Annotated in this window: 48 protein-coding genes and 1 pseudogene (1 of these 49 running past the window's edge); 33 read left to right on the top strand and 16 right to left on the bottom strand. The window is 72.9% G+C overall.

All coding sequences use genetic code 11. The annotated features are described in order from the left end of the window. The 3 genes from ACW62_RS08425 to ACW62_RS08415 form a co-directional block, all read right to left on the bottom strand. On the bottom strand, nt 1-1,737 hold the 5' portion of the coding sequence (locus ACW62_RS08425; RefSeq protein ID WP_053203668.1) for a sensor histidine kinase. It extends 1,383 nt beyond the left edge of the window; the window shows 1,737 of its 3,120 coding nt (coding positions 1-1,737); its start codon is at nt 1,735-1,737; its stop codon lies beyond the left edge, outside the window. A gap of 525 nt (nt 1,738-2,262) precedes the next feature. Continuing rightward, nucleotides 2,263-3,342 (bottom strand): inositol-3-phosphate synthase, encoded by a 1,080-nt coding sequence (locus ACW62_RS08420; RefSeq protein WP_053203667.1) that lies wholly within the window; start codon nt 3,340-3,342, stop codon nt 2,263-2,265. After that, complete coding sequence (locus tag ACW62_RS08415) at nt 3,339-3,986, bottom strand: PadR family transcriptional regulator (protein WP_053203666.1); 648 nt, start codon at nt 3,984-3,986, stop codon at nt 3,339-3,341. Before ACW62_RS08415 ends, ACW62_RS08420 begins: the two co-directional genes overlap by 4 nt. Before the next feature lie 266 nt (nt 3,987-4,252). Here ACW62_RS08415 and ACW62_RS36160 point away from each other — a divergent pair, with 266 nt between their 5' ends. The 3 genes from ACW62_RS36160 to ACW62_RS08400 are packed head-to-tail and all read left to right on the top strand — an operon-like array spanning nt 4,253 to nt 9,261. Next, the gene (locus ACW62_RS36160) at nt 4,253-6,673 is read left to right on the top strand and encodes a transglycosylase domain-containing protein (protein ID WP_053203665.1); all 2,421 of its coding nucleotides are present in this window, start codon (nt 4,253-4,255) and stop codon (nt 6,671-6,673) included. A gap of 30 nt (nt 6,674-6,703) precedes the next feature. Further along, a complete protein-coding gene (locus tag ACW62_RS08405) occupies nt 6,704-8,122 on the top strand; it encodes a glycosyltransferase family 87 protein (RefSeq protein WP_053203664.1) in 1,419 nt (472 codons plus the stop codon). Then, nucleotides 8,119-9,261: a mannosyltransferase family protein gene (locus ACW62_RS08400; protein ID WP_053203663.1), complete on the top strand. Its 1,143-nt coding sequence runs from the start codon at nt 8,119-8,121 to the stop codon at nt 9,259-9,261. The genes ACW62_RS08405 and ACW62_RS08400 overlap by 4 nt, the downstream gene beginning before the upstream one ends. Before the next feature lie 4 nt (nt 9,262-9,265). Here the strand turns inward: ACW62_RS08400 and ACW62_RS08395 are convergent, their stop codons facing one another. The 3 genes from ACW62_RS08395 to ACW62_RS08385 are packed head-to-tail and all read right to left on the bottom strand — an operon-like array spanning nt 9,266 to nt 12,103. After that, nucleotides 9,266-10,309, bottom strand: coding sequence for an alanine racemase (locus ACW62_RS08395; protein WP_053203662.1), 1,044 nt, complete (start codon nt 10,307-10,309; stop codon nt 9,266-9,268). A gap of 5 nt (nt 10,310-10,314) precedes the next feature. Further along, entirely contained in the window at nt 10,315-11,454 is a 1,140-nt protein-coding gene (locus tag ACW62_RS08390) for a lipid II:glycine glycyltransferase FemX (protein ID WP_053203661.1), read from the bottom strand. 40 nt (nt 11,455-11,494) lie between these two features. Then, the gene (locus ACW62_RS08385; RefSeq protein ID WP_053203660.1) at nt 11,495-12,103 is read right to left on the bottom strand and encodes a YceI family protein; all 609 of its coding nucleotides are present in this window, start codon (nt 12,101-12,103) and stop codon (nt 11,495-11,497) included. Nucleotides 12,104-12,179: 76 nt separating this feature from the next. On the opposite strand from ACW62_RS08385, the gene ACW62_RS08380 reads away from it, so the two are divergent. Beyond that, nucleotides 12,180-12,686: a MarR family winged helix-turn-helix transcriptional regulator gene (locus tag ACW62_RS08380; RefSeq protein WP_053203659.1), complete on the top strand. Its 507-nt coding sequence runs from the start codon at nt 12,180-12,182 to the stop codon at nt 12,684-12,686. A gap of 110 nt (nt 12,687-12,796) precedes the next feature. Here ACW62_RS08380 and ACW62_RS08375 read toward each other — a convergent pair whose 3' ends face one another. Then, nucleotides 12,797-13,585: a deoxyribonuclease IV gene (locus ACW62_RS08375; RefSeq protein ID WP_053203658.1), complete on the bottom strand. Its 789-nt coding sequence runs from the start codon at nt 13,583-13,585 to the stop codon at nt 12,797-12,799. An 85-nt stretch (nt 13,586-13,670) separates the two neighbouring features. Here ACW62_RS08375 and ACW62_RS08370 point away from each other — a divergent pair, with 85 nt between their 5' ends. From ACW62_RS08370 to ACW62_RS08325, 10 genes are all read left to right on the top strand, one after another. Next, nucleotides 13,671-14,096 carry a hypothetical protein gene (locus ACW62_RS08370; protein WP_053203657.1) on the top strand — a complete coding sequence of 142 codons (426 nt, stop codon included), beginning with the start codon at nt 13,671-13,673 and terminating at the stop codon, nt 14,094-14,096. Between the two features lie 180 nt (nt 14,097-14,276). Continuing rightward, nucleotides 14,277-14,567, top strand: coding sequence for a 30S ribosomal protein S6 (gene rpsF / locus ACW62_RS08365; RefSeq protein WP_053203656.1), 291 nt, complete (start codon nt 14,277-14,279; stop codon nt 14,565-14,567). Nucleotides 14,568-14,579: 12 nt separating this feature from the next. Next, nucleotides 14,580-15,113: a single-stranded DNA-binding protein gene (locus tag ACW62_RS08360; RefSeq protein WP_053203655.1), complete on the top strand. Its 534-nt coding sequence runs from the start codon at nt 14,580-14,582 to the stop codon at nt 15,111-15,113. Between the two features lie 125 nt (nt 15,114-15,238). Continuing rightward, nucleotides 15,239-15,475, top strand: coding sequence for a 30S ribosomal protein S18 (gene rpsR, locus ACW62_RS08355; RefSeq protein WP_026877935.1), 237 nt, complete (start codon nt 15,239-15,241; stop codon nt 15,473-15,475). A 14-nt stretch (nt 15,476-15,489) separates the two neighbouring features. Then, the gene (rplI, locus tag ACW62_RS08350; protein WP_053203654.1) at nt 15,490-15,936 is read left to right on the top strand and encodes a 50S ribosomal protein L9; all 447 of its coding nucleotides are present in this window, start codon (nt 15,490-15,492) and stop codon (nt 15,934-15,936) included. 138 nt (nt 15,937-16,074) lie between these two features. Continuing rightward, nucleotides 16,075-16,653, top strand: a complete 579-nt coding sequence (locus ACW62_RS08345; protein ID WP_053203653.1) for a TetR/AcrR family transcriptional regulator — start codon at nt 16,075-16,077, stop codon at nt 16,651-16,653. Nucleotides 16,654-16,676: 23 nt separating this feature from the next. Further along, complete coding sequence (locus tag ACW62_RS08340; RefSeq protein WP_205629224.1) at nt 16,677-17,924, top strand: sensor histidine kinase; 1,248 nt, start codon at nt 16,677-16,679, stop codon at nt 17,922-17,924. Nucleotides 17,925-17,962: 38 nt separating this feature from the next. Then, nucleotides 17,963-18,631: a response regulator gene (locus tag ACW62_RS08335; RefSeq protein WP_053203651.1), complete on the top strand. Its 669-nt coding sequence runs from the start codon at nt 17,963-17,965 to the stop codon at nt 18,629-18,631. 74 nt (nt 18,632-18,705) lie between these two features. Beyond that, a complete protein-coding gene (locus ACW62_RS08330) occupies nt 18,706-19,755 on the top strand; it encodes a hypothetical protein (RefSeq protein ID WP_083459498.1) in 1,050 nt (349 codons plus the stop codon). A gap of 46 nt (nt 19,756-19,801) precedes the next feature. Beyond that, nucleotides 19,802-20,107: a thiamine-binding protein gene (locus ACW62_RS08325; RefSeq protein ID WP_053203650.1), complete on the top strand. Its 306-nt coding sequence runs from the start codon at nt 19,802-19,804 to the stop codon at nt 20,105-20,107. Here ACW62_RS08325 and gad read toward each other — a convergent pair. The 3 genes from gad to ACW62_RS08310 all read right to left on the bottom strand — a co-directional run bounded on the left by gad (nt 20,101) and on the right by ACW62_RS08310 (nt 26,920). Next, nucleotides 20,101-21,474: a glutamate decarboxylase gene (gad, locus tag ACW62_RS08320; RefSeq protein ID WP_053203649.1), complete on the bottom strand. Its 1,374-nt coding sequence runs from the start codon at nt 21,472-21,474 to the stop codon at nt 20,101-20,103. The two genes, ACW62_RS08325 and gad, sit on opposite strands and share 7 nt — an antisense overlap. A gap of 66 nt (nt 21,475-21,540) precedes the next feature. Further along, complete coding sequence (locus tag ACW62_RS08315; RefSeq protein WP_053203648.1) at nt 21,541-23,523, bottom strand: ABC1 kinase family protein; 1,983 nt, start codon at nt 23,521-23,523, stop codon at nt 21,541-21,543. Nucleotides 23,524-23,569: 46 nt separating this feature from the next. Continuing rightward, complete coding sequence (locus ACW62_RS08310; protein WP_053203647.1) at nt 23,570-26,920, bottom strand: S8 family serine peptidase; 3,351 nt, start codon at nt 26,918-26,920, stop codon at nt 23,570-23,572. 129 nt (nt 26,921-27,049) lie between these two features. Between ACW62_RS08310 and ACW62_RS08305 the strand changes: the two genes are divergently transcribed. Beyond that, complete coding sequence (locus tag ACW62_RS08305; RefSeq protein WP_157574535.1) at nt 27,050-28,027, top strand: helix-turn-helix domain-containing protein; 978 nt, start codon at nt 27,050-27,052, stop codon at nt 28,025-28,027. A gap of 15 nt (nt 28,028-28,042) precedes the next feature. Here ACW62_RS08305 and ACW62_RS08300 read toward each other — a convergent pair whose 3' ends face one another. Further along, nucleotides 28,043-29,380 carry an MATE family efflux transporter gene (locus tag ACW62_RS08300; protein ID WP_053203645.1) on the bottom strand — a complete coding sequence of 446 codons (1,338 nt, stop codon included), beginning with the start codon at nt 29,378-29,380 and terminating at the stop codon, nt 28,043-28,045. 330 nt (nt 29,381-29,710) lie between these two features. Between ACW62_RS08300 and ACW62_RS08295 the strand changes: the two genes are divergently transcribed. Both ACW62_RS08295 and ACW62_RS36360 read left to right on the top strand, forming a co-directional pair. After that, on the top strand, nt 29,711-33,823 hold the full coding sequence (locus tag ACW62_RS08295; protein ID WP_053204009.1) for a replicative DNA helicase: 4,113 nt from the start codon (nt 29,711-29,713) through the stop codon (nt 33,821-33,823). Nucleotides 33,824-33,941: 118 nt separating this feature from the next. Continuing rightward, nucleotides 33,942-34,667, top strand: a pseudogene (locus ACW62_RS36360) (helix-turn-helix domain-containing protein); the annotation flags it as partial. Nucleotides 34,668-34,679: 12 nt separating this feature from the next. Here ACW62_RS36360 and ACW62_RS08290 read toward each other — a convergent pair. Further along, on the bottom strand, nt 34,680-35,855 hold the full coding sequence (locus ACW62_RS08290; protein WP_053203644.1) for an MFS transporter: 1,176 nt from the start codon (nt 35,853-35,855) through the stop codon (nt 34,680-34,682). Nucleotides 35,856-35,960: 105 nt separating this feature from the next. After that, nucleotides 35,961-36,917: a helix-turn-helix transcriptional regulator gene (locus ACW62_RS08285; protein WP_053203643.1), complete on the bottom strand. Its 957-nt coding sequence runs from the start codon at nt 36,915-36,917 to the stop codon at nt 35,961-35,963. Nucleotides 36,918-36,976: 59 nt separating this feature from the next. On the opposite strand from ACW62_RS08285, the gene ACW62_RS08280 reads away from it, so the two are divergent. The 11 genes from ACW62_RS08280 (at nt 36,977) to ACW62_RS08230 (ending at nt 47,862) form a co-directional block, all read left to right on the top strand. After that, a complete protein-coding gene (locus tag ACW62_RS08280) occupies nt 36,977-37,540 on the top strand; it encodes a mycothiol transferase (protein ID WP_053203642.1) in 564 nt (187 codons plus the stop codon). Between the two features lie 327 nt (nt 37,541-37,867). Beyond that, nucleotides 37,868-39,103 carry an ABC transporter substrate-binding protein gene (locus tag ACW62_RS08275; RefSeq protein ID WP_169792015.1) on the top strand — a complete coding sequence of 412 codons (1,236 nt, stop codon included), beginning with the start codon at nt 37,868-37,870 and terminating at the stop codon, nt 39,101-39,103. Between the two features lie 2 nt (nt 39,104-39,105). Continuing rightward, entirely contained in the window at nt 39,106-40,065 is a 960-nt protein-coding gene (locus tag ACW62_RS08270) for a carbohydrate ABC transporter permease (protein WP_083459490.1), read from the top strand. Beyond that, complete coding sequence (locus ACW62_RS08265; RefSeq protein WP_053203639.1) at nt 40,062-40,889, top strand: carbohydrate ABC transporter permease; 828 nt, start codon at nt 40,062-40,064, stop codon at nt 40,887-40,889. The genes ACW62_RS08270 and ACW62_RS08265 overlap by 4 nt, the downstream gene beginning before the upstream one ends. 29 nt (nt 40,890-40,918) lie before the next feature. Further along, a complete protein-coding gene (locus tag ACW62_RS08260; RefSeq protein ID WP_053203638.1) occupies nt 40,919-41,944 on the top strand; it encodes a Gfo/Idh/MocA family protein in 1,026 nt (341 codons plus the stop codon). After that, nucleotides 41,941-42,654 (top strand): sugar isomerase domain-containing protein, encoded by a 714-nt coding sequence (locus ACW62_RS08255; RefSeq protein ID WP_053203637.1) that lies wholly within the window; start codon nt 41,941-41,943, stop codon nt 42,652-42,654. Before ACW62_RS08260 ends, ACW62_RS08255 begins: the two co-directional genes overlap by 4 nt. Continuing rightward, nucleotides 42,651-43,589 (top strand): ROK family protein, encoded by a 939-nt coding sequence (locus ACW62_RS08250; protein WP_053203636.1) that lies wholly within the window; start codon nt 42,651-42,653, stop codon nt 43,587-43,589. Before ACW62_RS08255 ends, ACW62_RS08250 begins: the two co-directional genes overlap by 4 nt. Continuing rightward, nucleotides 43,586-44,962: a hypothetical protein gene (locus ACW62_RS08245; protein ID WP_053203635.1), complete on the top strand. Its 1,377-nt coding sequence runs from the start codon at nt 43,586-43,588 to the stop codon at nt 44,960-44,962. The genes ACW62_RS08250 and ACW62_RS08245 overlap by 4 nt, the downstream gene beginning before the upstream one ends. Further along, entirely contained in the window at nt 44,959-46,176 is a 1,218-nt protein-coding gene (locus ACW62_RS08240) for an ROK family transcriptional regulator (RefSeq protein WP_053203634.1), read from the top strand. The genes ACW62_RS08245 and ACW62_RS08240 overlap by 4 nt, the downstream gene beginning before the upstream one ends. A 133-nt stretch (nt 46,177-46,309) precedes the next feature. After that, on the top strand, nt 46,310-46,648 hold the full coding sequence (locus tag ACW62_RS33875; RefSeq protein WP_053203633.1) for a YciI family protein: 339 nt from the start codon (nt 46,310-46,312) through the stop codon (nt 46,646-46,648). Beyond that, a complete protein-coding gene (locus tag ACW62_RS08230) occupies nt 46,645-47,862 on the top strand; it encodes an RNA polymerase sigma factor (RefSeq protein ID WP_053203632.1) in 1,218 nt (405 codons plus the stop codon). Before ACW62_RS33875 ends, ACW62_RS08230 begins: the two co-directional genes overlap by 4 nt. A 91-nt stretch (nt 47,863-47,953) precedes the next feature. On the opposite strand, the gene ACW62_RS08225 is transcribed toward ACW62_RS08230, so the two are convergent. From ACW62_RS08225 to ACW62_RS08215, 3 genes are all read right to left on the bottom strand, one after another. Further along, nucleotides 47,954-50,047, bottom strand: coding sequence for an MMPL family transporter (locus ACW62_RS08225; RefSeq protein ID WP_053203631.1), 2,094 nt, complete (start codon nt 50,045-50,047; stop codon nt 47,954-47,956). A 148-nt stretch (nt 50,048-50,195) separates the two neighbouring features. Then, entirely contained in the window at nt 50,196-50,894 is a 699-nt protein-coding gene (locus ACW62_RS08220; protein ID WP_205629223.1) for a response regulator, read from the bottom strand. 4 nt (nt 50,895-50,898) lie between these two features. Further along, the gene (locus ACW62_RS08215) at nt 50,899-52,038 is read right to left on the bottom strand and encodes a sensor histidine kinase (protein ID WP_053203630.1); all 1,140 of its coding nucleotides are present in this window, start codon (nt 52,036-52,038) and stop codon (nt 50,899-50,901) included. Between the two features lie 96 nt (nt 52,039-52,134). On the opposite strand from ACW62_RS08215, the gene ACW62_RS08210 reads away from it, so the two are divergent. The 5 genes from ACW62_RS08210 to ACW62_RS08190 form a co-directional block, all read left to right on the top strand. After that, nucleotides 52,135-53,538 (top strand): 3' terminal RNA ribose 2'-O-methyltransferase Hen1, encoded by a 1,404-nt coding sequence (locus tag ACW62_RS08210; protein ID WP_053203629.1) that lies wholly within the window; start codon nt 52,135-52,137, stop codon nt 53,536-53,538. Then, the gene (locus tag ACW62_RS08205) at nt 53,535-56,084 is read left to right on the top strand and encodes a polynucleotide kinase-phosphatase (RefSeq protein WP_053203628.1); all 2,550 of its coding nucleotides are present in this window, start codon (nt 53,535-53,537) and stop codon (nt 56,082-56,084) included. Before ACW62_RS08210 ends, ACW62_RS08205 begins: the two co-directional genes overlap by 4 nt. Before the next feature lie 56 nt (nt 56,085-56,140). Next, nucleotides 56,141-56,605 (top strand): MarR family winged helix-turn-helix transcriptional regulator, encoded by a 465-nt coding sequence (locus tag ACW62_RS08200; protein ID WP_053203627.1) that lies wholly within the window; start codon nt 56,141-56,143, stop codon nt 56,603-56,605. Continuing rightward, complete coding sequence (locus tag ACW62_RS08195; RefSeq protein WP_053203626.1) at nt 56,602-57,036, top strand: helix-turn-helix domain-containing protein; 435 nt, start codon at nt 56,602-56,604, stop codon at nt 57,034-57,036. Before ACW62_RS08200 ends, ACW62_RS08195 begins: the two co-directional genes overlap by 4 nt. Nucleotides 57,037-57,204: 168 nt before the next feature. Then, nucleotides 57,205-57,671 (top strand): MFS transporter (locus ACW62_RS08190; protein WP_157574529.1); only part of this gene is annotated, 467 nt, incomplete at its 3' end.

Here is a 57,671-nt window from a genome sequence, read left to right as displayed (position 1 = left end):
CAGGCGCAGCCCGCCGCCGAGCAGCGGCTGGCTGGTGACCCGGACCGGCGTGGCCGGCGCGGAGAACTCGGTGGCGTTGTCGATCAGCTCGGCCAGCAGGTGGGCGATGTCGTCGACGGCGCCGGCGGTGATGAGGTCGGTCGGCATGACGCCGAACTTCACCCGCGGGTACTGCTCGACCTCGCCGACCGCGGTGCGGACGACGTCGAGGACGCCGGCCGCGCTGGTGTGCTTGCGCATCTCCTCGACGCCGGCGAGGACCAGGAGGCTCTCGGCGTGCCGCCGGACGCGGGTGGCCATGTGGTCGATGCGGAACAGCGTGCTCAGCTGGTCGGGGTCGCGCTCGCGCTGCTCGAGGCCCTCGATCTCGCCGAGCTGGCGGTCGACCAGCGACTGGGTGCGGCGGGAGAGGTTGACGACGATGGTGTCGAGGTTCTGCCGCAGCAGCGCCTGCTCGGCGGCGACCCGGACGGCGGTGGAGTGGACGTCGTTGAACGCCGTGGCGACCTGGCCGATCTCGTCGCGGCCCTCGGCCGTGACGGCGTCGGGGAGGTCGCGGGCCACCGTCGGGCCGTCCTTGTGCACCCGCTCGACCAGCGCCGGCAGCTGGGTCTGCGCGGTCTCGAGCGCCGAGGCGCGCAGCCGGCGCAGCGGGCCGATGATGGACCGCGCCACGACGATGGCGAGGTAGACGGTGAGCGCCAGGACGGCGAGCACGCCGAGCGCGCTGAACAGCGCCGTGACCCGGGAGCTGTCGGTGCGGTCGGCCGCCAGCGACAGCACGCTGTTGCCGGTGTCCTGCTGGATGTCGCGCAGGGCGTCGAGGCGCTGCGTCGAGAGCTCCCACCACTGCGCCTTGTCGATGCGCGGCTCGGCGAAATCGGCGATGTCGGTGCGGGCCTGGGTGAGGTCGCGGTTGGCGACGTAGATCTCGTTGGAGTAGATGCGCTGCTGCTCGGTGAAGCCGAGGGCGCGGAGGAACCGGCCGTCCAGCAGCATGGACTGCTCGCCTTGCAGCGCCACGGCCTGGTCGCGATCGACCTGCGAGGGCTTGGCGCCCGGTGTCATGAAGTAGGCGACGACACCACGCTCGAGCGACGCCGACTCGACCGCCTGGGCGACGTCGGCCAGCGCCGAGATGCGGCGGGCCAGCGCGGGGTCCTCGGTTCCGGTGGCGGCGGCGGTGGCCAGCCGCTGCAGCACCTCGGCGAAGCGGTGGTAGCCGGCGGTGCCGCCGTCGTTGAAGGCCGGGTTTTTGGCGTCGCGCTGGAGACGGTAGTTGGACTCGTTCGTGGTGCCGCTCAGCCGGTCGACCTCGGTCTCGTACTGCTCGACCGCGGCCGCGTAGGCCGAGCCGAGGTCGTCGCCGCGGTGCTCGTCGATCTCCTTGTTCAGGGCGGCGATGGCGGCGTCGGTCGCCTCGCGGGCGGTGTCGACCGACGCCGGCTCGGTGCCGCCGCCGTCCGCGAGTCCGGTGACGTCGCGCTCGTCCTGCACCGCCTGCAGGGCCTGCAGCGCCACCATGCCGACCTCGGCCAGGCTCTCGGTGCGCGAGGCGGACGAGGCGTCGTCGAGCGAGTTCTTGAAGAACAGCGTGCCGAGCACGAGCGTGCCGAGCAGCGGGAGGAGGACCAGTGCGGCGACGCGCGACCGGACGCTGCGGTCGTGCAGGAAGGACTGCCAGAACGACCGCGAGCGCTCGCCGTCGCCGCTCTGCTTCGCACGACCGGACTTCACGGCTGGGCGCAGGTCTGCTGGGCGCAGATTCGCGCGCGCCCGCTTCGTGGCGCCGTCGTTGCTACGGCGTCCTCGGGCGGTCCGCGTCATCGATGTTCCTTCCTCTGTCGTCCCCCATGGCCGCTCGCCTGTGAGCGACTCGGGCCCCTTGGTGGCCGCCGTCGTGCTCCGGGACGCACACGCGCCGCTAGACGACGCTTGCTGCCCGGCAGCGTTCTGTCAATAGGCGACCGATGGGTGAAACACCTCAATCTGGCACACGATCCCACCGGAGCATGACGGAAATGGTAGACGAGCCACGTCAAACTGCCGCATCGGCGAGGGGATTCTCATCTGTGGGCGGACCAGTGATCACGCCCGGTAGCTGCGCAGTTCGCGTGCCGGAGGCCCGGTGGACGGCGGGCGGCACTGCCCGCCGGGTGTGTCCGTTCGGCTGATCCGCGGATCAGCCCAACGCCCGGGCGTCCGAGCACCGAGGAGCCGGCACCCCAGCGGGGCGCCGGCTCCTCGTGATCCGTGACCGGATCAGCTCTCGATCTCGCCGCGGATGAACTGCTCGACCTTCTCGCGGCAGACGTCGTCGGAGTACTGCTCCGGCGGCGACTTCATGAAGTAGGACGATGCCGAGAGGATCGGCCCGCCGACGCCGCGGTCCATCGCGATCTTCGCCGCCCGGATCGCGTCGATGACGATGCCGGCCGAGTTCGGGGAGTCCCAGACCTCGAGCTTGTACTCCAGGTTCAGCGGGACGTCGCCGAAGTTGCGGCCCTCGAGCCGGATGAACGCCCACTTGCGGTCGTCCAGCCACGCGACGTAGTCGGACGGGCCGATGTGCACGTTGCGCGGCTCGAGGCCGTCGACCAGCTGCGAGGTGACGGACTGCGTCTTCGAGATCTTCTTGGACTCCAGCCGCTCGCGCTCGAGCATGTTCTTGAAGTCCATGTTGCCGCCGACGTTGAGCTGATACGTCCGGTCGACGGTGACGCCGCGGTCCTCGAACAGCTTGGCCAGCACGCGGTGCGTGATGGTGGCGCCGATCTGCGACTTGATGTCGTCGCCGACGATCGGGACGCCCGCGGCGGTGAACTTGTCGGCCCACTCCTGGGTGCCGGCGATGAAGACCGGGAGGCAGTTGACGAAGCCCACGCCGGCGTCGATGGCGGCCTGCGCGTAGAACTTCGCGGCCTCCTCGGAGCCGACCGGCAGGTAGCAGACGAGGACGTCGACCTTGGCGGCCTTCAGCGCGGCGACGACGTCGACCGCCTCGCTCTCGTCCTCGACGATGGTCTCGCGGTAGTACTTGCCCAGGCCGTCCAGCGTGTGGCCACGCTGCACGACGACGCCGGTGGGCGGCACGTCGCAGATCTTGATGGTGTTGTTCTCGCTGGCGCCGATGGCGTCGGCGAGATCCTGCCCGACCTTCTTGGCGTCGACGTCGAACGCGGCGACGAACTCGACGTCACGGACGTGGTAGTCGCCGAACTGAACGTGCATCAGGCCGGGGACCTTCGTCGCCGGGTCGGCGTCACGGTAATAGTGCACGCCCTGCACGAGCGATGCGGCGCAGTTACCCACGCCGACGATGCCTACACGAACCGAGCTCATCGGCCGTTCTCTCCTTCGATTCCGGTGGAGGGCGCCGGTGGCTCACCGGACCCTGGGGTGGGCGTGGCGCCCATTGGCCTGCCGATCGAGCGCTGTTCGGCGCTGATCAGGTCGTCGAGCCACTTGACCTCGCGCTCGACCGACTCCAGGCCGTGCCGCTGAAGCTCCAGCGTGTAGGCGTCGAGTCGCTCTCGGGTGCGCGACAGTGCCGAGCGGAACTGATCGAGCTTCTCCTGCAGCCGGCTGCGCCGGCCGATGAGGATCCGCATGCGGGTATCGGCGTCGGCCCGGCCGAAGAACGCGAAGTGCACGCCGAAGTGCTCGTCGTCCCAGGCCGACGGCCCGGTGTGTGCGAGCAGGTCGGCGAAGCGCTCCTTGCCCTCGGGTGTGAGCCGATAGGCGATGCGGGCACGGCGCCCGCTGCGGTGCGGGCCCGTCGTCACCAGCGTGTCGACGGGCTCGTCCTCGGCCAGGTAGCCCTGCCGCACCATCGCCTTCAAGGTCGGATACAAGGTGCCGTACGAGAACGCTCGCCCCCACCCCAGCAGCGAGTTCACCCTCTTGCGCAGTTCGTAGCCGTGCAGCGGCGCGTCGTGCAGCAGGCCCAGGATGGCCAGCTCCAACGCGTCTGCCCGCTTGCCCACGAGGTACGCTCCCTTGCATCATTGTCAGCTCGATGTATCGAACCGATACATCAGAACGATAGGGCGTCTCGGGCGCGAACCGCAAGTGACCCGTCGACAACGGCGTGACGGGTGTGACGGCTGTGTCGTCACAGCAGGTTTGAAACGTCCGGGGCGCGAGCAGGATTGGCGTGATCGACCATGGAGCGTCGTAGGCTCTGCATGACTCCGGGGCGCCTCATCGCGCGCACCGGACAGCCGATGTCCCCGACCCGACCGGGAACTCAGTGACGAACCAAGGGCGCCGCCGCGCGGGTGACCGCGCGCGTACGGCCGCGTCCAAGGGCGCGGCCCCCAGGACCGCCGCGTCCGCGGGCGCGGTCTCGTCGTCGACCCCTGAACGCGGCGGCGGCGGCCGCCGCTACGCCGCGGGCCGCAGCGGCAAGAAGAACGGCAAGGGCCGCCGCAAGGGCTGGCGCCGGTTCGTCTCCTGGAAGGCCTTCGGCCTCTACGCGCTCGGCATGATGCTGCTCGGCGTCGCCGGCATCAGCATCGCCTACGCCATGACGGACATCCCCGAGGCCAACGCGTTCGCCCGGTCCGAAGCGACCATCGTCTACTGGAACGACGGCGAGACCGAGCTCGGCCGGTTCAGCGCCGAGAACCGCGAGACCGTCGACATCTCCGACATCCCGCAGGCCTGCCAGGACGCGGTCGTGGCCGCCGAGGACCGCAGCTTCTACGACAACAACGGGTTCGACCCGGTCGGCCTGGTGCGCGCGGGCATCGGCTACATCCAGAACAACGGGTCGACGGCGGCCGGCGGTGGCTCCACGATCACCCAGCAGTACGTCAAGAACTACTACCTGACCCAGGACCAGACCCTGACCCGCAAGGTGCAGGAGCTGTTCATCTCGGTCAAGATCGACCAGCAGCTCGACAAGGACGACATCCTCGCGTCGTACCTCAACACCATCTGGTTCGGCCGCGGCGGCGTCTACGGCGTCCAGACGGCGTCCCGCTCCTACTTCGGCGTGCCGGTGTCCGAGCTCGACACCGCCCAGTGCGCGGCGCTGGCCGGCATCCTGCGCTCGCCGACGCGCTACGACCCCACGCTGGGCCCGGAGAACGCCGAGCGGTACCAGCAGCGCTTCGACTACGTCGTCGACGGCATGGTCGACATCGGCACCCTCGACGCCGCGACCGCCGAGACGCTGGTGGTGCCGGAGGTCGTGCCCGAGCAGAAGACCAACCGCTACGGCGGCCCGAACGGCTACCTGCTGGCGCAGGTCCGCGACGAGCTGATCGACAACGGCTTCACCGAGGAAGAGATCGACACCGGCGGCCTGCGCGTCGTCTCGACGTTCGACCCGCAGGCGCAGTCCGCCGCCATCCAGTCGGTCGAGGCGGAGCGGCCGCAGGAGAGCGCCGAGGGCGTCCGGGTCGGCCTCGCCGCCGTGACGCCCGGTGACGGCGCCGTCGTCGCCATGTACGGCGGGCCCGACGCCGTCGAGCAGCCGTTCAACGACGCCCTCGACGCATCGGTCCAGGGCGGGTCGACGGTGAAGCCGTTCACGCTGGCGGCGGCGCTGGAGCAGGGCATCTCGCTGGAGAGCCGGTACTCCGGCAACACGCTCACCGACCCGATCCTCGGCCCGCCGGTGCACAACCAGGACGACAAGGAGTACGGCGAGGCCATCGACCTGGTCACGGCCACCGAGAACTCCATGAACACCGCGTTCGTGGACCTCGCCATGAACATCGGGCCCGACAGCATCGTCGACGCCCAGCTGGCGTCCGGACTCGCCTACGCGGCCGACGAGGAGGCGCAGCTGCGGCAGGACCCGCGCGTCACCATCGGCATCGGGCACGTCCGGCCCATCGACATGGCCGAGGCGTACGCCACGCTGGCCGCGGGCGGCCGGCACACCGACTGGTACACCGTCCGCTCCGTCACCGAACCCGGCGGCAATGTCCCGTACCGCGTCGAGCCGGCGCCCGAGTCGGTGCTGGACCCGGGCGTCGTCGCCGACACCACGTTCGCGCTGAGCCAGGTGGTGCAGAACGGCAGCGGCCGCGAGGCGCAGAACCTCAACCGGCCGGCCGCCGGCAAGACCGGCACCCACGAGGACCTCACCGCCTGGTTCTCCGGCTACGTTCCGCAGCTGTCGGCCAGCGTCGTGATCTTCCGCGGCGAGGGCGAGACCGCCGGCACCGTCTCGCTCGACGGCGTCGACGGCATGGACACCTTCACCGGTGGCGCCTTCCCGGCCCGCATCTGGACCGCGTTCATGGCCGGCGCGCTCGATGGCATCGAGATCCAGGAGTTCCCGGAGCCGGCCGAGGTCGGCGACCCGGTCAACCCGTCGCCCACCCCGACGCCCACCCCGACCGAGACCCCTGACGAGGACGAGAACGGCGACAACGGCAACGACAACGGGAACGAGAACGGCGGCGGGAACGGCGGTGACGAGTCGGGCTCCGACGAGTCCGGCGACACCGGTGGCGACACGTCCGGCGACACCGGTGGCGACACGTCCGGCGACACCGGCGGCGACGAGTCGGGCAACGAATGGTCCGGCACCGACGGCGGAGCCGGCGGCGACACCAGCGGCACCCCCACCGACGAACCGACCGACGAACCGACCGGCGGCAACGGCAATGCCAACGGCGGCGGAGCCTGGGGCGACGGCGGCGCCGACCGCTGACCGTCCACGGCCCGTCTAAGCTGTCGACTCGTGTCGGTGACGCCGCAGCGCCGCGCGGCCGCTGCCGCGCCCAGTCGTGACGATCCGGTCGTCGCGGGCCTGAGCGAGGCGATCGGCGGGCCGTTCGGGCGCCGGGCGGCCCAACCCCGGCGGTGGTGGGGCCCGGTCCGGGTGGCGCTGCTGATCGCCGTCGTCGTGCTGGCGCTCGGGCTGCTGGCCGACCAGCCGTGCCGGGCCACCGGCTGGGCCGACCGCGCGGACCGGTCCATGTGGACGTCGCTCTGCTACAGCGACGTCGCGTTCCTGTACCGCGAGCGCGGCTTCGCCGACGGGCTGCTGGCCTACCGCGACAGCCTGCTGGAGTACCCGGTGCTGACCGGCGCCGTCATGCAGGTGACGGCGATCGTGGCGGGCGCGCTGTACGACGCGTTCGGCGGTGGCGGCGAGCTGGCGCCCGACTTCGCGGAGAGCGTGGTCTTCTTCGACCTCACCGCCGGGCTCATGGCCCTGTGCGCGCTGGGTGTCGTGGTCGCGACGGCGCGGACGGTGTCGCGCCGGCCGTGGGACGGGCTGCTGGTGGCGGCGTCGCCGTTGCTGCTGCTCAGTGCGTACATCAACTGGGACCTGCTGGCGGTGCTGGCGACGTCGCTGGCGATCCTGGCGTGGACGCGGGACCGGCCGGTGCTCGCCGGGGTGCTGATCGGGCTCGGCACCGCCACGAAGCTGTACCCCGTGCTGCTGCTCGGCGTCCTGGTGCTGGTGGCGCTGCGGTCACCGGAGCGGCGGGCCGCCCTGCGCGACGCCGCCCTGGCCGCCGTCGCCGCCGTCGTCGCGTGGTGCGCGGTGAACCTGCCGGTGGAGTGGTGGGCGCCGGAGGGCTGGCGGCAGTTCTTCACCTTCAACGCCGACCGCGCCGCCGACTACGGCTCCACCTGGGTTGCGATCGGCCTGCTGAAGCCGGGCCTGCTGCCCGAGTCCGTCGACGACCTCGTCGTCGTGTCCGCGGCGGTGCTGCTGGTGCTGATCGCCGCGCTCGCCCTCACCGCGCCCTCGCCGCCCCGCGTCACCCAGCTCGCCTTCCTCGCGGTTGCCGCGTTCCTGCTGGTGAACAAGGTGTGGTCGCCGCAGTACTCGCTGTGGCTGCTGCCGCTGGCGGTGCTCGCGCGGCCTCGGGTACGCGACCTCGCCATCTGGCAGCTGGCCGAGGTCGTCTACTTCGTGCTCCTGTGGCGCTACCTGGCCACCCTCTACGACCCGTCCGCGCCGCTGCTGACGAACGACCAGTACGCGCTGGCCGTCCTGCTGCGGATCGCTGGGCTGCTCTGGCTCGTTGGGATGGTCGTGCGCGACATCCGCCGTCCCGAGGAAGACCCCGTCCGCCCGTTCCTGACGCCGCGCGACGCCGTCGCTCCCCGGCACCGGCACCGGCGGCGGGAGGAGACGCCATGACCGCGCGGACGCTGGCCGAGCGGGTCCGCGCCGTCGACCGCGACTCCCTCGGCATCTGGCTGGCCACCCGCGTCTCGATGTGGGTCATCGCCGCCGCCACCGGCTGGATGTTCGTCACCGCCGGCCAGGACGTCGTCCCAGCGCTGGACCGGTGGCAGCAGTGGGACTACTGGCACTACCTCGGCATCGCGATCCACGGCTACGGCGGGCAGCCCACCGGCGTCCCCAACGAGGCGTTCTTCCCCGGCTTCCCGGCGTTCCTCTGGCTCGGCGGCGAGCTGGGACTGCGGCACGTCGCCGCCGGGCTGATCGTGTCGCTGGTCGCCGGCGCCGTCGCCGCGGTGGCGCTGGGCCGCATCGGTGAACTGGAGGGCGGCCAGCGGATCGGCCGGCTCACCGTCCTCGTCTGGGCCATGTCGCCGTCGGCGGTGTTCCTCGCCGCCCCGTACACCGAGGCGCTCTTCCTCGCCTGCGCGTTCCCGGCCTGGCTGGCGGCGCGACGGCAGCACTGGCTGGCGGCCGGAGTGCTGACGGCGCTGTCCTGCACGGTGCGGGTCAGCGGCGTGTTCCTGGCCGTCGCCGTCGCCGTCCAGTGGCTGACCACCCGGCGGGAGGCGACCGAGCGGGCCGGGCGGCCCTGGTGGTCCGGCCTCGGCTGGCTGTTCCTGCCCGCGCTGCCGCTGCTCGCGTGGTCGCTCTACCTGGAGTCCGAGACCGGCGACTGGCTGGCCTGGCTGCACGCCCAGGCCGAAGGCTGGGACCGTCACTTCACCTGGCCGTGGGCGTCGCTCGACGCCACGTGGCAGGCCGCGTTCGGTGGCACGCAGTCGCCCGGGTTCGCGTGGATGTTCCGCGCCGAGATCGTCGCCATGCTGGTCGGGGTCGTGCTGACCGGCGCCCTGCTCTGGTGGCGCCGCTGGGGCGAGGCGACGTGGATCGGCCTGCAGGTCATCGCCTTCGGCACGTCGACGTGGTTCTTCTCGGTGCCCCGGGCGACGCTGCTGTGGTGGCCGCTGTGGGTGACGATCGCGCTGCTGGCCGCCCGCCGCCGCTGGGTGCTCTGGGCGTACCTCGCCGTGTCCGTGCCGTTGATGTCGGTGTGGGCCTCGGCGTATCTGACCGGTCGGTGGGCCGGCTAGGCAGTCAGTCCCAGGCGAGGTGGGTGAAGGTGGTGGTGGTGAAGCGCACCTCGACGTCGAGCTGGTCGCCGACGGTGGGCGGCTCGACATCGGCGGGGAGCCAGATCATCGAGCACTGCATGTGCGGCGGCTCGGCGAACCAGCGTTGCTTACCGGCGACGCGGAACGGCGACAGCGACCGGCCGCCGGCCTCCAGGCCGCCGCGGGCCAGCGCCGTCGCCCGCTGCCGCAGCGAGCTCGCCGCGACCGGGGCCTGCAGGGCCACGCCGTGCGCCGTGCCGCCCGCGACCACCACGATCGAGCCGTCGCGGCGGGCCCGGCGCTGCCGGTAGCCGTACGTCTCGCCGCGTCGCACCCGGTGCACGTCCAGCACCGTCGCCCGGGGGGTCAGCCCGGAGCGGTCGCCGAGCCAGAGCGCCGTCGCCACCCGCAGCCGCACCTCGGCGTCGGTGTCGCGGCCCACGGCCGCCGCGTGCTCGGCGCTCAGGTGGCTCGCCCAGACCGTCCGCGCCGCCGTCGGGACCGCCTCGAACGCCCGCCGGGCCAGCGTCGTCGCCTCAGCGGCGTGGTCGCCGGCCAGCGGCAGGTGCAGCGCGAACCCCTCGAACCGTACGTCGTCGAGCAGCTTCGCCGTCTCGGCCAGCTCGCCGGGGTCGATGCCGTGCCGCCGCATGCTGGTCAGCACCTCGACGACCACCCGCGGCCGGGCGGCGCCGGCGGCCAGCTGGCGCAGGTCCTCCAGCCGCGAGACGGTGTGGACGACGCGGTCGTCGCCGATCGCGCCGGCCAGCCACGGCCGCCACGGCGACAGCACCAGCAGGTCACCGCCGAACTCGGTGGTGACGGCGGGCAGTTCCTCGTAGGTGCCGACGGCGAGCGTGGCCACCCCCAGCCGGGCCGCCTCGGCCGCCAGCACGGCGTTGCCGAAGCCGTAGCCGTTGCCCTTGGTGACCGGGACGACGGTGACGCCGGCGGCGGAGGCGTCCTGGACGTAGCGGCGCACCCGGCCGCGCCACTGATCGGCGGCGATGTGCAGGGTCAGGGACAACGGAGTCAGCTCCGGCGCTTCATGTACAGGTCGAAGGCAGAGTAGAGGACGCGCGAGATCGGCAGGTCCCACTCCCCGACGTACTCGACCGCGTGGCCGCCGGTACCCAGCTTGAACCGGATCAGGCCCGCGTGCGGGTCGTCCTCGGACAGCGTGTCGGTGATGCCGCGCAGGTCGTAGACGGCGCACCCCTCGGCCAGCGCGTCGCACATCATCCGCCACTGGATCGCGTTGGAGCCGCGGACGTCGCGCTTGGTCGTCGTCGAGGCGCCGTAGGAGTACCAGGCGTGCGTGCCGACGCGGGTCATGGTGGCGGCCGCGACGAGGTCGCCCTCGTGGTGCGCCAGATAGAGCCGCAGCCGCTCCGGCGCCTCGCCCGTCATCGCGGCCCACATGCCCTCGAAGTACGACAGCGGGCGCGGCGTGAAGGCGTCGCGCTGGGCGGTCTCGGCGTAGATGCGGTGGAACTCCGGCAGGTCGGCGCTGGTGCCGAGCGACACGACGACGCCGGACTTGTCGGCCTTCTTGATGTTGCGCCGCCACAGCTGGTTGAAGCCCTTGAGGACGTCGTCCTCGGACCGGCCCTCGAGCGGCAGCTGGAACACGTGCCGCGGCTGGCCGGCGGCGAACCCGTCGACCTCGGCCGGCGGGCGCCAGCCCAGCGCCGTCAGCTGCTCGGCCAGGGCGGTGCCCGTGGTGGTGGTCTCGTCGGCCGGGACGTCGCGCAGCCGGGCCACGCCGGGGTCGGCCAGGGCGTTCTTCAGGGTGGCGTTGGACCAGCGGCGGCCCACCACCGGCGGCCCCATGCGGAGGCCGAACGCGCCCTGCGCCTTCACGTGCTCGACCAGCGGGGCCAGCCAGCGCTGGAGGTCACCGGCGGCCGAGACGCCGTCCCAGTCGATGCTCGGGCCCTCGGGGACGTAGGCGAGATAGCGGCGCACCCGCGGCGCCTTGCGGTACAGCACCAGCGCCTCGCCGACCAGCTTGTCGCCGTCGAACCAGCCGACGGAGCGGGACCGCCAGTCGCGCTTGACCACACCCCACGCTGGCGTCTGGAGGAAGCTGACCGAAGGCCGCTCGGTGATCGCGGCGAGATGCTGGTCGCTCGTGATCTCTCGGACGGTGAGGGCGGAGGAGCGTGTCACGGGGCGAGGGTACCCGGTTCGCGTGCGGACCCGAGAACGATCACGAACGTCCGGGAGTGTCCGGTTGGGCCGGTCGGGTGAACTCGGCGTCGATCTCCAGCACGACCGTCTTGCCGATCAGCACGCCGCCGGTCTCGAGCGCCCGGTTCCACGTCAGGCCCCAGCGCTCGCGGTCGATCTCGGTGCGCGCGCTGAGCCCGACGACCTGCGCCCCCCACGGGTCGAAGCCGACGCCGTCGAAGCTGGCCCGGAACTCCACCGGCCGGGTGGTGCCGCGGATGGTGAGGTCGCCGGCCAGCACGAACTCGTTGCCCTCGACGTGAGCGATCGTGGTGGACCGGAACGTCAGCTCCGGGTGCTCGGCGACGTCGAAGAAGTCGGGCGAGCGCAGCCGCTGGTCGCGGTCGTCCTCGCCGGTGGCGAGGCTGGCCGTCCCGACGACGACCTCGACCTGCGACGCGGTGGGGTCCTCGCCGAGCGTCAGCGTCGCCCGGATGTCGTCGAACCGGCCCCTGATCTGCGTCAGCATCAGGTACCGGACGGCGAACGTCACGTCGGCGTGCTTGGGGTCGAGCGTGAAGACGCCGGCGGCCGGCACGGTCAGCCCGTTCCACGGGTGCACGTTGCGGGCGATGTGCGCCTCGGCCATGGCCTGCCCTTTCTCTGACGAATGTGCTTCAGCATTCAATATTTTGCGCCGTCAACCATTGTTAGCATCAGCATCTATGGCGACGACGCGAATCATCGACGACGACCGGCTCACCGCCGTCGGTCTGCTCGTCGAGGTGCACCGGGGGCTGACCAACAAGTTCGCCGCCCGCCTGGGCCGCCACGGCCTGTCCGAGAACGAGCTGGAAATCCTGCTGCGGCTGGGCCGCACACCCAACTGCCAACTGCGCATGAGCGACCTCGCCGCGCAGACGAGCCTGACCACCAGCGGCGTGACCCGCGTGGTCGACCGGCTGGAGCGGGCCGGGCTGGTGGTGCGCGCCAGCTGCGACACCGACCGCCGCGGCACCTGGGCCGTGCTCACCGACACCGGCCTCGAGCGGGTGACGGCCGCCGTCGCCGACCACATCGAGGACGTCGACCGCTGGTACACCGGCCTGCTGACGCCGGAGCAACTGGAGGCGCTGACCGAGGCGCTGCGCATCGTCCGCGACACCGTGCGGCCCGAGGCCGTCGCCGGCGTAGCGGAGGCGGCCCGGGCCCGGCCACACGTCGACGCCTGACCGCTTGGGGGTCTGCCGACCGGCTGCGCGGTGAGTCCGGCCGGACACCGGCCTCGCTGGTCTGCGGGCGGGCGGCCTGCCCCCGGCCTGCCTGCTGTCGCCGTCCGCGGTCACCCGGCTTTGAAGTGATTGAGGAGGTAGGCGACGTCGGCGTCCTGGCCCTCGGCCGGCGTCTCGACGATGGCGTCGGTGCCCGCCGCCTCGATGACCGCGACGATGGCCTCGCCGCCGATGCTGCCGGTGCCGATGGTGGCGTGCCGGTCGGCGCCGGAGTCGAACGGGTCGCGGCTGTCGTTGGCGTGCACGAGGTCGATGCGCCCGGTGATGGCCCGCGTCTTCTCCACCATGTCCTCGGGCGCGATGCCGGCCGAGAACGCGTGGCAGGTGTCGAGGCAGAACCCGAACCCGAACTCGCCGACGGCGTCCCACAGCGCGGCCAGGCGGTCGAGCTTGCGGGCCATGGCGTAGTCGCCGCCAGCGGTGTTCTCGATGAACACCGGCACCTTCGCGTCGAGCTGCTCGGCCGCCTTGCGCCAGTTGTCCACGCCCTTCTGCGGGTCGTCGTCCTTCAGCACGTGACCACCGTGCACCACCAGCCCGGCCGCGCCGACCTGCGCCGCGACGTCGACGTGCTGCTGCAGGATCTTGCGGCTCGGGATGCGGATGCGGTTGTTCGTGGTGGCGACGTTGACGACGTACGGCGCGTGCACGTACACCGTCAGCCCCGCCGCCTCGGCGTCGGCCTTCAGCCCTTCGGCGCCGCCCGGATGGGCCAGCTTCGGTGCCTTCCAGTCCTGCGGGTCGCCGAGAAAGATCTGCACCGCGCCGGCCCCGGTGCCCTTGGACGTCGTGATCGGATCGCCCTGCTTGACGTGGGCTCCGATGCGCTGCTCAGCCATGCTCCAGACGCTACCGCGCGGGGCCGACAGAGTTCGGCGCGGTGGCGGCACGGCTGAGCAGCACACGCCCTCGTAGGGTGCAGGGGTGAGTGGTGAGGGGAGTTGGCGGGAGCAGCGGCGGGAGGCCCTCCAATCGCATGCCGACGCGCTGGCGCGCAAGCAGGCGGCCGAGACGGAGCGGGCGAAGGCGATCGTCGCGGACTTCGTCGCGGCGATGACGACCGCCGGCATCGCGCCGGGGCCGTTGCGGGCGCGGGTCGCCGACGGCGCCGTCCGGTACAAGACCGGCCTGCGCGGCTGGTACGTCCGCCGCAACCGGGCGATGGCGGTCGGCGAGGACGGCGCGTTCTACCTGCTGGACGTGCCCCGGTCGGCGCGGTCGCGGCTGGCCGGCGTGCGCATCGCGCCGTCCGATCCGCCGCTGCAGGTGGGCGTCGGCGCGCGGGACGGCGAGTCGATGCCGCTGGAGCGGTTGCTGCGGCAGCGGCTGGAGGCCGGAGCCGATTTCTGACGGTTCGTGAGTGCAGGTCAACCCCTGTGGATGACGGAATCGGCGTTTCGGCTCATCGCTGGTAACCTTGCCTGCGGCCTGGTCGTGCACGGACCTGTGTGCATCCGACCGGGCCAACGACGTTCAGCCCTCCTGCCACGGAGAGACCGTGGCCGCGAAGACCACAGGAGGTGATCCGGCATGCGTCGCTATGAGGTCATGGTGATCCTGGACCCCGAGTCCGAGGAGCGCACCGTGCAGCCCAGCCTCGAGCAGTACCTCGGGGTCGTACGCGAGTCCGGTGGCTCGGTCGAGAAGATCGACATCTGGGGCCGCCGCAAGCTCTCGTACGAGATCAGCAAGAAGAGCGAGGGCATCTACGCGGTGCTCGACGTCACGTGCGAGGCCGACACCGTGGCAGAGCTCGACCGCCAGCTCGGACTCTCCGAGACGGTGCTGCGTACCAAGGTCGTTCGGCCGGAAGCCCACTGAGAGGGACCACCCATGGCAGGCGAGACCGTCATCACGGTCGTCGGCAACTTGACCGACGACCCTGAGCTTCGCTTCACGCCCAGCGGCGCCGCGGTCGCGAACTTCACCATTGCGTCCACGCCGCGCACGTTCAACCGCGAAACCAGCACCTGGGTGGACGGCGATGCGCTGTTCATGCGGTGCTCGGTGTGGCGGCAGGCGGCCGAGAGCGTCGCCGAGTCGCTGCAGCGCGGCATGCGTGTTGTCGCTCAGGGCCGGCTCAAGCAGCGCTCGTACGAGACCCGCGAGGGGGAGAAGCGCACGGTCGTCGAGCTGGAGGTCGACGAGATCGGCCCGAGCCTGCGTTTCGCCACCGCCAAGGTCACGAAGACGCAGCGCTCGAGTGGCGGCGGCGGTTTCGGTGGCGGCGGCGCTCCTGCCGGCGGTGGCAACGACCCGTGGGCCACCCCGTCCGGCGGCGGCGGTGCGCCGCAGCAGGGCGGCGGCGGCAACGACCCCTGGGGCGCTGCTCCGGCCGGTCCGTCGTCCGACGAACCCCCGTTCTGATCACCACGTAATCAGCGTTCCGGGGCGGCTCTGGAGGCCGCCCCGCTGGGGAACGCGCCCGTCAACCCATCCCGGTCAGCCGCGGCCAGCGAGGCGACCGGGCTCCCCGAAGGAGGAGCACCACGATGGCAAAGCCCCCGCTGCGCAAGCCGAAGAAGAAGGTTTGCGCCTTCTGCAAGGACAAGGTCGACTACGTCGACTACAAGGACACCTCGCTGCTGCGGAAGTACATCTCCGACCGCGGCAAGATCCGGGCCCGTCGCGTCACCGGCAACTGCACGCGCCACCAGCGTGACGTCGCCACGGCCATCAAGAACGCCCGCGAGATGGCGCTGCTGCCGTACACCTCGACGGCTCGCTGAGGGGAGAGGACGCCATGAAGCTGATTCTCACCCAGGAAGTGCCGGGGCTCGGTGCCGCCGGTGACGTCGTCGAGGTCAAGGACGGCTACGGCCGCAACTACCTCGTGCCGCGTGGTTTCGCGATGGCGTGGACGAAGGGTGGGCAGAAGGAGATCGACTCCATCCGCCGCGCCCGCTCGGCCCGCGAGTTCGCCGACCTCGACTCCGCTCGTGCGGTCAAGGCGCAGCTCGAGGGCACAGCCGTCAAGCTGGTCGCCAAGGCCGGCGACTCCGGCCGCCTGTTCGGCGCCGTCACCTCGGCCGACATCGCGTCGGCCGTCACGGCGTCCGGTGGCCCGGCCATCGACAAGCGTCGCATCGAGGTGCGCAGCCCGATCAAGACGGTCGGCACCCACAGCGTCACGGTGCGCCTGCACCCCGACGTCGCGGCGAACGTCGCGCTCGAGGTCGTCCCGGCCTGATTCGTCCCACCGCGAGGCCCGCGCGCCGGCAGCACGCCGGACCGCGGGCCTTCGTGCGTCTGCACCAGGTCGTTGACGTGGAACCTTTCCCACATCTGGGTACGTTCACTGCACGACCCCCCACGATGACGGAGTCCCATGCTCGACCGAGACCCGCGCAGCACGCGAACGCGCATCCAGAACGTCGCGCTGGAGCTGTTCGCCGAGCAGGGCTACGACAAGACGTCGCTGCGCGAACTGTCCGAGCGTCTCGGCATGACGAAGGCGTCGCTCTACTACTACTTCAAGAGCAAGGACGACATCGTCCAGAGCCTGGTCGACGACCTGCTGACGGCGGTCGACGAGGTGGTCGACTGGGCCCGCGGCCAGCAGCCGACGGCCGAGAGCCGGCGCGAGCTGATCGAGCGGTACGCCAAGGCGATTCGGGGGCAGGGCACGCCGCTGCTGCGGTTCCTGCTGGAGAACCAGCCCGCGCTGCGGGCGCACCAGTGCGGCGAGGCGCTGCGCGGGCGTATGCGGGTGCTGCTCGACTTCGTCGTCGACCCGCGCGACCCGCTGCCGGTGCAGCTGTGCGGGCGCATGGCGTTCTTCGCGCTGCACGGCGCACCGATGATCATGAGCGACGCCGAGGCGACCACGGACGAGATCTTCGACGCCGCCTGCGCGGTGGCGCTGTCGATGCTGCCCGGCGACGACGGCGAGCGCACGCTGCCCTGACGACGCCTGCGACAATCGGGGGCGTGGGAGTGCTCCGGACCGTCGTCGCGCCGCTCGCCGGGCGCCGGCTGGTCCGCCGGGGCGTGCACCTGCTACTCGGCGGCGTCATCGTGCTCCCGTACGTGCTGCTGATCGTCGCGTTCGTGCAGCTGTTCACCGAGCCGGGCACACCCTACGTCCCGGCCGGGGTGCTGGCCGCGGTCACGTTCGTCATCGGCACGGTGCCGCCGTTCCTGCCGGCGATGCGGGCGCTGGAGATCACCGCGACCCGCGGCCTGCTCGACGTCGACCTGCCCGACCCCGCCGCCGACCCGCCGTGGGAGAGCCGGCTGTTCGGCGCCGGCTGGTACGTGCTGCACCTGCTCAGCGGCGGCGCCGCGATGACTGCGGTGCTCGTGTCGGCGCCGACTGCGGTCATGCTGGTGGTGCGCGGGCTGGGGTTCGACGACGGCGCCGACACCACCGGGCTGGTGGTCGTCGACGACGTCGGCGGGGCGTGGGCGGTGCTGCTCGGTCTCGGGCTGGTCGTCGCGACGGCGTACCTGGTGGCCGGGCTGGGCGCGCTGCTGGCATGGTTCGCGCCGCTGCTGCTGGGCCCGTCGCCGGCCGAGCTGCGGCTGGCCATGGAGGCTCAGGCGCACGAGTTCGCCCAACGCAACCGGCTGGCCCGCGACCTGCACGACTCCGTCGGGCACGCCCTCACGGTGACGACGCTGCAGGCGGCCGCCGCGCGCCGGGTGCTCGACACCGATCCGGAGTTCGCCCGCCGCGCGCTGGTCGCGGTCGAGGAGGCCGGCCGCGCCGCCATGGAGGACCTCGACCACGTGCTGGGTGTGCTCCGCGCGGGCGGCACGGCCCCGGACGGCGGCGCGTCGCCGCAGCGCACGCTCGCCGACCTGCCCCGGCTGATCGACGACACCCGGGCCACGGGCATGGACCTGGAGGCGACGGTCGACGGCGACCTCGCCGCGGTGCCGCCGGCGCTGTCGCGCGAGGCGTACCGCATCGTCCAGGAGGGCCTGACGAACGCGGCCCGGCACGCGGCGGAGCTGCCGGTCCGGTTGCGGGTCGCCGCGACGGCGGACGGTCTGGACATCGAGGTGTCGAACCCGCTGCCGGACGGCGCGCCGCCGTCGTCGCGGGCGAACGGTGGCCGCGGCCTGCGCGGGATGCGAGAGCGCGTGCGGCTGCTGCGCGGCGAGTTGTCCGCGCAGGCCGCGGACGGGGTGTGGCGGGTGCGGGTGCAGCTGCCGGGACGGGAGGCGCGGTGACGGACGAGACCCAGGCTCAGAGCCGACCGCGAGGTCCCATGCGGAGGCAAGTCCCGCAAGGGGACGAGATCAAGGTGCTGCTGGTGGACGACGAGCCGCTGGTGCGGGCCGGTCTGCGGGCCATCATCGACGCCGAGCCGGACCTGCGGGTCGTCGACGAGGCGGCCGACGGCGCGGAGGTGGGGCCGCTGGTGACGCGGTCCCGGCCGGACGTCGTGCTGATGGACGTGCGGATGCCCGCGGTCGACGGCATCCAGGCGACCCGGCTGCTCAGCCGCCGTGACGACGCGCCGCGCATCCTCGTCGTCACGACCTTCGAGAACGACGACTACGTGTACGAGGCGCTGCGCGCCGGTGCACACGGGTTCCTGCTCAAGCGGGCCCGGCCGGAGCAGATCGTGCAGGCCGTCCGGACGGTGGCCCGCGGTGACTCGCTGCTGTTCCCGGCCGCCATCCGCGGCCTGGCCGCGTCGCACGGTGGCAACGGCGGCGACGCGCTGGCCGGCGCCGGGCTGAGCGAGCGGGAGGCCGAGGTGCTGCGGCTGGTGGCGGCCGGGAAATCCAACGCCGAGATCGCCGCCGAGCTGGTCGTCGGCGTCGAGACGGTGAAGACGCACGTCGGCAACGTGCTCACGAAGCTGGGCGTCCGCGACCGCACCCAGGCCGTCATCGCCGCCTACGAGTCCGGCTTCATCAGCCCGCGCTGAATCCCCCTTACGGGGTAGGCGGTTCACCAGGCGGCGGGAGGCCGCGGCCGCCGTCCACGGGCGAAGGTCGGAGCATGAACTCGACGATGACGACCGTGGGTCCGGCGCCGCGCACCGGCGTGCTGCGCCGCTGGCCCGAGTGGGCGCCGTGGGCCGCGACACTGTGGGCGCTCGGCTACGGGCTGACGGCGCTGGGCTGGACGCTCACCGGCGCCGGCTTCCCGGTGGGCCGGGCCGACCCGGACCGCCAGCTGTCCCTGCTCGGCGGTGTGCCGGCCGACGTCGGCGCGCCGTTGTTCGCGGCGGTCGCGCTGGCGGCCGCCGGCACTGGCGCCGTCATGGCCCGCTACCGTCCCGGCGCACCGGTGCCGCGCTGGTGGCGGCGGTTCGCCGTCGGGCTCGGCGGCACGCTGACGGCGGTCCTGCTGGTGGTCGTGCCGGACACCCGGATTCTGGCCGTCGCCGGGTACCTGCCGATGATCCTGTTCAAGGCGCCGTTCGACGCGGAGATGCGGGCGCAGGTCGGCGACGCGCTCGGTGTCGAGCACCTGCACCAGGTGATCGCGCTGGCCGGCGGGTTCCTGTGGGCGGCGGCGACCGTCGTCTACGCCCGGCGGACGGTCGGCAGCTGCGCGCGGTGCGGACGCCCGGACCGGTCGGCGGCGGTGGCGACGGTGCTGCGCTGGGCCCGTCCGGCGGTCTATGTGGCGGCGGCGATCCCGGCGCTGTACGCCGTCACCCGGTGGATCTGGGTGGCGGGGTTCCCGCTGGGCATCGACGCGGACCTGCACGCGGACGGCATGGCCGACGGCTCGCTCTGGGCCGGCGCCTGGCTGGCGTCGTTCGCGCTGGTGGGGACCGCGCTGACACTCGGGCTGGTGCAGCGGTGGGGCGAGGTGTTCCCGCGCTGGATCCCGGTGTGGCGCGGCCGCCGGGTGCCGGTCGGGCTGGCCGTCGTCCCGGCGTCGCTGGTGGCGGTGCTCGTGCTGTCGGGCGGGCTGGGGTTGATCAAGGGCAGCCTGGAGGAGGGCATGATCACCGCTGACGACTGGGCCGCCGTCGGGCCGGCGCTGCTGTGGCCGGTGTGGGGCGTGGCGCTGGGCTGGGGGACGCTGGCGTACTAGCTGCGCCGCCGCGGCGGCTGCGCGGACTGCGGCCTACGATGACGGCATGCTCATCGCGTTCTCCGTCGCACCGTCCGGCACCGGCGAGTCCGTGTCCGAAGCGGTGGCCGACGCCGTCGCCGTCGTCCGCGCCTCCGGGCTGCCGAACAGCACCGACTCCATGTTCACCACCATCGAGGGTGAGTGGGACGAGTGCATGGACGTCGTCAAGCGCGCCTGCGAGGCGGTCGGCCGGCACGGTCACCGCGTCAGCCTGGTGCTCAAGGCCGACATCCGGCCAGGCCACACCGGCGAGATCACCGGCAAGGTCGACCGGCTCGAGGCGGCGCTGGCCCGCAAGGCCGATCAGTAGCCGGTTCCGGACTTCACCCGGCGGCGCTCACGCTCGTGCAGCCCGCCCTTCGCGTCCAGCGTCGTGCAGGCGTGCGCGAGGTCGTCGGCCAGCGTGTCCGCCAGCGAGCGGCCGAGGGTCTGCTTCACCAGGGCGCGCATGATCGTCACGTGGTCGGCGTTCGGCGGCAGCGTGTACGCCGGCAGCATCCAGCCGTGCTCGCCGGCCAGCTGCCCCGCGACGTCGAACTCGTCGTAGTCGTGCTCGCCGGCCAGCCGGAACGCCACCAGCGGCAGCTGCTCCGCGTCTGGATGGCCGACCAGCTCGAAGTCGCCGGCGTCGACGATCCGCTTGGCCAGCGCCTGCGCGTTGGTCTGCATCGTCTGCATGATCGCGCGGTAGCCGTCGTGCCCGTAGCGGACGAAGTTGTAGTACTGCGCGAGCACCATGCTGGCGCCGGTGGAGAAGTTCAGCGTGAACGTCGCGTCGCTCTTGCCCAGGTAGTTCTCGTAGAAGACGAGGTCCTCGGCGAGGTCGTCGGCGCCGCGGAACACCAGCCAGCCGATGCCCGGGTAGACCAGGCCGTACTTGTGCCCGGACACGTTGATCGAGCGGACCTGCTCCAGCCGGAAGTCCCACTTCGTGTCCGGGTAGAGGAACGGCCACACGAACCCGCCGCTGGCCGCGTCGACATGCAGCGGGACGTCCAGCCCCTTCTCGTCGCGCAGCCGCACCAGCAGGTCGTTGATGCCGGAGATGTCGTCGGAGTGCCCGGTGAACGTGGTGCCGAGCACCGCCGCGACGCCGATGGTGTTCTCGTCGACGTGCGGCTCGACGTCACTCGGGCCGATGGTGAGGCGGTCCGGTCGCAGCGGGATGATCCGCGGCTCGACGTCGAAGTAGCGGCAGAACTTCTCCCAGACGACGTGTACGTCGCCGCCGAACACCAGGTTCGGCCGGTCGGTGCTCTGCCGCGCGGCCTCGCGCCGCTTCCGCCACTTCCACTTCAGCGACAGCGCGCCGAGCATGATCGCCTCGGACGAGCCCTGCGTGCGGGTGCCGGTGGTCGGGCCGGGCGCATGGAAGAGGTCGGCCAGCATGCGGATGCAGCGCTGCTCGATCAGCGCCGTCTGCGGGTACTCGGCGTGGTCGATGTAGTTGCGGTGCAGGTTGTCGGCGATGACACGCTGCGCCTCCGGCTCCATCCACGTCGTCACGAACGTGGCGAGGTTACGCATCGGGATGCCGTCCAGCACGAGCTCCTCGCCGAGCAGCCGCATCGCGTCGATGGCCGGCATGCCCTGCTGCGGCAGCCGATCGTCCGGCGCCGGTCGCTGCAGGAACGAGTTGCCGTAGCGGTCGTCGTAGGTGTCCTCGTGGCGCCCCATGCCCCGACGCTAGGCAGCCTACGGCGCGGTGGACTCACCCGGAATGGATGAGAGCGCTAGAGGGTGTCAGCCGCGGCGGAAGATCTGCGCCAGCACCCGCAGCGCCAGGATCGCGCTGATCACCAGCATGTTGTAGCCGATCAGCTCGTACAGCCCGACGTCGTCGGTGAGCTGTGGCCCGCCGCCGGTGCCGATCAGCAGCACGGCCATGATGCCGGTGGTCGCGGCGAGGAACGTCAGCAGCACCTCGTGCAGCATGGTGGTCAGCACGGCGCGGTCGCGCTCGTCGGCGAGCAGCCTGATGTTGATGCCCAGGCGGCCGTGCTCGGCGGCGCTGGCGATGCGCTCGACCCGTCGCGGCAGCCGGCGCAGGATCGGCAGCAGCGCCGCCAGCTCCTCGGTGACGGCCCGCTTGAGATGCTCCGGTCCGTACTGCTCCTCGACGTAGCCGCTGGCCAGCGAGCGGGCGCTGCCGATGAGGTCGAACCGCGGCGTGAGCCGGGTCAGCGTGCCCTCGGCCGTCGCCAGCGCGCGGAACACCGCGGCGATCTCCGGCGGGATGGCCAGGCCGTGGTCGGCGACCACCCGGAAGAGGTCGCCGAACATCCGGACGCCGGTGCTGGGCGTCCCGGACGTGTGCCTGGCCATGAACCGGCCGAGGTCGCGCTCCAGCCGCTGCTGGTCGATCTCGTCCGGGCGCGGCACCAGTTCCAGCAGCGCGTCGCTGACGGCGAGCGGGTCACCCCGGTCGACGCCGACGAGCAGCCGTTGCAGCGCGTCGCGCAGGGCGCCGTCCAGCCGTCCGACCGAGCCGAAGTCGAGCAGCCCGAGCCGGCCGTCGTCGAGCAGGAAGATGTTCCCGCCGTGCGGGTCGGCGTGGAAGATGCCGTCGAGGACGATCTGCCGCAGCAGGCAGTCCAGCAGCGTGGTGGCGAGCGCGTCACGGTCGAAGTCGTGCTGCCGGATGACGACGTCGGCCCGGTTCAGCGGCGTGCCCTGCAGCCGGTCCATCACCAGCACCCGCTCGGTGCACAGCGCGAGGTGCGGCTCGGGCAGGACGACGTCGGGCTGCCGGCTCGGCGCCATCGCCACGGCGGTGATGTTCTCGGCCTCGATGCGGTAGTCCAGCTCTTCGCGGATCGCCTCGGCCAGGCCGGCCGCCAGCGGGCGGACGCCCATGCGGCGGCCCCACCGGGTGCCCGACTCCAGCCGCGCGGCCAGCCGCGCGGCGATGTCGAGGTCGCGCTCGACCACCGGCCGGATGCCCGGCCGCTGCACCTTGACGACCACCTCGGCGCCGCTGTGCAGCCGGGCGACGTGCACCTGGCCGACGGATGCGGCCGCCAGCGGCTCGCGGTCGAACTCGGCGAAGACGTCCTCGACCGGCGCGTTCAGCTCCGCGACGATGACCTTCTCGATGTCCGGCCACGGCACCGGCGCGGCGTCGTCCTGCAGCCGTGCCAGCTCGTCGGCCACCTCGGCGGGCAGCACGTCGCGGCGGGTGGCGAGGATCTGGCCGAGCTTCACGAACGTGACGCCGCCTGCGTTCAGCGTGTTCGTCAGCGCCCGGCCCAGCTGCGCCCGTCCGGACGGGGCGTCCAGGGTGCGGTCGCGGGTGCCACGCAGGTACGACCCGAGGCCGTGCCGCATCGCGATGCCGATGATCTGCCAGTACCGCCGGGTGCGGCGCAGCCGGCCGAGCAGCCCGCGGCCCCACACGAGTGCCGGCGGCAGCGAACCCATCGGCACGAACGCCTCGATGATGACCAGCAGCACCATCGACGCGAGGATCGTCAGCACGGCGGCCAGCAGCGCGAACCAGAACGCGACCGCGCCCTCGCGATCGTCGGTCAGCCCGTCCGGCGACAGGGTGAACTGGTCGAGCAGCGCGAACATGATCAGCGGCCCGACGAACAACGCGAACGCGCCGGTCAGCAGCAGTCGGAACAGCCCGAGCCGCACACCCAGCAGCCGCTGCGCGATCAGCCCGAAGACCAGCGCGGTCAGGACCGAGAAGGTCGCCACGATCGGGAACGTCAAGACATCCATCGCCGCCAGTGTCGCAGGCGTACCCCGACCGGTCCGGTAGCCGCCCTCAGACGACGCCGTAGAGGCGCCGCGTCCACTGGGTCACGCCGACGCCGTTCGCGTCGGTCAGCTCGACCTTGACCGAGACGTGCCCGCCGGCGGCCGGCCGGTTGTCGACGGTCGCGACGACGGTGTCGCCGTCCAGCGTTGCGGGCACCTCGGCCCAGGTCTCGCCGTCGTCGTAGGACACCCAGGCGGCGGCGCCGGTGAGCGAGCCGTGATCGTACGACGGGGTCGCCTCGACGCCGACCTCGACGCGGTAGCCGTCCACCGCCGCGGCCCGGTTCTGCCCGTCGACCTCGACGTCATACGTGGGGAACAGCAGCGGCAGCGCGCCACCGTCCGCCGCCGACGACGTGAACCGCCAGCTGGTCTGGGTGAACAGCGGCGACGTCCAGGTCGAGAAGCTGCGGTCGTACCGGACGAGGTCGTAGACCAGTTCGAAGTCGGTAGCGGCGGCGGGGACGTCCCACTGGCCCTGGCCGTAGAAGCCCCACGCGCCCAGCGATTGCCCGCCGGCGAACAGCTCCATGTTGCCGAGGTCGTTGAGCCCGTTCCACGCGAAGTGGCCGGGCTGGCTGTCCGCCCACGCCGGGAGGTTGGTCCAGATGATGTTCCCGACGCGGCCGGACGGGTCGTACGTGCCCAGCGCGTCGGCGGGGACCGCGGGCCGCAGCCCGGCGCCGTACCAGGTCTCCGCGGTGCGGCTGCCCGGTGCCAGCGGCCGGGTCGCCGACGACATCGGCGTGCCCCAGTACCACCGCGTGCCGTCGGGGTGGATCACGGTCTGGCGCACCGGCACGTCCGCGGTCACGTACGCCGTCCGGGTGCCGGGCGCCGCGAACTCCACGACGTCGCCGAGCGGGACGAACGCCTCCCGCTGAGCGCTGTAGGCGTCGAGGTACTGCGCGTACTGGTCGGGGGCGCCGGGCGTGTTGTACGTCGAGTCGATGCGGGCCAGCCGGTCCTGCTCGACCCGGTGGTTGACGTCGCGCGTCGTGATCTTCCCGGTGTGCGGGTAGACCAGGTGGTAGTCGGCCGGCTCGGCGGCGCCGTCGGGCGTCGTGTAGAGCCACGACTCCGTCACGTCGAAGTCGCCGCGCTCCACGTCGGCCATCCGGCCCAGGTACAGGGTGTCCAGGCTGGCGCGGAAGTAGCGGGTGTTGGACAGGATCCAGTTGTCGACGATGCGGGCGTAGGACACGCTGCCGCTGTGCATCCGCATCGGCTCGTCGGTGCGCACCTTGACCGGCAGCGCGCGGCGCGCGTCCAGCGTGACGGTCCGGTCGCCGAGCAGGTCGAGTTCCGGCTCGGCCAGGAACGCCGCCTCGGTGACCTGGAACGTCTCCGGGTCGGTGACGGCGACGGTCGCGGCGATCGAGTACGTGCCGGCGCGCAGCCGCAGCGTGACGTCGGCGCCGTCGAGGCTGACCCGCTGGGCGGCGATGCTGTCCAGGTCGAACACGTCCAGCGTGCTGGCGTCGCCGGCCGGCTGGCCGTCGCGGCCGAGCACCCGGAACGTGACGTCGACCTGCTGCGGCTCGGCGTACGCGCCGATCGGGGTGACGACGGTGGCGTCGCCGGCCCGCGCGACCAGCCGGAGGCTGACGGCGCCGTAGTGCCCGTAGTCGAGGACCGACGGGTCGAACCTGACCGGCAGCGCAGCGGTGCCGCCGGCCGGGACCGTCAGCGTCGTCACGCCGAGCGTCGTCGCGTCGTCCGGCAGCGCGGCGCCGTTCTCGCCGCGGGCGTCCAGCGTGAAGGTCAGCGTCGCGTCGGCGCCGCCGGTGTTCGTGTAGACGACGTCGGTGGTGACCGCCTCAGACGGGTCGTGCGGCCAGGCCAGCGTGCCGAGGTCGACCGTGCCGGGGCCGCTGAGCTGCGCCGTCGCCGCCGTCGCGACGTCGAGGATGCCGGCGCCCTGGTCGTAGACGTCGGTCTCGTTGTCCGGGCGGACCGTGCTCTGCAGGGCGGCCTTCACCTGCTCGCCGGTCCAGTCCGGGTGTGCCTGCTGGACGACGGCCGCGGCGCCGGCGACGTGCGGGGTCGCCATCGACGTGCCGCTCATGTTCGTGTAGGCGGCGTCGCCGCGGCCGCCGGCGCGGGCGGCGGTGATGTCCACGCCCGGCCCGGCGATGTCGGGCTTGACGGCGCGCGTCACCGCGACCGGCCCGCGGCCGGAGAAGCTCGCCGTCGCGTCGTTGAGGTCGACCGCGCCGACGGTCAGCGCGCTGGCGGCGCAGCCCGGGCTGGTGACGGTCTCGGCCGGGCCGCCGAGGTTGCCGGCCGCGATGACGAACAAGGTGTCCGACGCCGCCGACAGCGCGTCGACCGCCTGCACCATCGGGTCGTCGCAGGCGCCCAGCTCGCTGTTGCCGAGGCTCATGTTGACGACGTCGGCGCCCTGCTCGACGGCCCACTCCATGCCGGCGATGATCCACGACAGCTCGCCGAAGCCATCGTCACCGAGCACCTTGCCGACCAGCAGGCCCGCGCCCGGCGCGACGCCGCGGTAGCTCCCGCCGGCCGCCGCCCCGGAGCCGAGCACCGTCGACGCGACGTGGGTGCCGTGGCCGTCGCGGTCCACGACGTCGGGGCTGTCGGTGAAGTTCTCGGCCACGACGAGCGCCTCGGCGACGTCCGGGTGCTCGGCGTCGATGCCGGTGTCGAGGACGGCGACCGTGCTGCCGGCGCCGTCGAACCCGGCCGCCCACGCGTCGGGCGCGCCGACGTACGGGACGCTCTCGTCCAGCACCGGCGCGACCCGAGCGTCCAGCCAGATCTTTTCCACCTGCCGGCCGAACGCCGTCGGCTGCGGCACGACGGCGTTCCAGACGGACTCGGTGGCGGCCTTGTCGGCGTCGAGGACGTCGGCGCCGATCGACGGCAGGCTCGCCGTCCGCTCCGTCCCGGCGGGCAGGGCGGCGCCGCGGGAGGCTGCGGCGCCGCCGGCATAGGTGACGATCAGCGGGATGCTGCCGGTCGACGCGTCGTCCAGGCCCTGCTCGACCAGGCCGGTGACGTTGAACAGCTGCCGGTCGACCCGGTTCTCGGTCAGCGCCTGCTCGGCCGACGCCGGGATGACGTACACGTCGTCGCCCTCGGTGCGCACGTCGTAACCGCCGGGATCGTCGGACTGCACCCGCACGGCCGGCGCGTCGCCCCGTCCGTACGTCAGCACCGCGACGTCGCCGGTGATCAGCGTGACGGTGCGGACGCCGCCGGCCTCGACCCCGTCCGGGAGCTGCGGCAGCGGCGTCGCCGGCGGATCGTCCGCGGGCGCGGCGGCCTGGCCGGAGAGCGGGAGCGTGGCCAGCGCGAGGGTCAGCGCGGCGGCGATGCGGCGGAGAGCAGGCACGGTTCGGCCCCGCTTTCGGGAGGGAGACGGAACATTCGTAAATCTGCCACGATTCGGGACAATGCATACTGGCGCGAATGCGTCATGACCGGTATCCGCCAGCGACGACCTGCGGGTAGAGGAGGCATCGTGTTCGATGTGCTCGGGCTGGGTGAGGTGGAGGAGTCCGCCTATCGCGCGCTGGTCGAGGTGCCGTCCACCGACGTCGCCGCCCTGGCCGCACGCCTGGGTCTGCGGCCAGGCGAGGCGGCGACGGCGCTGGCGTCACTGGAGCGCCGCGGCCTCGCGGCCCGGTCCAGCGCCAGCCCCGAGCACTACGTCGCGTCGCCGCCGTCCGTCGCCCTGGCCGCCCTCGTCGTCGACCGGCAGGAGGAGCTGCGCCGCGCCGAGGTCGAGATCGCCGCGCTCACCGAGGCGTACCGGCGCACCGAATCCGACCGCAGCGTCGGCGACGTGGTCGACGTCGTCTACGGCGCCCAGGCCGTCGCGCAACGGTTCATGCAGCTGCAGGCGTCGGCCCGGTCCGAGGTGCTCGGCCTGACGAAAGCGGAGGTCGTCGCGATCTCCGGCGAGGAGAACACCGCCGAGGAGGCTGCCGTCGAACGTGGCGTCCGCTTCCGCGTCGTCCTCGAGCGAGCCGCGTTCGACCGCCCCGGCTTCGCGGCCGCCGCCGAGGCCGCCCTGGCCGACGGCGAAGAGGTGCGGGTCGCGCCCGTGGTGCCGATCCGGCTGCTCGTGGTCGACCGGCAGATCGCGCTGGTGCCGCTGGTGTCCGGTGAGGCGCGGGCCATCGGCGCGCTGCTCGTGCACCAGAGCGGGCTGCTCGACGCGCTGATGGCGCTGTTCGACAAGGTGTGGGACGAGGCGGTCCCGCTGGTCCTCGGCACCGGCGGGGCGCTGGCCGAGCGCCCGCCGTCCGGGCTCACCACCCTCGACGCCCGGATCTTCGGGTTGCTGCTGGCGGGGCTGACCGACCAGGCGATCGCGAACATGCTGGACATGTCGTTGCGGACGGTGCAGCGGCGGGTGCGGGCCCTGATGGACGCCGCCGGCGCCGACACCCGGCTGCAGCTCGGCTTCCAGGCCGCGAAGCACGGCTGGGCCTGACCCCGTCGCCACCGCTCAGCGGACCGCGCCGGTGATCATCCAGGTGTCGCTGCGTTCCCGGAGCGCGAGCGTGACCAGCCGCACCAGCATCCACAGGCCGATCGTGCCCCAGAGCCACATGAGGCCGGCCTGCCCGGACACGTCCGCGACGGAGACGGCCCAGGCCGCCGGCAGGAACGCCACCACCGAGAGCACTGATGCCCAGGCCAGGTAGCGCCCGTCGCCGGCGCCGATCAGGACCCCGTCGAGCACGAACACCCACCCAGCGATCGGCTGCATCGCCGCGGCCACCACCAGCGCGGCGAACAGCAGCGACCGCACCTCGGCGTCCGGCGTGAACAGCCGCGCGTAACCGTTGCCGATCGCCAGCAGCAGCACGGCGAGCGCGAACCCGGACAGCACGCCCCACTGCACCATGCGCCGGGTGATCGACCGCGCGCCGTCCACGTCGCCGGCGCCGAGCGCCCGGCCGACCAGCGCCTGGGCGGCGATCGCGACCGCGTCGAGGATCAGTGCCAGCAGCGTCCACGTCGTGAACGCCACCTGGTGCGCGGCCAGCTCCGCCGTCCCCAACCCGGCCGCCACGACGGTGATGACGATGAGCGCGACCCGCATCGCGACCGTCCGGACGATCAGCGGGACGCCGGCCCCGATCGCCTGCGCGACGCCGCGCCCGTCCGGCCGGAGCCCGACGCCGGCCCGCCGGGCGCCGCGCGCGACGACCCGGATGAACACGGCGGCCATGCCGGTCTGGGCGAGGACGGTGCCCAGCGCCGAGCCGCCGATGCCGAGGCCGAGCCCGTACACCAGCACGACGTTCAGCACGACGTTCGCGACCGCCCCCGTCACCGCGACGTAGAGCGGCGTCCTCGTGTCCTGCAGGCCGCGCAGGACACCGGTCGCGGCGAGCACCAGCAGCATGGACGGGATGCCGAGCAGGCTGATCCGCAGGTACGTCTCCGCGTACCCGGCCACGTCGTCGCCCGGCCCGAACAGCGACACCACCCACGGCGTCAGCGGCCAGCCGGCGGCCACCGTCGCGACGCCGATCAGCACGGCCAGCCAGCAGCCGTCGATGCCCGAGCGCAGCGCGCCGGCCTGGTCGCCCGCGCCCAGCCGCCGGGCCACCGCGGCCGTCGTCCCGTAGGCGAGGAAGATCGACACGTTCACCAGCGTCGCCAGCACCGTCGACGCGATGCCGAGGCCGGCCAGCTCGGGGGTGCCGAGGTGCCCGATGATGGCGGAGTCGGTCAGCAGGAACAGCGGCTCGGCGACCAGCGCGCCCAGGGCGGGCAGCGCGAGCCGCAGGATTTCGCCGTCGGCCGCGTGCCGGCGGAACGGATGTCGAATCATGGCAGCACCGACGGTAGGGGTGACACCTGTCCTCGCGTGACCATCGTCTCGCCATTTGAGATCTTGCTCTGTGGATCTCCGTCCACACCCGGTGGACGAAGAATCTCGCGTGTGACCTGTCGTTTCGTCGGCGTTGTGAACAACCGGCCGGGCCGCCGTCCCCAGGGTTGTCCACAGTTGGGGATGATCGTTTACGCGGCGTCTCCACAGCCGGTCCACAGCCCCTGTGGATCACCGACTTGGCGACGCGCCGAAGCGGGCCATAGGTTCGCCAAACAGCCCTTGGCTGTTAGAACATATGTATGACCAGCCGGTGACGAAGGGGTGGGCGTGAGCGTCGCGGAGCTGCCGGATCGGCGGGAGGAAGCCCCCGTCGACTACGGCCGCACGCCGCCCCAGGACGTCGCCGCCGAGCAGTCGGTGCTGGGCGGCATGCTGCTGTCCAAGGACGCCATCGCCGACGTCGTCGAGATCATCCGCGGCAACGACTTCTACCGGCCGGCGCACGAGGCCGTCTACGAGGCGATCATCGACCTCTACGGCCGCGGCGAACCCGCCGACGCCGTCACCGTCGCGGCACAGTTGCAGAAGCGGGGCGAGCTGGGCCGGGTCGGCGGCGCGCCGTACCTGCACACCCTCGTCTCCTCCGTGCCGTCGGCCGCCAACGCCGGCTTCTACGCCGAGATCGTCCGCGAGCGCGCCGTCCTGCGCCGCCTCGTCGAGGCCGGCACCCGCATCACCCAGATGGGCTACAGCGACGACGGCGACGCCGACATGATCGTCGACCGCGCCCAGGCCGAGATCTACGCCATCACCGAGAAGCGGTCGTCCGAGGACTACCACCCGCTCTCCGAGATCATGGAGGGCACGCTCGACGAGATCGAGGCCATCGGCTCGCGCGGCGGCCAGATGGTCGGCGTCCCCACCGGCTTCACCGACCTCGACGCGCTGACGAACGGTCTTCACCCTGGTCAGCTCGTGATTCTGGCCGCGCGACCGGCCGTCGGCAAGGCACTGGCGCTGGACACGCCACTGCCGACGCCGACGGGCTGGACGACCATGGGTGAGGTCCGGGTCGGCGACCTGCTCATCGGCGCCGACGGCCGGCCCACCAAGGTCGTCGCCGCGACCGAGGTCATGACCGATCGTCCTTGCTACGAGGTCGAGTTCTCCGACGGCACGGTCATCGTGGCCGACGCCCAGCACCAGTGGGCCACGACCACCCGGGCCGGCCGGCGAGCGGCGGGCGAGCGACGGTCACCCCGCTTCTACTGGCCGGACGCATCCGTGGCCAGGGCCTGCGCGATAGCCACCCGTGCCGAGACCGAGGCCGACCATCTCGTCACTGCCGCGGAGGCCGTCGCCGAGGTCGGCGCCGAGTTCCGGCACGCCATCCACGGCGCCGTCCAGGCGGTCAGGGCCGGTGCGCCGGCGCCGCACCGGGCCGCGGTCCCGACGTACTCGCGCCGACTGCTGCTCAGTGAACTCGCGCACCGGGTCTCCCGCCCGGTGGGCAGCTGGGCCGCCGCGGAGCACCCGGGCATCGTGACGACGGAGGAGCTGGCCGCGACGCTGCGCTGCGCGGGCGGTGACCGGCGGCTGAACCATGCGGTGCGGCTGGCCGATGCGTTCGACCTGCCCGACCGCGATCTCCCGCTGCCGGCGTACGCCCTCGGTGTGTGGCTGGGCGACGGCCACAGCGCGGCGGCGAGGTTCACGTCCGACGATCCTGAGATCGCCGAGGAGATCCGGCGTACGGGTTTGCGGGTGCAGCCGCAGGGCGGCCGGCTCTACTCGTTGCGAATGCCCGAACCCGCGCCGGTCGCCGAGCGCTCGTGTGTCGTCTGCGGTGCCTCGTTCGTGCCGAAGACCAGCCAGGTCCGCACCTGCGGGCGGCGTTGCGGCGGGCGGGTGCGCGGGCTGCCCGGCGTCGCCGTCGCGCCGGCGTGTCCCGACTGCGGCCGGCCCTCGTCCGGGCTGCGACGCTGCGAGGCCTGCCACCGTCACCACGGGACGGTCCAGGCAGTGCTGCGGACCATGGGTGTACTCGGCGACAAGCACATCCCACGGGAGTACCTGCGGGCGTCGATCCAGCAGCGCCGCGACCTTCTCGCCGGCCTGCTCGACACCGACGGGTACGTGAACCAGAACGGCCTCGTGCAGTTCGCCGTCACCAGCCGCCGGCTCGCCGAGGGAGCGCTCGAGCTCGTCCACTCGCTCGGCTACCGGGCGAGCATGACCACCAAACGCGTCAAGGGACGCTCCGAGGCCACGTCGACCTCCTACTGCATCACCTTCACACCGCGCGATGCCGTGTTCCGGCTGCGGCGCAAGCGGCAGCGGCAGCGCCTCGGCAGCGGCCCGACGGCCCGCATGGTGGTCGACGTCCGTCCCGTTCCGTCCGTTCCCGTCCGTTGCGTCGAGGTCGATGCCGCCGATCACCTCTACCTCGCCGGTCGTTCCTGCATCCCGACGCACAACTCGACCCTCGGCCTCGATCTCGCCCGGGCGGCGTCCATCAAGCACGGGCTGACGTCGGTCGTCTACTCGCTGGAGATGGGCCGCAACGAGATCACCATGCGCCTGCTCTCCGCCGAGGCCAAGGTCCCGCTGCACCACATGCGCTCCGGCCAGATGACCGACGACGACTGGAACCGCATCGCCCGCAGCACCGGCGAGGTCTCCAGCGCGCCCCTCTTCATCGACGACTCGCCCAACATGACGATGATGGAGATCCGGGCCAAGTGCCGGCGGCTCAAGCAGCGCAACGACCTCCGCCTCGTCATCATCGACTACCTCCAGTTGATGACCAGCGGCAAGCGCGTCGAGAGCCGCCAGCAGGAGGTCGCCGAGTTCTCCCGCGCGCTCAAGCTGCTGGCGAAGGAGCTCGAGGTCCCCGTCATCGCGATGAGCCAGCTGAACCGTGGCCCCGAGCAGCGCCAGGACAAGAAGCCGATGCTGTCCGACCTGCGCGAATCCGGCTGTTTGCCGGCGTCGACGCGCATATTGCGGGCAGACACCGGCGCCGAGATCACCATCGGTGCGCTGCTGGCGTCGGGGGAGCGCGACATCCCGGTCTGGAGCCTCGACGACAGCCTCCGCTACGTCCCGCGCACCATGACGCATGCGTTCCCGAGCGGTCGCAAGGAGACCTTCCGTCTGCGTCTCGCCTCGGGAAAGCAGATCGACGCGACGGCGAACCACCCGTTCCTCACCTATGACGGCTGGCGGCCGTTGGGTGAGCTCTCGGTGGGTGCCCGGCTGGGCGTGCCGCGGCACGTGCCCGGCCCACTGGTGACGCAGCGGTGGGCCGACGCCGAGATCGTCATGCTCGCCCATCTCATCGGCGACGGTTCGTTCGTCCGGCGTCAGCCCATCCGCTACGCGTCTGTCGACGAGGAGAACCTGGCCGCGGTCACCGAGGCCGCGCGGCACTTCGGCATCACCGCCGTCCGCGACGACTACGCCGCCGCGCGGGTGACGACGCTGCGGCTACCGGCGCCATACCGCCTGACGCACGGGCGCCGGAACCCGATCGCCGCCTGGCTCGACGGGCTCGGGTTGTTCGGGCTGCGCTCGCCCGAGAAGTTCGTTCCTGATGCCGTCTTCGGCCTGCCCAAAACGCAGATCACCCTGTTCCTGCGGCACCTGTGGGCCACTGACGGCTCGGTGACGGTGAACCGCAACGGCCGGTCCGGACGCATCTATTTCGCCACCACCAGCCGGCGCCTCCTCGACGGCGTCTCGCGGCTGCTGCTGCGTTACGGCATCTCGACCCGCCTCCGGGTCGCGACGCCCAAGGCGGGTTACCGGCCGCAGTACACCCTGGACATCTCCGGCCGGGACGAGCAACTGCGGTTCCTGCGCGAGATCGGCTGTCACGGTGCCCGGTCCGAGGGGTGCGAGCGGCTGCTCACCATCCTCGAATCCGGCTCCTCCAACGCCAACGTCGACACCGTGCCGCGCGAGGTCTGGCAGGACGTTCGCACCATCCTGGCCGAGCAGGGCATGTCGCACCGTGCCTTCGCGGCGGCCATGAAGACCCGGTTCGGCGGCAGCACGATGTGGAAGCACGCGCCGAGCCGCGACCGTCTCGGCCGGGTGGCGACGGTGCTGGGCAGCGCCGAGCTGGAGATGTACGCCACCAACGACCTCCTCTGGGACGAGATCGTCGCCATCGAGCCGCTCGGCGAACAGGATGTCTACGACGCCACTGTCATGGGCACCCACAACTTCATCGCCGACGGCGTCGCTACCCACAACAGCATCGAACAGGATGCCGACATGGTCATCCTGCTGCACCGCGAGGACGCCTACGAGAAGGAGTCGCCGCGAGCGGGCGAGGCCGACTTCATCGTGGCCAAGCACCGTAACGGCCCCACCGCCACCATCACGGTCGCCTTCCAGGGCCACTACAGCCGCTTCGTCGACATGGCCCAGTGAGGCGCCGCCGGGAATAACCGGACCGCGCGGGGCGGCTGGCCTGTCTGTGACAGCAGTCCTGCCGAGCCCGGAGCCGGCCGCGTCCACCGACCCGGGCGGGGCGGTGGCCCGCTGGGAAATGTCCACCGTCCGCCGCGTGCGGCTGGCCACCGCTGAGCGGCTGGCCGAGGCGCCGGGGTCGATGTGGGCGTTGGTCTGGGAGGGGGCCATCGACGTCGAGACGGCGGCGGGGCGGCGGCGGATGCACGCGGGCGACGCCGTGTATGTGGATGGGACGACGGCGTTCCGGGTGGCGGCGACGGAGCCGGCGTTCGTGCTCGTCGCCGACCTGCGGCTGGTCGTCCCGGCGCATCCGGTGCCGAGCCCGCTGGTGGTGACGGCGTTCAGCGACCGCCACCGCGGCGTCACCGGCCTCGTCATGACCTGCCCCATCAACGACGGTTGCCACCCGTCGCTGTTCGTGGCCAGCTACGCGGGGCTGGTCGGCGCCGCGATGACGGCGTCCTGGCTGGAGGACGCGCCCTCGGGCGCGAACGGAGCAGGCGGCGACGAGCAGGTCGCGACGGTGGTGGCGGCTCTCGCGGCGCACCCGGGGGAGGCGTGGACGCTGGACCGCATGGCCGGCCTCGTCCACCTGTCCCGTTCGGCGCTGACCGACCGGTTCCGCCGTATCGCCGGCCGCAGCCCGATGCGGGTGCTGCGCGACGTGCGGATGTGGGAGGCGCGACGGCGGCTCGGCGTCGGCGGGCAGGCGGTGACGCAGGTGGCGTACGCCGTCGGGTACGGGTCGGTGGCGGCGTTCAGCCGCGCCTTCTCCGCTCAGCACGGCGTCGCGCCGCAACAGTGGCGCGACCGCTCAGCGGGCCGGGATCCGCAGCAGCGCGAACCCCACCCCGGCAGCCACGGCGGCGGCGGCGCCGACGACGAACGGGACTCCGACGCCATAGGCGTCGAGCAGGGCGCCGCCTGCCGCGGAGCCGATCGTGATGGCGACCTGGAACGCGGTGACCTGCAACGACATCGCGGACTCGACGCGTTCGGGTTCGACCCGCGCCACCCAGAGTTGGGTCGCCACGGGAACCATGTTGAAGGCGAAGCCCCACAGCACGACCGCCACCGTCAGCCACGGTAGCGAGTCGGTCGTCGCGAGAAGCAGGCTCACGCCGAGCAGTGTCGGTGCGAGCCCGGCGAGCAGTCGCAGCCGGACGGCGACCGCACCGGCCACGAGCGTCCCGGCGACGCCGCCGACGCCCCAGGCCAGCAGCAGCCACGTCGTGCTGCCCGGGTCCAGTTCCTCAGTGGCGACGCGGATGTACGGGTACGCCGCGAAGTTGCCGAACGCCACCAGCACGACGCAGCCGATCCCGGCCATCAGGCGGCGGTGCCCGAGCGCCTGACGCAGCATCCGGATGCCCGCGGCCGGGTGCGCCGGGACGGACGGCAGCGCGCGAGCGAGCCCGGCGGCGGCCAGCAGGCCGAGCACCGCGGCCCCGCCGAACGCGGCCCGCCAGCCGACCACGTCCCCGACGACGGCGCCGACCGGCACGCCCACGACGGTCGCGACGCTGACCCCGAACGCGATGGCCGACGACACGGCCCGGTCCCGCCCACCCACCGCATACAGTCCGGCGCCGAACGCGAACGACCAGTACCCGGCGATCGCCACCCCGAGCAGCAGCCGGCCGGCCAGCAGGACGGCGAAGTTCGGCGCGACCGCCACCGCGAGGTTCGCCGCCGCGCCGACGAGCAGCAGGACGACGAGGACGGTGCGCCGGTCGGCGCGCGGCAGCACGACGGCGATGCTCGGGGCGGTGAGGGCGCCGGCGATCGCCGTGGCCGCGACGGCCAGGCCGGCGACCCCTTCGCTGACGCCGACGTCGGCCGCGAGCGCGGGCAGCACGCCGGCCGGCAGGAACTCGCTCGCGACCAGCATCGCGATCCCGGCGGCGAGCGCGACGACGGGCGCCCAGCTGGGCCGGTCGGTCAGGACGGCGGACGGCGCCGGCTGGGCGCGCGGGGACGGGGAGGCCACCCACCCACCCTCCGCCACGGCGGCCGCCGCCGGTTGATCCCGCGGCCGGGCCGGTTGATGCGGCGGCCGCTACCGGCCGGACGCGGTGGTCGCGACCGGCGGTCGCTACAGCCCGGACGCGTCGACGAGGCGCCGGCCGACGGCGCGGGCGGTGTGGCGCAGCTCCACGCAGCCGACGATCCGGAACGGCACCGGCAGCCGGGCCAGCTGCTCGGCGTACCACCAGGGGTTGCTGGTGCTGCCGGTCAGCCGGGTGGTGTCGTCGTCGAGCGGCTCGAGGGTGCCGAGCATGGGCGCCACGCACGGCCGCACCTTCTCCAGCGGGCCCTCGATGATCACCTCGGTGTCGAACTCCCAGCCGCGGGCCAGGTGCGCCTCCAGTTCGGCGACGGCGTCGAGACCGGGTGGCGGTGTGAATGACGTCGTCAGCACGGACACCGACGTGACGCGGTCGATGCGGTACGCGCGCCGGGCGTCGGCGCCGTGCGACCAGCACAGCAGGTACCAGCGGCCGTGCCGGACGACGACGGCCCACGGATCGACGTCGGCGGTCCACTCGGAGCCGGCCTCGGAGCGGTAGCCGATGCGGACGCGGCAGCGGTCGGCGCAGGCCTGGACGAGGGTCGTCGCGGTCGACGGGTCGGGGCGGGCGGCCGCGCGGTCCGGTGCCGGGGCGGTCGTCCGCCGGACCGCCTCGGCCTGTTCGGCGATCGGCTCGGGCAGCGCCCGCAGCAGCTTGCCCAGCGCGCTGCCGACCGGGTCGGCAGCGTCGGCGGCGTCGTGGTGACCGTCGAGGACGGCCATGACCAGGCCGAGCACCTCGGCGGCGGAGAACAGCAGCGGCGGCAGCCGGACGCCGCGGCCGAGCCGGTAGCCGCCGTAGGGGCCGCGGGCCGACTCGATCGGCAGGCCGGCCTCGCGCAGGATGCCGACGTAGCGGCGGGCGGCCCGCTCGGTGACGCCCAGGGCGTCGGCCAGCCGGTCGGCCGTGATGCCGGGGCCGGACTGGATGAGTTCCAGGGCGAGCAGCGCCCGCGCCGTGGGGCTCGTGTCATGCGACATCGCAAGATCTTTCCGGATCCGGAAGCGGAACGTCCGGAACCGACTCTAGCGTTCCTGCCATGGACCTAGAGGACCTGACCGTCATCGAGGAGTCGATGGCGGGCGACGAGGTCGAGATGCTGATGTTCGCCCTCGAACGCGCCCGGGCGCAGTTCGCCTGGAAGTGCGGCGGCCTCGACGCCGCGGCGCTGGCCAAGCCGCTGCCGCCGTCCGCCATGACGCTCGGCGGGCTGGTCAAGCACGTGGCGTTGTGCGAGGACCTGCGCATCGCCGAGTACCTCACCGGCGAGCACCTGCCGGAGCCGTGGAAGCAGGCGAACTTCGACGCCGACCCCGAGTGGGACTGGCACTCGGCGGCGAACGACACCCCCGACGAGCTGTACACGTTGTGGCGTGCGTCGGTGCAGCGGTCACGCGCGGCCTGGGCGACGGTGCTCGCGAACGGCGGCGGCCTGGACCAGCCGTCGATCTTCACGACCGAGGCCGGCGATCACCCCAACCTGCGCCGCGTCCTCGTCGACGCGGTCGAGCACTACATCCGGCACACCGGGCACGCCGACCTCCTCCGCGAGAACGTCGACGGCCTCGTCGGCGAGGACCCGCCGCAGCCGACGACGGCGTGAGAGGAGCCCGCCTCTCATCGGCGGCGGACTCCGCGGCCTGACGTACCCCCTCGCAGACGCCGGGACCCCGAGCCGTCCCCGGCGTCTCACCGCGCCGTGTGCCGTCCTGACCGCAGGCAGAGCGCGGAAGGAGCGCGAGCAGCGTCGGCGAGCCGCATCGGCCGCACCCACGCCGGCACTCGATCGCACGGTGTTGCGCGCGTCTGCGGGATGTGCTTCTCTAGTTTGTAGTCGTCTCATACTTTTTACCTCACGTCAGAGGGGTGCCTGATGCAGACAACGCGTGTTCCTTGGGGCCGGGGCGCCGGCGTGGCCGGGGTGGCGGCCGTGTCGTTGGTGCTCGTCGCGTGCGGTGGGGGCGGGGGCGGAGCGGACTCGACCGGGACCGCCGACTCCATCACGATCGCCGTCTCGTCCAGTCCCAGCGCGACCGCACTGCAGGCCATCGCGGCGGACTTCGAGGACGAGACCGGCGTGACGGTCGAGTTCGTCGACATCCCGTACGACCAGCTGACCTCGCAGATCCTGCTCGGCGCCCGGCAATCCGGCCAGGGCTTCGACGTCATCCAGTTCGACAGCCCGATGCTGGCGGCGCTGGTCGAGGCCGGGGCGCTGGCCGACATCGGCGAGAGGACGGAGTCGTCGGAGGCGTACGACGCCGGCGACTTCTCCGAGCAGGTCAACGAGTACGCCCGGTACGACGGGACGGCCTACGGCATCCCGTTGTCCACCGAGCCGTACGTGCTCTGGTACCGCACCGACCTCTTCGCCGACCTGGGCCTGGAGCCGGAGCCGACCTGGGAGTCGTACATCGCGAACGCGCGGGCGCTGCAGGACTCCGGGATCGCCGGCAACGGCTCCGGGTTCGGCGCGCAGATCGGCGGCTACTACTGGCTGGAGGCGATCTACCTGCACGGCGGCAGCCTGCTGGCGCCGGGCACCTGCACGCCGGCGCTGGACACGCCGCAGGCGCTCGCCGCGACCGAGACCTACCTCGAGCTGCTCGACACCACGCCGGCGACCGTGGTCAACGGCGGCGGCAACGAGATGACCACGGCGTTCGCGCAGGGCCAGGTCGGCCAGCAGATCAACGCCACCGGGTACTGGTCGACCATCGGCGACCCGGAGCAGTCGCAGATCGTGGACGGCTTCGACATGACGCTGCCGCCGATGGCCGAGGGCGGCAGCACGTTGCTGTTCGGCTGGCTGATCGGCATCGGGGAGCAGTCCGCCGCGCAGGACACCGCGTGGGAGTTCCTCGAGTACGCGCTCGGCCGCGACTCGATGGAGCGGCTGATCGAGGAGGGCGCGCCTCCGCCGGCCCGGCAGTCGCTGCTGGAGAACCAGGCGGCCCTGGAGGCCATCCCGTACCTGCCGACGCTGGTGGAGGCCGCCGCGCACGGCGGCCACCTGCCCTACATCACGCAGCTGCCTGAGATCATCACGGCGCTGTCGGTGCAGCTCAGCTCGGCGGCGGCGGACGGGACCGACGCCGCGACGCTGCTCGCGGCGGCACAGAGCGAGGTCGAGTCGATCATGTCCGGCGCGGAGAACTGCGGCTGAGCATGGCTGGAAGGACGATGCCGGCGCCGCCCGCCCCGGCCGACACGACGGACGAACGACCTCGCCGGGCCGGCCGGCCGCCCCGCACCGGGGGCCGGCGGACGCGCCGGGACCGCTGGACCGGCCTGGCGCTGAGCTCGCCGGCCTGGGCGCTGCTGCTGTTCGCCGTCGGTGTGCCGCTGGTGGTCGCCGCGGTCACCTCGCTGACCGACGAGAACCTGGTGTCGCTCGAGGCCCGGTCGTTCATCGGCTGGCAGAACTATGTCACCGAGGTGTTCACGCCGGACTTCGTCTCGGCGCTGCGGGTCACCACGCTGGTCATCGTGCTGAGCGTGGTGGTGCAGTTGCCGATCGGGCTGGGGTTGGCGCTGCTGCTGGTCAAGCCGTTGCACGGCAAGGGCGCGCTGCGTGCGCTGATCAGCCTGCCGATGATGCTGACACCGGTCGCGGTCGGGCTGGTGTTCCGGTTCGTGGCCGACCCGGACCTGGGCGCGGTGCGGTGGATCGCCTCACTCGTCGACGACACGTGGCAGCCCAACCTGCTGGGCACCCCGTGGGGCGCGCTGGGCCTCGTCGTCGTCGTCAACTCGTGGATCAACATCCCGTTCGTGACCCTGTTGCTGCTGGCCGCGCTGGTCGGCGTCCCGGACGACCTGTACGAGGCGGCCGCGCTGGACGGCGCCGGGCGGTGGCGGACGCTGACCAGGATCACGCTGCCCTCGATCGCGCCCGTGTTGGCCGTGACGGCGGCGTTGCGGGTGGCCGCGGACTACCGGATGTTCGACCTGGTCTTCATCATCACGCGCGGCGGCCCGGGCGACAGCACCGTTAACCTCTCGATGCTCGCCTACCAGGAGTCGATGGTGAACTTCCAGCTCGGCCGGGCCTGCGCGGTGGCGGTCGCCATGGCCGTGCTTGCGTTGCCGTTCTACTGGTTCTTCAACCGGATGATGCGCGCATGACGGCCCGGCGGCTCGTCCCACGTGCCCTCCGGCTGCTGGTGCTGACACTGGCAGCGGCGATCGCCGTCTCCCCGGTCCTCTGGACGGCCCTGACCTCGCTGAAGACCACCCGCGAGGCGCAGTCGTACCCGCCGTCGCTGCTGCCGGACTCGCCGGTCTGGTCCAACTACAGCGAGCTGCTCGGCTCCCGGGCCTTCATCGGCTCGGTGACGACGTCCGTCACCGTCACCGCGCTGGCCACGCTGCTGACCATCGCCGTCGCGTTCCCGGCCGCCTACGCACTGGTGCGGCTGCGCCCCCGCGGGCGGCCGGCGTTCGTCCTGCTCATCGTGCTGGCGCAGGCGGTGCCGGGCATCGTCTTCCTGGTCCCGCTGTACTCGGTCGTCTCCTCGGCCGGCCTGTACGACACCACGCTCGTCCTGGTCGTCGTGTACGCGGCGTTCCTGACCCCGTTCGCCACGCTGGTGCTGGCGTCGTTCATCCGCAGCGTCCCGATCGAGATCGAGGAGGCGGCCATGGCCGACGGCTGTGGCCGGCTCCGGCTGCTGCTGCACGTCGTGCTGCCGGTGTCCCGCGCCGGAGTGGCCAGCGCCACGGTGTTCACCGCGCTGTTCGCGTGGAACGAGTTCCTCATCCCCATCGTGCTGAGCGGCCGCGACACCCGGACGCTCACCGTGCACGTGTCGACGTTCATCGGGCAGCAGAGCATCGCGTGGGGGCCGCTGTGCGCCGCCGTCGTGATCGTCCTGGTGCCGGCCGTGCTCGTCGTGGCGTTCCTGCAACGCCAGCTGGTCACCGGCCTGACCGCCGGAGCCGTCAAGTGACCCTGTCCACCCCAGAGAGGTCCATCCGTATGTCGAAGATCGTCATCATCGGGTGCGGCGTCATGGGCGCCGCGTACGCCGATGCCGTGGCCGGAACCAACCTGCGCTGGCGCGCCTCGATCGCCGGCGTCTGCGACACCGACCCGGGTGCCGCCGGCCGGCTCGGCGACCGGGTCGGCGCTCCGGTCTTCGACGACGTCGGCGCCATGCTGGACACGGTCCGGCCGGACGCCGCCTACATCGCGGTCCCCGACCACCTGCACGCCGAGCCGTTCCTCGCCTGCATCGAGCACGGCGTCCCGGTGCTGGTGGAGAAGCCGCTGGCGACCGACCCTGAGACGGCCGCCCGCATGCGCGCGGCCGCCCGCGCCGCCGGCGTCTACGCCGAGTGCAACTTCACCAACCGCTCCAACCCGGTCTTCACCCGGGTCAAGGAGGCGGTCGACCGCGGCGACATCGGCGAGGTAATCGGCGTCAACGCGCGGCTGAGCAACGCCGTCCGGTACCCGACGTCGCTGCTGCGCTGGGCGGAGCACACGACCTCCGGCTGGTTCCTGCTCAGCCACGTCTTCGACCTCGCCTCCTGGCTGACGGGGGCCACGGCCACCGAGGTGACCGCCACCGGCATCCGCCGGGTGCTGCGCGAGCGCGGCGTCGACACGTACGACCTCATCCACGCGCTGGTCCGGTATGACCGCGAGATCAGCGGCCTGTACGAGTCGTCCTGGAGCCTGCCCGACACGCTGCCGTCGCCGGTCGACTTCCGGTTCGAACTGCTCGGCAGCGAGGGTGCGCTGTACGTGGACACCTCCGACCAGATGATCCACCTGGCCGGTCGGGACGCCTACGTCCACCCGGCGGTCATCGACTGGACCGAGGCGCGGCTCACCCAGTTCCTCGATCGTGTGGACGGGGCCGATCGTCCGGCGGACCCGCTCGCCGACGCCGTCGACAACACCCTGCTGCTGGTCGCGCTGCACGAGTCGATCGAGACCGGGGGTACCGTCACGGTCCCGGCCCGCACCGGACACGGCACGGAAGGAACGCAGCGATGACCGACCCCGCCGACGAGTACCGCTCCACGGTCGAGGCGCTGCTCGCTCCGGCCGTCGCGGCCGGCCGCGACGAGGCGGTCACGATCCGGCGGGTGGCCGAGCGGTTCGCCGACGTCCTGCAGTCCGGGCACCGGGTCTACACGTTCGGCGCCGGCCACTCCAAAGCCGTCGCCGACGAGCTGTGCCACCGCGCCGGCGGCCTGCCGGGCTTCGTCTCCATGAACCTCGACGACCTGCGCACCGAGCCTCGACCGGCGCACCTGCAGCTGTCGGACTCCGAGCCCGAACGCGACCCGCGCCGCGGTGTCGAACTGCTGAGGCTGTTCGAGGTCGGACCCGGCGACGCAGTGCTCATCGCCTCGCAGAGCGGCCGCAACGGCGCCATCGTCGAACTGGCACGGGAGGCCCGGGAGCACGGCGTCTACGTGGCGGCCGTGCTGTCGAGGCAGCACAGCGCGGCGATGCCGTCGAGGCACCCCTCCGGCCTGCGCCTCGGCGACGTCGCCGACGACGTCATCGACAATCACGGCCCGGTGGGCGACGCCGCCGTCGCGCTGCCCGGCGGCGAGCGCACCGGCGCCGTCTCCACCATCAGCGGAGCGCTGATCGCCCAGCTGATCAACGTGTCGGTGGCCCGCGTCCTCTCCGCTCGCGGCCACGACCCGGGGGTCATCCCCAGCGCCAACGTCGACCGCCGCGAGCCCGCATGAGCGGTGCCGTGCGGGCGGGGATCGCGGTCGACGTCGGCGGAACCAAGATCGAATCCGCGGAGTCGGCGGCACCGGACGTCGTCCACCGCATCCCCACGCGGGTCGACGAGGGCGCCGCCGGGCTGACGCGGCAGGTGCTGAGCGCCATCGACCGGTGGGCGCCGCGGCCGGGCGAGCGCATCGTCGTGGCCAGCGCCGGGCACCTGGACCGGGCGGCCGGCCGGGTGATCTCCGCGGCGAATCTGCCCTGGCGCGACCACCCGCTCGTCGCCACCGTCGCCGCGGCCACCGGCTGCGAACTGGAGCTGATCGGCGACGCGACCGCGGCGACGCTCGCCGAGCTCGCCCACCCGTCCCGGGCGCGACACCGCGACGGGCTGTACGTCACCATGTCGACCGGCATCGGCATGGGCGTCATCCGCAACGGCCTGCTCGACTGGCAGGACGGCACCGGCGAGCGCGAGCTGGGCCACCTGCGGGTCGCGACCGGCGACGACGCCGCGCGCTGTGGGTGCGGCCGCCGGGGCTGCCTCGAGGCGTACAGCTCCGGCGCCGGCATCGTCCGGCGCTACCTCGACCTCACCGGCGAGGCGGGCGCGGAGCCGTCCGTGGCCGACGTGGCAGCCGCGGCCGAGCACGGCGAACCGGCGGCCCGGCTGGTCCTCGACCAGGCGCTGGACCATCTTGCGACCGCGCTGACGACGGCGATGACACGGGTCCGGGCCACGATTCTCGTCCTCGGCGGCGGCGTCCTGCGGCAGGACGGGTTCTTCCCGTCGCTGCGCGACCGGCTGCGTGCGCGGATCGGCCCCGGCCCGGCGATCGAGCGCCCGATCCACGGCTCGCACAGCACGCTGCACGGCGCCGCCGCGCTGTGCGAGCACGACCCGCACGTCATGGCGGCGCTGACGCACGACCAGGAGGGGGTGCGATGAGTGCCTCGCGACTGCGCGTCGGGGCCGCGGCCGTGCCCTTCACGCCGGCCCCCGGCCACGAGCTGGCCGGGTACGCCGCTCGCCAGTCGCCCGCCGGGGGCGCGCTCGACGACCTCGCCTGCCGGGTGGTGGTGTTCGGTCACCGCGGCGTCACCCTGGCGCTGGTCGTGGCCGATCTGCTCTACGTGCCGGCCGCGCTGACGGCCGCCATCCGTGCCGGCGTCGGACGAGAGCTGGGAACGCCGCCGGACCACGTCATGGTCGCGGCCACCCACACCCACTGCGGCCCGGCCGTCGGCGCCGGGCACGAGGACCTCCACGCCGAGATCGCCCGGTCCGCCGTCGCCGCCGCGGCCGCCGCGGTCCGCGACGCTCGTGCCGCCGAGCTGCGCCGGGTCCGGTTCGACGTCACCGGACTGGTACACAACCGGCGCGACCCGGCCGGACCGGTCGATCGCACCGGCACCGCGCTGGTCGCGGTGGACGACGCCGGCGAGGTGGTGGCGTCGCTGGTCGGCCTGGCCTGCCACCCGACCGTGCTCGGACCGGCGACGGCGGAGTACTCCCGCGACTTCCCCGGAACGCTGTGCGACACCGTCGAGGCCGCCTGTGGTGGCCGGGCGGTGTTCGTCCAGGGCTTCGCCGGCGACATCAACCCGATCTTCCACGACCAGAGCGCGGCCGACATGCGGCTGCTCGGCCGGCAGTTCGGCGTCAGGGCGGCGGACGCGATCCTCACCGCGCTCCGCGCGGCGCTGCCGAACCGGACCATCAACCTCAGCCGCGACCGCGACCTGCCGGTGCCGCTGGACCGGGCGGACACCGTCCTCGACGTCCCGGCCCTCGCAGCGGCCGCCGCGGACGTCGCCGTCGAGGCCAAGGCACCGCCCGCACAGGAGCGGATCCGCCGCGAGCTGGCCGCGGCCCGAGCCGCCGTCGCGTCGGCCGGCTCCGGCGCGGTGCGCGACCGCGCCACCGCGACGGCACAGCAGTGGTGGATCGAGGACCTGATGGCCGCCCGTCCCAGCTACCTCTGTGTCGACTTCCCGCCCGCCGCAGGCGCCACCCTGCCGGTCCAGGTGTTCGCCCTCGGCGGGTTCCGCCTGATCGCGCTGCCCGGCGAGCCGCTGACCACGTCGGCGGACCGGCTGCGCGACGAGCTCGGTGACGACGTGCTGCCCATCGGCTACGCGAACGCGGCCGCCAGCTACCTGCCGGTGCGCGAGGACTTCTCTCGGCGCGGCTACGAGGTGGGCAGCACCCGTCATGCGCCGGGCACCGTGGAGCGGCTCACCGGCACCGTGCTGGCGCTGGCCCGCGACCTCCCGGGCACGACCGACGCCGGCCGCGGCGGGAAGCGGTCCGGACCATGAGCGAGTCCGCGGCGCGGACGGGACCGCGCGTCGTCGCGCTGGGGCCGCGCCCCGAGACCGGCCTGCTCTCCACCACCGCCGTCGCCAGCACGAACCGGGCCCGGGTGTTGCAGGCGCTGGCCGACCACGGGCCGCTGTCACGCGCCGACCTGGCCCGCCACAGCGGCGTCACCCGGGCCAGCATCGGTGGCGTCGTCTCCGGGCTGCTGGCCGAGGGTGTGCTGCACGAGCGGCCCGCCGAGGCGAGTGGGTCGCGCCGGGTCGGCAAGCCGTCGCGGCCGCTCTGGTTCACCGATCGCGGCCCGCTCGGCGCCGTGGTGATCGAGCCCGGCACGGTCGACGTGGGCGTCGTCGGCCCGGAAGGGCAGGTCTCGGTCCGGCGCAGCGTCGCACTGCCGCCGGTGGACAGCACCGCCGAGTTCGACGCCGCCGCGCTCGACGCCATCCGGTCGGTGCTCGGTCCGCAGCAGCGGCTGGCCGCCGTCGGGCTCGCGCTGCCCGGCTTCTTCGGCCCGGGTGGCGAGATCCTCGCCTCCACCACGATCGACGTGCTGCCGGGATCGCGGCTGCCCGCCCTGCTCGCCGCCGCGACCGGCACCACGGTGGTGCTCGAGGACGACGCCCGCGCGCTGGCCCTCGGGCAGCGCTGGTTCGGCCAGGCCCGCGGCGTCCGCGACTTCGCCGCACTGCAGATCGGCGACGGCATCGGCGCGGGGATCATGCTGAACGGACGGCTGCACCGGGGGCCGCTCGTCGCGACCGAGGTCGGTCACATGACGCTGGACCACGACGGCGAGCTGTGTCGGTGCGGCCAGCGCGGCTGCTGGGAGACGCTGGCCTCGCTGCGGTGGCTGCGCCGCCGCTGCGAGCGGGCCGGGCTGCCGGGGGCGGCGGCGACCCCGCACGCGCTGACCGAGCTCGCGGCGGACGGCGACGCCGCCGGAGCCGAGGTTCTCGACGAGTACGCCGCTCACGTCGCCCTGGGCATCGTCAACCTGTTCCACGTGCTGTCGATCCCGCTGTTCATCCTGCACGGCCCGATCGTGGCCGCCGGGCAGCGCCTCCTCGACCGGGTCCGGGCACACGTCGGGGATCGGACCATGGCGGCGCTGAACGCTCGGCCGGTCATCGTCATGGACGAGAACTCCACCCGATCCGGCCTGCTGGGCGCCGCCGCCGCGGCCGTCACGCACCAGCTCGGCGTGACGCTCTGACGCACCCGCTGCCGGGCGCCGCGCCCGGCGGAGAGGGAAGCTGTCCTCGGGAGGAGTGTCGGATCACGCCCGTCCCGTTCGTCGTGGGGGGGTACCGCGAAGATGACAGCATCCCTGCGAAGGAGAACCCGCCATGAAGTACCTGATGCTCGTCGGCACCGATCCCGCCCACTCCGAGGCCGACGCCGCTGCCGCTCCCGACATCGAGGAGTGGTTCGCCTACGTGACGGGCGCCGGCAAGCACGTCGTCGGCGACCGGCTGCGCCCGCCGTCCGCCGCGACCACGGTCCGAGTCCGGGGCGGCGAGCTGCTGGTCACCGACGGCCCGTTCGCCGAGACCAACGAGTGGATCGTCGGCTTCGACGTGCTCGACTGCGCCGATCTCGACGAGGCGATCGAGATCGCGTCGAAGCACTCGATGGCCTACACCGGACGGCTGGAGCTGCGGCCGTTCTGGCCGCTCGACGGGTGACGGACGCCCGGGCGGCCGTTGCCGGCGCCGTCGCCGCCGAGCGGCTGCGCATCGTCGCCGCGCTGATCCGGGTGACGGGCGACTTCGACCTCGCCGAGGACTGCCTGCAGGACGCCGTCGAGCGGGCGCTGGAACGCTGGCCGCTCGACGGCGTCCCGGACAATCCGAGCGCCTGGCTGACGACGACGGCCCGGCGCCGTGCCGTCGACGTGCTCAGACGGAGGCAGACCGAGCGGGCGAAGCTGCGGGAGGCACAGGCGCTGGCCGAACTGGCCCGCGACCTCACCGGCGACGAGCCCGGCCCGTACGGCGACGACCGGCTGAAGTTGCTGTTCACCTGCTGCCACCCGGCGCTGCCGATGGCCGGCCGGGTGGCGCTGACGCTGAAGTCGGTGGCCGGGCTGTCGACGCGGCAGATCGCCCGGGCGTTCCTGGTCAGCGAGGCGACGATGGGGCAGCGGCTGCTGCGTGCGAAGAACAAGATCGAGCACGCCGGCATCGGTTTCCGGGTGCCCGAGTCGCATCGGCTGGCCGCCCGCACGGATGCCGTTCTCGCCGTCGTCTACCTGATCTTCACCGAGGGCTACGCGGCGTTGGACGACGACCTCGCCGCCGAGGCGGTCCAGCTGTCCGGGCTGGTCGCGCGGCTGCTCCCGGAGGACGACGAGGTGCTCGGGCTGCACGCGCTGCTGCTCCTGCAGCACGCCCGCCGCGCGGCCCGGACCGACGCGGCGGGCGAACTGGTCACGTTGGAGGAGCAGGACCGCGGCCGGTGGGACCACGATCGCGTCGAGGCGGGGCGGACGGCGCTCGCGGCGGCCCGCGGGACCGGCCACCCGCCCGGCTATTACCGGCTGCAGGCCGAGATCGCCGCGCTGCACACGAGCGCGGCTCGCGCCGGCGACACCGACTGGGTCCGCATCGTCGCCGCCTACGACGCGCTGCTGACGCTGCGGTCGTCGCCGGTGATCGCGCTGAACCGGGCGGTCGCGGTGGGCTTCCGGGACGGGCCGGAGGCGGGGCTGACGGCGGTGGGCGCGGTCGCCGCCGAGCTGGCGGAGTACCCGCTGCTGCCCGCCGTCCGGGCCGATCTGCTGCGCCGGGCCGGACGGCGTCGCGAGGCGGCCGCGGCCTACCGGGACGCCGTCGCCGCCGCCCGGACCGAGCCCGAGCGGCGGCTGCTGGAACGACGGCTACGCGAGCTCACGACGTGAGTTGATCTTGGAGTCACCGCGGAATGTATCGGGCATTTCGCCCAGTGTTTCCGCAGTTACTCCAAGATCAACTTGGGGGGAGGGGACGGGGTCAGCCCACCGTCGCGGGGCCGCGCTCGGCCGGCGCCTCCTCCGGCCGGGACGGCGACGACTCGGTGAGCGCCAGCCGGTCGTGCAGCCGGCGCAGCGGCCGCGGCAGCCACCAGTTGCGCGCGCCGAGCAGCGTCATCGTCGCCGGGACCAGCAGCATCCGGACCACGATCGCGTCCAGCGCGATCGCCAGCACCAGCCCGAGCCCGATCGCCTTGATCGGCGCGAACCCGCCGAACACGAACCCGGTGAAGACGACGCCGATGATCAGTGCGGCCGCGGTGACGATGCCGCCGGTGCGCTGCAGCCCGGCGACCACCGAGCCACGCGGGCCGTCGCCGGCCAGCCAGCGCTCGCGGATCCGCGACAGCAGGAACACCTCGTAGTCGACGGAGAGCCCGAACGCGATCGCGCCGACCAGGATCGGGACGGTCAGGTGCAGGTAGCCGAGGCCGTCGGTGCCGAGCAGCCCGGCCAGGTGGCCCTGCTGGAACACCCAGACGACCACGCCGAGGGCGGCGCCGATGCTCAGCAGGTTGGTGAGGATCGCCTTGATCGGCAGCAGGATCGAGCCGGTGAACGCGAACAGCAGGGTCAGCGTGCCGATCGCCACCAGCGCGATCGCCCACGGCAGCCGGTCGCCCAGCATCGCCTGGTAGTCGACCAGTGTCGCGGTGTCGCCGCCGACCTGGATCTCGTAGGGCAGGTCCAGCGCGCGGATCGACCGGACGGCGTCCTGGGCGGCCGGGCCCTCGGCGTCGCCGGACGGGGTCGCGGCCAGGCCGGTGAGGTCGTCGGTCAGCGGGACGACCTCGACCGACTCGATGCCGGGCAGGTCCGCGACGGTCTCTCGCAGGCCCTCGACCGCGTTCTCCGGCGCCGACGCGACGATCTCGATGTCGCCGGTCCAGCGGGCCTGCTCGGGGAAGTGCGTGTTGAGCTGCGTCCACAACTCGCGGGTGTCGGTCGACGCCGGCAGCATCCGCGGGTCGCCCTGCGAGATGTGCAGGTCCGCGACCGGCGCCGCCAGCGTGACCAGCGCGGCCGCCGTCGTGACCAGCGTGAGGACGGGGCGCTTCTGCACGCCGCGGGCGACCCGGGCGAACACGCCGTCGCCGGACTTCTCCCGCGACGGCGAGATGCGGTGGCCGAACTTCGCCAGCAGCGCCGGCAGCAGCGTCAGCGCGGCGGCCATGTCGGCCAGCACGATGGCGGACCCGGCCAGCCCCATCGAGCGCAGGAACGGGTCGTTGAAGACCACCAGCCCGGCCAGCGCGACGGCCACCGTCAGCCCGGAGAACACGACCGTCCGCCCGGCCGTCGCCGAGGTGCGCAGTACGGCTTCGCGCACGTCGGGCGCGGTGCGCCGCTCCTCGCGGAACCGGCTCACCATCAGCAGCGCGTAGTCGACGGCGAGCCCGACGGCCAGCATCGTCGTGATCTGGATCGCGTACACCGAGACGTCGGTGACCTGGCTGAACGCGAACAGGATGCCGAACGTCGAGCCGACGCCGATCATCGCCACCAGCAGCGGCAGCCCGGCCGCGAGCAGCCCGCCGAACACCAGCAGCAGCAGGATCAACACGACCGGCAGGGTCAGCATCTCCGCGCGGGCGACGTCCTCCTGGGCGGTCTCGGCGAACTCGACGTCGGACAGTGGACCGCCGGCGACCACGACGGACGTCGCGTCGATCGACTCCAGCCGCTCGGCGGCGGCCGCCGCCTCTTCCTCGCCGTCGTCCTCCAGGCCGGGCGAGAGCCCGATCTCGACGAGGGCCGCGTCGCCGGACTCGGACGGCAGCGGCGGCGAGACCGACGCGATCCCGGGGATCGCCGCGACATCGGCCAGGCCGGCCGCCAGCGCCTCGGGGGTGGCGCCCTCGATGACGGCGGTGACGACGTCCGGCTGCGGGGCGGCGTCGTCGACGTGCTCCTCGGCCTGGGCGGACTCGCTACCCGGAACGACGCCGGTGTCGGAGGTGAGGCGGTCGAACACGCCGATACCGATGCCGAATCCGGCGGCGAGGACGGCCACCCACACGAGGATGACGATGACGGGCCGCCTGACGGCGAACCCGGTGATGCTGCGTAACATGGCGGCCTCCTGAGGAACCGATGGACTGCGTCGATCGTGTTCCTCGGATGCCCTCCGGCGGATCGCCGGGAAGAGCGGACTCCGGCCTCGCTCGCAGGAGCGGCGGCCTCGCTCTCAGGAGTGGGAAGGCTGGTAGCCGGCCGCGAGGTCACGCGCCAGCGGGGGTGGAATCGCCCGGGGTGACCAGGCCCGTCTCATACGCGAGCACGACCGCCTGGACGCGGTCGCGCAGGCCGAGCTTGCTGAGCATGCTGCTGACGTGCGTCTTCACCGTGTGCTCGGTGACGAACAGCTCGGCCGCGATCTCGGCGTTGGACAGCCCGCGGGCGACCTGGCGCAGGGTGTCGGTCTCGCGGACGGTCAGCGCGTCGAGCCGGCCGTCGGCCGCGCCCTGCCCGGCGCCGGGCGGTCCGCCGCCGCGCCCGACGACGTCCGCGATCAGCCGGCGGGTGACCGACGGCGCCAGCAGCGCCTCGCCGGACGCGACGACGCGGACCGCCTCGACCAGCTCGTCGCGGCGCATGTCCTTGAGCAGGAAGCCGCTGGCGCCGGCCCGCAGGGCGTCGTACACGTACTCGTCGAGGTCGAACGTGGTGAGCACGAGCACCCGGGCGTCGGTCTCGCGGCAGATCGTGGTGGTCGCCTCGATGCCGTCCATGTGCGGCATGCGGACGTCCATCAGCACGACGTCGGGGCGCAGCTCGCGTGCGGCGGCGACGGCATTGACGCCGTCCTCGGCCTCTCCCACGACGGCGATGTCGGGCTGCACGTCGAGGATCATCGCGAAGCCGCCGCGCACCAGCGCCTGGTCGTCGGCGATCAGCACACGGATGGTCGGGTCGGGCACGTTCCTAATCCAAGCGCAGGGAGGCGGTGACGCGAAAGCCCTCGCCGCCGGGGCCTGGCCCGGTGTCGAGCGTCCCGCCCACCGCGGCGACCCGTTCGCGCATGCCGACCAGGCCGTGCCCACCGCCGTTGGAGGACGGCGTGCCCGGCCCGCCGCCGTCGTCGTCGACCTCGATGCGCAGGTGGTCGTCGGTCCAGGTCAGCCGCACGTCGACGCGTCCGGCGGCGGCGTGCTTGACGGTGTTCGTCAGCGACTCCTGGACGATCCGGTACGCCGTCGTCGCGACGTCGGCGGGGACCGGCCGGGGTGTGCCGTCCTCGCTGAGCGTCGCCGTCAGCCCCGCGTCGTCGACCTGCCTGACCAGGCCGGGGAGCGCGTCGAGGCCGGGTTGCGGTGCGCGCTCGTCGTCGGTCGCGCGCAGCACGCCGAGCACCCGGCGCAGCTGGGCCAGCGCGTCGCGGGCGGTGTCGGAGATGGTGTCGAACATCTGCTCCGCGCGGTCGGGGTCGTGCCGGACGGCGATCGGCCCGGCCTCCGCCTGCACGACGACCAGGCCCATCGAGTGGGCGAGGATGTCGTGCATCTCGCGGGCGATCCGCTCGCGTTCGCGGGTGGCGGCGGTCTCGTGCTCCTGGGTGAGCCGCAGCGCGCGCTCCTCGAGCATCGCGATGCGGTCGCGGCGGGCCCGGGCCGCGGTGCCCAGCGCGTACGCGACCGCGAACATGATGCCGATCATGCCGAGGTTGAGCGCCTCGTCGTGCGGGATGACGATCGAGATGGTGATGCCGACGGCCGTCGCCACGACCGCGATCAGCCGCTTCAGCGGCGGCGACAGCGCGGCGAACGTGTAGGTGGCGACCAGCTGCGCTGCCGGCACGTCGGACAGCACGTCCGCGCTGGCCAGCACCGTCGTCGACAGGCCGGTGATGGCCGCGACGGCGAACGGGTACTGACGGCGCCACAGCAGCGGCAGCGCGTTGACCGACGCCGCCAGCGGCACCCACCAGGCCAGCTTGTCGGCCACCCCGGCGTTGAAGATGACGTAGAGCGCGCAGGCGGCCGCGATGGCGGCGTCGACGGCGACCGGTGGCAGGCCGCGCGCCCACGCGGCCAGCCGCTCGCCGTACTCGTTGAGTCGCTCCACGTGCCCAGTATCGGCGCGGACCACCGGCGGCGTCCTCACTCCCAGGAGCGAGAAATCGCATCGCCACCAGGTAGCGCCGACGGTGACAATGGTCCGGTGCTGCTGACCCTGACCTCGACCGCCGCCCACGCCAGCGACCTCGGCTACCTGCTGCACAAGCATCCCGACCGGGTGCAGCGCTTCGACCTGAGCGTCGGCGTCGCGCACGTCTTCTACCCGGAGGCGACCGACGAGCGGTGCACGGTGGCGCTGCTGCTCGAGGTCGACCCGATCGGGCTGGTGCGCGGACGGCGGTTCGGTGGCGACGCGGTGAGCCTCGCGCAGTACGTCAACGACCGGCCGTACGCGGCGTCGTCGATGCTGTCGGTGGCGCTGGGCCGGGTGTTCGGGTCGGCGCTGAAGGGTCGCTGCGACGCCCGGCCCGAGCTGGCCGGCGTGCCGCTGCCGCTGGAGGTGCACGTCCCGGCGCTGCCGTCGCGGGGTGGGGCCGACGTGGTCGTCGACCTGTTCGAGCCGCTCGGCTGGACGGTCGACGCGGTGCTGCGGCCGCTGGACCCGGAGCTGCCCGCGTGGGGCGACTCCCGCTACGCCGACGTGACGCTGCGCGGCACGCTGCCGCTGGACCAGGCGCTGTCGCACCTCTACGTGCTGCTGCCGGTGCTGGACGGCGCGAAGCACTACTGGGTGAGCAGCGACGAGGTCGACAAGCTGATCCGCACCGGCGGGTCCTGGCTGCAGGCGCACCCGCGGCGTGACGCCATCGTCACGCGCTACCTGGCGCACCAGCGCGGATTCGTCACCGACGCGCTGACCCGCCTCGCCGAGCTCGACGACGACGCACCGGACGAGCTCGACGAGACCGAGGAGGCCGACCCGCCGGCGCCGGTGCCGCTGGCGACGCTGCGCCGGACCGCCGTCGTCGAGCAGTTGCGGACGGCGGGCGCGCACCGCGTCGTCGACCTCGGCTGCGGTGAGGGCGCGCTGCTGCGCGAGCTGCTGGCCGACTCGTCGTTCACCGAGATCGTCGGCGCCGACGTCGCGCCGCGGGTGCTGGAGAAGGCGGCCGACCGGCTGCGCCTGGACCGTATGGGCGAGCGCCAGCGAGACCGCATCACGCTGCTGCAGTCGTCGGTCACCTACCGCGACGACCGCCTGGCCGGCTTCGACGCCGTCGTGCTGATGGAGGTGGTCGAGCACGTCGACCCGGAGCGGCTGCCCGACCTCGAGCGGACGGTGTTCGGGCACGCGCGGCCGGGCGCGGTCGTCGTCACCACCCCGAACGCCGAGTACAACGTGCTGTTCCCAGGGATGGACGAGGGTGCGCTGCGGCACCAGGACCACCGGTTCGAGTGGACCCGGGCCGAGTTCGCCGACTGGGCGTCGCGGGTCGCCGGCGCGCACGGGTACACCGTCGCGTTCGCGCCGGTGGGCGAGCTCGATCCCGACGCCGGCCCGCCGACCCAGCTGGCCGTCTTCACCCGGACGGAGGCGCCGGCATGAGCACGTCCATCGCCATCCCGCAGCTGTCCCTCGTCGCGCTGGTCGGCGTGTCCGGCTCCGGCAAGTCGACGTTCGCCGCCAGGCACTTCGGCCGGTTCGAGGTCGTGTCCAGCGACTTCTGCCGCGGCCTCGTCGCCGACGACGAGAACGACCAGACGGTCAGCGGCGACGCGTTCGACGTCCTGTACTACATCGCCGGGAAGCGGCTGGCCGGCGGCCGGCTCACCGTCGTCGACGCCACCAACGTGCAGCGCGACGCCCGCCGCAAGATCGTCGACCTCGCCAAGGCGCACGACGTGCTGCCCGTCGCGATCGTCCTCGACGTCCCCGAGAGCGTGTGCCTCGAGCGCAACCGCGAGCGTCCCGACCGCGACTTCGGGCCGCACGTTGTCCGGCGCCAGCGTGACCAGCTGCGCCGGTCGCTGCGCGGCCTGGCGAAGGAGGGCTTCCGGCAGGTGCACGTGCTGCGCTCGATCGACGAGATCGAGGCGGTGACGATCACGCGGGAGCGGCTGTTCAACGACCGGCGCGACGAGCACGGCCCGTTCGACGTCATCGGCGACGTGCACGGCTGCCGGGCCGAGCTGGAGGCGCTGCTCGACCGCCTCGGCTACGCCCTGGTGCGCGACGACGCCGGGCGCGCCGTCGACGCCGTCCACCCCGAGGGCCGGCGGGTGGTCTTCCTCGGCGACCTCGTCGACCGCGGCCCCGACAGCCCGGGCGTGCTGCGGCTGGCCATGGGCATGACGGCGGCCGGGCATGCGCTCGCCGTCCCCGGCAACCACGAGCACAAGCTGATCCGCGCCCTCGACGGCAGGCAGGTGAAGGTCGGGCACGGGCTGGCCGAGACGCTGGCCCAGCTGGAGGCCGAGCCGCCGGACTTCACCGTCACGGTGCGCGAGTGGTGCCGCGACCTCGTCTCGCACCTCGTCCTCGACGACGGGAAACTGGTGGTCGCACACGCCGGGCTCAAGGAGGCCTACCACGGTCGCGCGTCCGGGCGGGTCCGCTCGTTCGCGCTCTACGGCGACACCACCGGCGAGACCGACGAGTTCGGCCTGCCGGTGCGCTATCCGTGGGCCAACGAGTACCGCGGCCGCGCGATGGTGCTGTACGGGCACACGCCCACGCCCGAGGCGGAGTGGGTCAACAACACGATGTGCCTCGACACCGGCTGTGTGTTCGGCGGGCAGCTCACCGCGCTGCGCTACCCGGAGCGTGAGGTCGTCCAGGTGCCGGCCGAGCGGGTCTGGTACGAGCCGGTCAAGCCGCTGGTCCCGGCCGTCGCTGCCCCGTCCCGCGGCGGCGACGAGCTGGACCTCACCGACGTGCTCGGGAAGCGCGTCGTCGAGACCGCACACCACGGCCGGGTCACGGTGCGGGCCGAGAGCGCGGCCGGCGCGCTGGAGGTGATGAGCCGGTTCGCCCTGCATCCGCGCTGGCTGCCGTACCTGCCGCCGACCATGGCGCCGGTCGCGACATCGCCGCTGCCGGACGTCCTGGAGCACCCGGCCGAGGCGTTCGCGGCGTTCGCCGCCGACGGCGTCGAGCAGGTGGTGTGCGAGGAGAAGCACATGGGCTCGCGCGCCGTCGTGCTGGTCTGCCGCGACCAGGCGGCGGCCACCCGCCGGTTCGGCGCGACGCTGGGGGAGACCGGTGCGGTGTACACGCGGACGGGGCGGTCGTTCTTCTCCTCCGCTCTGACCGCGGAGCTGCTGGACGGGGTGCGGGCGGCCGTCGCCGCGGCCGGGCTGTGGGACGAGCTGGGCACCGACTGGCTGCTGCTCGACGCCGAGCTGCTGCCGTGGTCGGCGAAGGCCGAGTCGCTGCTGCGTGGCCAGTACGCGTCCGTCGGGGCGGCGGCGCGGTCGGCGCTGCCGGTCGCGGTGGCGGAGCTGTCGGCGGCCGCCGGACGCGGGTTGGACGTGGCGGCGCTGCTGGACCGGACGACGGCGCGTGCGGCGAACGCCGCGGCGTTCGCGGCCGCGTACCGGCGTTACGTCTGGCCGGTCGACGGGCTCGACGGCGTGCAGGTGGCGCCGTTCCAGCTGCTCGCGTCGGAGGGCGCGACCTGGCACGACCGGCCGCACCTGTGGCACCTGGGACTGGCCGACCGCCTGGTCGCCGCGGACCCCGTCCTGTTCCGGCCCACCCGGCGCCTGGAGGTGTCGACGTCCTCGGCCCCGTCCGTCGCGGCCGGGGTCGAGTGGTGGTCGGCGCTCACCGACGACGGCGGCGAGGGGATGGTCGTCAAGCCGGCCGCCAACCTCGTCCGCGGCGGGAAGGGGCTGGTGCAGCCGGGGCTCAAGGTGCGCGGGCGCGAGTACCTGCGCCTCATCTACGGCCCCGACTACACGTTGCCGGCGAACCTGGACCGGTTGAAGGACCGCGGGCTCGGGCACAAGCGGTCGCTGGCGCTGCGGGAGTACGCGCTCGGGCTGGAGTCGCTGGAGCGGCTGGCCCGGTCCGGGCCGCCGTGGCGGGTGCACGAGCCGGTCTTCGCCGTGCTGGCGCTGGAATCGGAGCCGGTCGACCCGCGGCTCTGATCCCGGCCGATAAAAGGTTGCCGTGGACATAGTGTCCACGTACAGTTTTTCCGGTGATGAAGAAGAACCCGACCGCGGGCTACCTCGTCTGGCGCCTCGCCACCAAGTGGGGAGCGTTGCTCGACAAGGTGCTCGCGCCGTTCGGGCTCACCCAGGCGCAGTTCTCCGTGCTCGCCACCCTCTACGGCGTCAGCCAGGCCGGCGGGCAGCCCAGCCAGCGGGAGCTGTCCGACCACACCGGCCTCGACGCGGTCTTCGTCTCCAAGCTGGTACGCACGCTCGAGGGCAACGGCCTGCTGCTCCGCACCGCCGACCCGGCCGACTCCCGCGCCGTCCGCTTGACCCTCACCGACCGTGGCGCGGAAGTCATCGAAGCCGCCGGCGCCCGCGTCATGACGCTGCAGGACCAGCTCGCCGAGCCGCTCGGCGGGACGGGCAGCGAGCGCACCCGCGAGTTCGCCGCCACCCTCACCGTCCTGCTCGACGCGCCGCCGCCGCCCGACCCCGGGAGGACCCCGTGATCATCACCCCGCTCGTCGGCGTCGACATCGGCGCCGCGGCCAAGGCCATCCACTCCCTCCTCGGCGTCATCCTCGACACCAAGGGCGTCACGCTCGCCGAATGGGTCGCGCTCCGCACGCTGGGAACGGCGCCGGACCGGGTGTCGCAGCCGTCCCTGCGCGACGGCCTCGTCCTGGCGCTCGACATCGAACCCAGAGAGGCCACGGCGGTGCTCTGCTCGCTGGAGGAGCGCGGGCTGCTGGCGTACGACGGCTACGAGCAGGCCGGGCTCACGGCGGACGGCCGGGCCCAGTACGACGACCTGTACGCGGGGGTGGTCGGGGTGACGGCGCAGGTGTACGCGGGCATCGACGCCTCCGAACTGGCGACGACGCGGCGGGTGCTCGCCACCGTGGCGGCGCGGGCCGCGGAGCTGCGCTCGGAGATCTAGGTCGCCGGGCGCTCACCACCACCCCACTTCCATGATCATCCAAGTTTTTGGGCGTGATAGCGACCCAAACTTGGATGATCATGAAGAAGCCGGGGCGGCGGAGCGGGCACCGCCGCCATCCCTTGACTTGACCTCAATCACGCTTGAGGTTGTCTGCTGTGGGGCGTGATCACTACGCAGACCTCTCGCCGGGCGTGGGCCGGGCTGGCCGTGCTGTGCGTCGTCGCGGTGCTGGCGTCGCTGGAGCTGACCGTCACCCATCTCGCGCTGCCGGCCATCGACGCCGATCTGAATCCGACCGGGACGCAGCTGCTGTGGATCGTCGACGTCTATGCGTTCCTGCTGGCCGGGTCGATGCTGGCGCTCGGCGCCGTCGGGGACCGGATCGGCCGGCGGCGGCTGCTGATGATCGGCGCCGCTGCGTACGGCGTCCTCTCCGTGCTCGCCGCCTGGGCGCCCACCGCCGAGACGCTGATCGCGGCGCGGGCGCTGCTCGGCGTGGCCGGGGCGACGCTGATGCCGTCGACGCTGTCGTTGACGGCGACGATGTTCCGGGACGCGCGGCAGCGGGCGGTCGCCGTCGGCGTCGTGATCGCCAGCGTCTCCGGCGGCACCGCGATCGGGCCGCTGGTCGG

Source organism: Jiangella muralis (assembly GCF_001270745.1).
GTDB lineage: Bacteria > Actinomycetota > Actinomycetes > Jiangellales > Jiangellaceae > Jiangella > Jiangella muralis.
This window is presented reverse-complemented; position numbering and strand designations above follow the sequence as displayed.

Coding starts and splice junctions, on each gene's coding strand:
- gad (WP_053203649.1), bottom strand. CDS start 21,474: ATGGGGCGCCACGAGGACACCTACGACGACCGCTACGGCAACTCGTTC.
- ACW62_RS08285 (WP_053203643.1), bottom strand. CDS start 36,917: ATGTCGCATGACACGAGCCCCACGGCGCGGGCGCTGCTCGCCCTGGAA.
- ACW62_RS08380 (WP_053203659.1), top strand. CDS start 12,180: ATGGCGACGACGCGAATCATCGACGACGACCGGCTCACCGCCGTCGGT.
- ACW62_RS08280 (WP_053203642.1), top strand. CDS start 36,977: ATGGACCTAGAGGACCTGACCGTCATCGAGGAGTCGATGGCGGGCGAC.
- ACW62_RS08300 (WP_053203645.1), bottom strand. CDS start 29,380: ATGATTCGACATCCGTTCCGCCGGCACGCGGCCGACGGCGAAATCCTG.
- ACW62_RS08420 (WP_053203667.1), bottom strand. CDS start 3,342: ATGAGCTCGGTTCGTGTAGGCATCGTCGGCGTGGGTAACTGCGCCGCA.
- ACW62_RS08205 (WP_053203628.1), top strand. CDS start 53,535: ATGAGCACGTCCATCGCCATCCCGCAGCTGTCCCTCGTCGCGCTGGTC.
- ACW62_RS33875 (WP_053203633.1), top strand. CDS start 46,310: ATGAAGTACCTGATGCTCGTCGGCACCGATCCCGCCCACTCCGAGGCC.
- ACW62_RS08400 (WP_053203663.1), top strand. CDS start 8,119: ATGACCGCGCGGACGCTGGCCGAGCGGGTCCGCGCCGTCGACCGCGAC.
- ACW62_RS08245 (WP_053203635.1), top strand. CDS start 43,586: ATGAGTGCCTCGCGACTGCGCGTCGGGGCCGCGGCCGTGCCCTTCACG.
- ACW62_RS08360 (WP_053203655.1), top strand. CDS start 14,580: ATGGCAGGCGAGACCGTCATCACGGTCGTCGGCAACTTGACCGACGAC.
- ACW62_RS08200 (WP_053203627.1), top strand. CDS start 56,141: ATGAAGAAGAACCCGACCGCGGGCTACCTCGTCTGGCGCCTCGCCACC.
- ACW62_RS08325 (WP_053203650.1), top strand. CDS start 19,802: ATGCTCATCGCGTTCTCCGTCGCACCGTCCGGCACCGGCGAGTCCGTG.
- ACW62_RS08265 (WP_053203639.1), top strand. CDS start 40,062: ATGACGGCCCGGCGGCTCGTCCCACGTGCCCTCCGGCTGCTGGTGCTG.
- ACW62_RS08345 (WP_053203653.1), top strand. CDS start 16,075: ATGCTCGACCGAGACCCGCGCAGCACGCGAACGCGCATCCAGAACGTC.
- ACW62_RS08250 (WP_053203636.1), top strand. CDS start 42,651: ATGAGCGGTGCCGTGCGGGCGGGGATCGCGGTCGACGTCGGCGGAACC.
- rpsR (WP_026877935.1), top strand. CDS start 15,239: ATGGCAAAGCCCCCGCTGCGCAAGCCGAAGAAGAAGGTTTGCGCCTTC.
- ACW62_RS08270 (WP_083459490.1), top strand. CDS start 39,106: ATGGCTGGAAGGACGATGCCGGCGCCGCCCGCCCCGGCCGACACGACG.
- ACW62_RS08260 (WP_053203638.1), top strand. CDS start 40,919: ATGTCGAAGATCGTCATCATCGGGTGCGGCGTCATGGGCGCCGCGTAC.
- ACW62_RS08225 (WP_053203631.1), bottom strand. CDS start 50,047: ATGTTACGCAGCATCACCGGGTTCGCCGTCAGGCGGCCCGTCATCGTC.
- ACW62_RS08240 (WP_053203634.1), top strand. CDS start 44,959: ATGAGCGAGTCCGCGGCGCGGACGGGACCGCGCGTCGTCGCGCTGGGG.
- ACW62_RS08315 (WP_053203648.1), bottom strand. CDS start 23,523: ATGGATGTCTTGACGTTCCCGATCGTGGCGACCTTCTCGGTCCTGACC.
- rplI (WP_053203654.1), top strand. CDS start 15,490: ATGAAGCTGATTCTCACCCAGGAAGTGCCGGGGCTCGGTGCCGCCGGT.
- ACW62_RS08375 (WP_053203658.1), bottom strand. CDS start 13,585: ATGGCTGAGCAGCGCATCGGAGCCCACGTCAAGCAGGGCGATCCGATC.
- rpsF (WP_053203656.1), top strand. CDS start 14,277: ATGCGTCGCTATGAGGTCATGGTGATCCTGGACCCCGAGTCCGAGGAG.
- ACW62_RS08255 (WP_053203637.1), top strand. CDS start 41,941: ATGACCGACCCCGCCGACGAGTACCGCTCCACGGTCGAGGCGCTGCTC.
- ACW62_RS08335 (WP_053203651.1), top strand. CDS start 17,963: ATGCGGAGGCAAGTCCCGCAAGGGGACGAGATCAAGGTGCTGCTGGTG.
- ACW62_RS08330 (WP_083459498.1), top strand. CDS start 18,706: ATGAACTCGACGATGACGACCGTGGGTCCGGCGCCGCGCACCGGCGTG.
- ACW62_RS08385 (WP_053203660.1), bottom strand. CDS start 12,103: ATGGCCGAGGCGCACATCGCCCGCAACGTGCACCCGTGGAACGGGCTG.